Annotated in this window: 51 protein-coding genes and 2 pseudogenes (2 of these 53 only partly in view); 35 read left to right on the top strand and 18 right to left on the bottom strand. The window is 70.5% G+C overall.

The genetic code is table 11. The features are described 5' to 3' along the window. The 3 genes from thrS to F1D61_RS31750 all read right to left on the bottom strand — a co-directional run. Window positions 1-1,436, bottom strand: partial view of a threonine--tRNA ligase gene (gene thrS / locus F1D61_RS31760; RefSeq protein ID WP_203155874.1) — the 5' portion only. Its footprint begins 577 nt before the window's first position; the window shows 1,436 of its 2,013 coding nt (coding positions 1-1,436); its start codon is at window positions 1,434-1,436; its stop codon lies beyond the left edge, outside the window. Between the two features lie 155 nt (window positions 1,437-1,591). Then, a complete protein-coding gene (gene yidD, locus F1D61_RS31755; protein ID WP_203155873.1) occupies window positions 1,592-1,909 on the bottom strand; it encodes a membrane protein insertion efficiency factor YidD in 318 nt (105 codons plus the stop codon). Next, window positions 1,906-2,364: an iron-sulfur cluster assembly scaffold protein gene (locus tag F1D61_RS31750; RefSeq protein WP_203155872.1), complete on the bottom strand. Its 459-nt coding sequence runs from the start codon at window positions 2,362-2,364 to the stop codon at window positions 1,906-1,908. The genes yidD and F1D61_RS31750 overlap by 4 nt, the downstream gene beginning before the upstream one ends. Before the next feature lie 252 nt (window positions 2,365-2,616). Here F1D61_RS31750 and folE point away from each other — a divergent pair, with 252 nt between their 5' ends. Further along, window positions 2,617-3,276, top strand: coding sequence for a GTP cyclohydrolase I FolE (folE, locus tag F1D61_RS31745; protein WP_203155871.1), 660 nt, complete (start codon window positions 2,617-2,619; stop codon window positions 3,274-3,276). Next, window positions 3,273-3,695: a phosphoribosyl-AMP cyclohydrolase gene (hisI, locus tag F1D61_RS31740; RefSeq protein WP_203155870.1), complete on the top strand. Its 423-nt coding sequence runs from the start codon at window positions 3,273-3,275 to the stop codon at window positions 3,693-3,695. Before folE ends, hisI begins: the two co-directional genes overlap by 4 nt. 50 nt (window positions 3,696-3,745) lie before the next feature. On the opposite strand, the gene F1D61_RS31735 is transcribed toward hisI, so the two are convergent. The 4 genes from F1D61_RS31735 to F1D61_RS31720 form a co-directional block, all read right to left on the bottom strand. Beyond that, entirely contained in the window at window positions 3,746-4,909 is a 1,164-nt protein-coding gene (locus F1D61_RS31735; protein WP_203153609.1) for an IS4 family transposase, read from the bottom strand. Window positions 4,910-5,188: 279 nt separating this feature from the next. Next, a complete protein-coding gene (locus F1D61_RS31730; RefSeq protein ID WP_203155869.1) occupies window positions 5,189-5,605 on the bottom strand; it encodes a gamma-glutamylcyclotransferase family protein in 417 nt (138 codons plus the stop codon). A gap of 4 nt (window positions 5,606-5,609) precedes the next feature. Next, window positions 5,610-7,613, bottom strand: a complete 2,004-nt coding sequence (locus F1D61_RS31725) for an acetyl-CoA carboxylase biotin carboxylase subunit (protein WP_203155868.1) — start codon at window positions 7,611-7,613, stop codon at window positions 5,610-5,612. 189 nt (window positions 7,614-7,802) lie between these two features. Further along, window positions 7,803-8,246, bottom strand: coding sequence for a hypothetical protein (locus F1D61_RS31720; RefSeq protein ID WP_203155867.1), 444 nt, complete (start codon window positions 8,244-8,246; stop codon window positions 7,803-7,805). Between the two features lie 260 nt (window positions 8,247-8,506). Here F1D61_RS31720 and F1D61_RS31715 point away from each other — a divergent pair, with 260 nt between their 5' ends. Together F1D61_RS31715 and F1D61_RS31710 are read left to right on the top strand one after the other, a co-directional pair. Next, entirely contained in the window at window positions 8,507-8,764 is a 258-nt protein-coding gene (locus F1D61_RS31715; protein WP_203155866.1) for an antitoxin, read from the top strand. Further along, window positions 8,761-9,270 carry a hypothetical protein gene (locus F1D61_RS31710; RefSeq protein WP_203155865.1) on the top strand — a complete coding sequence of 170 codons (510 nt, stop codon included), beginning with the start codon at window positions 8,761-8,763 and terminating at the stop codon, window positions 9,268-9,270. The genes F1D61_RS31715 and F1D61_RS31710 overlap by 4 nt, the downstream gene beginning before the upstream one ends. 98 nt (window positions 9,271-9,368) lie before the next feature. Here the strand turns inward: F1D61_RS31710 and F1D61_RS31705 are convergent, their stop codons facing one another. The 3 genes from F1D61_RS31705 to F1D61_RS31695 form a co-directional block, all read right to left on the bottom strand. Then, window positions 9,369-9,818, bottom strand: a complete 450-nt coding sequence (locus tag F1D61_RS31705) for a hypothetical protein (protein ID WP_203155864.1) — start codon at window positions 9,816-9,818, stop codon at window positions 9,369-9,371. Window positions 9,819-10,113: 295 nt separating this feature from the next. Next, window positions 10,114-10,668 (bottom strand): DUF1993 domain-containing protein, encoded by a 555-nt coding sequence (locus F1D61_RS31700; protein ID WP_203155863.1) that lies wholly within the window; start codon window positions 10,666-10,668, stop codon window positions 10,114-10,116. Window positions 10,669-10,790: 122 nt separating this feature from the next. Next, window positions 10,791-11,417, bottom strand: a complete 627-nt coding sequence (locus F1D61_RS31695) for a L,D-transpeptidase (protein ID WP_203155862.1) — start codon at window positions 11,415-11,417, stop codon at window positions 10,791-10,793. A 222-nt stretch (window positions 11,418-11,639) separates the two neighbouring features. On the opposite strand from F1D61_RS31695, the gene F1D61_RS31690 reads away from it, so the two are divergent. Continuing rightward, complete coding sequence (locus tag F1D61_RS31690) at window positions 11,640-12,569, top strand: histone deacetylase family protein (RefSeq protein ID WP_203155861.1); 930 nt, start codon at window positions 11,640-11,642, stop codon at window positions 12,567-12,569. Between the two features lie 314 nt (window positions 12,570-12,883). Then, entirely contained in the window at window positions 12,884-13,471 is a 588-nt protein-coding gene (locus F1D61_RS31685) for a beta/gamma crystallin domain-containing protein (RefSeq protein WP_203155860.1), read from the top strand. A 15-nt stretch (window positions 13,472-13,486) separates the two neighbouring features. On the opposite strand, the gene ribB is transcribed toward F1D61_RS31685, so the two are convergent. Together ribB and aroC are read right to left on the bottom strand one after the other, a co-directional pair. Beyond that, on the bottom strand, window positions 13,487-14,788 hold the full coding sequence (gene ribB / locus F1D61_RS31680; protein ID WP_432443191.1) for a 3,4-dihydroxy-2-butanone-4-phosphate synthase: 1,302 nt from the start codon (window positions 14,786-14,788) through the stop codon (window positions 13,487-13,489). A gap of 54 nt (window positions 14,789-14,842) precedes the next feature. After that, window positions 14,843-15,952, bottom strand: a complete 1,110-nt coding sequence (gene aroC / locus F1D61_RS31675; protein WP_203155859.1) for a chorismate synthase — start codon at window positions 15,950-15,952, stop codon at window positions 14,843-14,845. Window positions 15,953-16,255: 303 nt separating this feature from the next. Here aroC and F1D61_RS31670 point away from each other — a divergent pair, with 303 nt between their 5' ends. Next, window positions 16,256-16,777 (top strand): retropepsin-like aspartic protease family protein, encoded by a 522-nt coding sequence (locus tag F1D61_RS31670; RefSeq protein WP_203155858.1) that lies wholly within the window; start codon window positions 16,256-16,258, stop codon window positions 16,775-16,777. A gap of 54 nt (window positions 16,778-16,831) precedes the next feature. Here the strand turns inward: F1D61_RS31670 and F1D61_RS31665 are convergent, their stop codons facing one another. From F1D61_RS31665 to F1D61_RS31655, 3 genes are all read right to left on the bottom strand, one after another. Continuing rightward, complete coding sequence (locus F1D61_RS31665; RefSeq protein ID WP_203155857.1) at window positions 16,832-17,521, bottom strand: TadE/TadG family type IV pilus assembly protein; 690 nt, start codon at window positions 17,519-17,521, stop codon at window positions 16,832-16,834. After that, complete coding sequence (locus F1D61_RS31660; RefSeq protein WP_203155856.1) at window positions 17,518-18,123, bottom strand: TadE/TadG family type IV pilus assembly protein; 606 nt, start codon at window positions 18,121-18,123, stop codon at window positions 17,518-17,520. The genes F1D61_RS31665 and F1D61_RS31660 overlap by 4 nt, the downstream gene beginning before the upstream one ends. A 161-nt stretch (window positions 18,124-18,284) precedes the next feature. Continuing rightward, window positions 18,285-18,803 (bottom strand): pilus assembly protein N-terminal domain-containing protein, encoded by a 519-nt coding sequence (locus tag F1D61_RS31655; RefSeq protein WP_432443190.1) that lies wholly within the window; start codon window positions 18,801-18,803, stop codon window positions 18,285-18,287. Between the two features lie 276 nt (window positions 18,804-19,079). On the opposite strand from F1D61_RS31655, the gene F1D61_RS31650 reads away from it, so the two are divergent. The 17 genes from F1D61_RS31650 (at window position 19,080) to F1D61_RS31570 (ending at window position 39,772) form a co-directional block, all read left to right on the top strand. Continuing rightward, on the top strand, window positions 19,080-19,244 hold the full coding sequence (locus F1D61_RS31650) for a Flp family type IVb pilin (protein ID WP_203155855.1): 165 nt from the start codon (window positions 19,080-19,082) through the stop codon (window positions 19,242-19,244). Window positions 19,245-19,481: 237 nt separating this feature from the next. Then, window positions 19,482-19,988: an A24 family peptidase gene (locus F1D61_RS31645; RefSeq protein ID WP_203155854.1), complete on the top strand. Its 507-nt coding sequence runs from the start codon at window positions 19,482-19,484 to the stop codon at window positions 19,986-19,988. A 234-nt stretch (window positions 19,989-20,222) separates the two neighbouring features. Further along, window positions 20,223-21,038, top strand: coding sequence for a Flp pilus assembly protein CpaB (cpaB, locus tag F1D61_RS31640; protein ID WP_203155853.1), 816 nt, complete (start codon window positions 20,223-20,225; stop codon window positions 21,036-21,038). Between the two features lie 125 nt (window positions 21,039-21,163). Then, window positions 21,164-22,621 (top strand): type II and III secretion system protein family protein, encoded by a 1,458-nt coding sequence (locus F1D61_RS31635; protein WP_203159375.1) that lies wholly within the window; start codon window positions 21,164-21,166, stop codon window positions 22,619-22,621. A 92-nt stretch (window positions 22,622-22,713) separates the two neighbouring features. Next, on the top strand, window positions 22,714-23,430 hold the full coding sequence (locus F1D61_RS31630) for a CpaD family pilus assembly protein (protein WP_203155852.1): 717 nt from the start codon (window positions 22,714-22,716) through the stop codon (window positions 23,428-23,430). Between the two features lie 95 nt (window positions 23,431-23,525). Next, on the top strand, window positions 23,526-24,770 hold the full coding sequence (locus F1D61_RS31625) for an AAA family ATPase (RefSeq protein WP_203155851.1): 1,245 nt from the start codon (window positions 23,526-23,528) through the stop codon (window positions 24,768-24,770). Between the two features lie 84 nt (window positions 24,771-24,854). Then, window positions 24,855-26,318, top strand: coding sequence for a CpaF family protein (locus F1D61_RS31620; RefSeq protein ID WP_203155850.1), 1,464 nt, complete (start codon window positions 24,855-24,857; stop codon window positions 26,316-26,318). 27 nt (window positions 26,319-26,345) lie between these two features. Further along, window positions 26,346-27,314: a type II secretion system F family protein gene (locus tag F1D61_RS31615; RefSeq protein ID WP_203155849.1), complete on the top strand. Its 969-nt coding sequence runs from the start codon at window positions 26,346-26,348 to the stop codon at window positions 27,312-27,314. 91 nt (window positions 27,315-27,405) lie between these two features. After that, the gene (locus F1D61_RS31610) at window positions 27,406-28,323 is read left to right on the top strand and encodes a type II secretion system F family protein (RefSeq protein WP_203159374.1); all 918 of its coding nucleotides are present in this window, start codon (window positions 27,406-27,408) and stop codon (window positions 28,321-28,323) included. 228 nt (window positions 28,324-28,551) lie between these two features. Next, window positions 28,552-29,379: an NADPH-dependent oxidoreductase gene (locus F1D61_RS31605; RefSeq protein WP_203155848.1), complete on the top strand. Its 828-nt coding sequence runs from the start codon at window positions 28,552-28,554 to the stop codon at window positions 29,377-29,379. A gap of 70 nt (window positions 29,380-29,449) precedes the next feature. Further along, on the top strand, window positions 29,450-30,640 hold the full coding sequence (gene metB, locus F1D61_RS31600) for a cystathionine gamma-synthase (protein ID WP_203155847.1): 1,191 nt from the start codon (window positions 29,450-29,452) through the stop codon (window positions 30,638-30,640). A gap of 62 nt (window positions 30,641-30,702) precedes the next feature. Further along, complete coding sequence (locus F1D61_RS31595) at window positions 30,703-32,043, top strand: LLM class flavin-dependent oxidoreductase (RefSeq protein ID WP_203155846.1); 1,341 nt, start codon at window positions 30,703-30,705, stop codon at window positions 32,041-32,043. Window positions 32,044-32,118: 75 nt separating this feature from the next. Then, on the top strand, window positions 32,119-33,318 hold the full coding sequence (locus F1D61_RS31590) for an L-dopachrome tautomerase-related protein (RefSeq protein WP_203155845.1): 1,200 nt from the start codon (window positions 32,119-32,121) through the stop codon (window positions 33,316-33,318). Window positions 33,319-33,472: 154 nt separating this feature from the next. Then, window positions 33,473-34,492, top strand: coding sequence for an endonuclease domain-containing protein (locus F1D61_RS31585; RefSeq protein ID WP_246775636.1), 1,020 nt, complete (start codon window positions 33,473-33,475; stop codon window positions 34,490-34,492). Continuing rightward, window positions 34,489-35,166, top strand: coding sequence for a hypothetical protein (locus F1D61_RS31580; RefSeq protein ID WP_203155844.1), 678 nt, complete (start codon window positions 34,489-34,491; stop codon window positions 35,164-35,166). The genes F1D61_RS31585 and F1D61_RS31580 overlap by 4 nt, the downstream gene beginning before the upstream one ends. Further along, window positions 35,163-38,504, top strand: coding sequence for a helicase HerA domain-containing protein (locus F1D61_RS31575; RefSeq protein ID WP_203155843.1), 3,342 nt, complete (start codon window positions 35,163-35,165; stop codon window positions 38,502-38,504). Before F1D61_RS31580 ends, F1D61_RS31575 begins: the two co-directional genes overlap by 4 nt. Window positions 38,505-38,731: 227 nt before the next feature. After that, entirely contained in the window at window positions 38,732-39,772 is a 1,041-nt protein-coding gene (locus F1D61_RS31570; protein WP_203155842.1) for a PAS domain-containing protein, read from the top strand. A gap of 595 nt (window positions 39,773-40,367) precedes the next feature. Here F1D61_RS31570 and F1D61_RS31565 read toward each other — a convergent pair. Further along, window positions 40,368-40,649 (bottom strand): hypothetical protein, encoded by a 282-nt coding sequence (locus F1D61_RS31565; RefSeq protein WP_203155841.1) that lies wholly within the window; start codon window positions 40,647-40,649, stop codon window positions 40,368-40,370. Between the two features lie 152 nt (window positions 40,650-40,801). Between F1D61_RS31565 and F1D61_RS31560 the strand changes: the two genes are divergently transcribed. The 11 genes and pseudogenes from F1D61_RS31560 (at window position 40,802) to F1D61_RS31510 (ending at window position 53,216) form a co-directional block, all read left to right on the top strand. Further along, a complete protein-coding gene (locus F1D61_RS31560; protein ID WP_203155840.1) occupies window positions 40,802-40,939 on the top strand; it encodes a hypothetical protein in 138 nt (45 codons plus the stop codon). Between the two features lie 172 nt (window positions 40,940-41,111). Beyond that, complete coding sequence (locus F1D61_RS31555; protein ID WP_203155839.1) at window positions 41,112-42,365, top strand: ABC transporter substrate-binding protein; 1,254 nt, start codon at window positions 41,112-41,114, stop codon at window positions 42,363-42,365. Window positions 42,366-42,394: 29 nt separating this feature from the next. Further along, window positions 42,395-44,281, top strand: coding sequence for an ABC transporter permease (locus tag F1D61_RS31550; RefSeq protein ID WP_203155838.1), 1,887 nt, complete (start codon window positions 42,395-42,397; stop codon window positions 44,279-44,281). Next, window positions 44,278-45,060 carry an ABC transporter ATP-binding protein gene (locus tag F1D61_RS31545; protein ID WP_203155837.1) on the top strand — a complete coding sequence of 261 codons (783 nt, stop codon included), beginning with the start codon at window positions 44,278-44,280 and terminating at the stop codon, window positions 45,058-45,060. Before F1D61_RS31550 ends, F1D61_RS31545 begins: the two co-directional genes overlap by 4 nt. After that, entirely contained in the window at window positions 45,057-45,767 is a 711-nt protein-coding gene (locus F1D61_RS31540; protein ID WP_203155836.1) for an ABC transporter ATP-binding protein, read from the top strand. Before F1D61_RS31545 ends, F1D61_RS31540 begins: the two co-directional genes overlap by 4 nt. 237 nt (window positions 45,768-46,004) lie before the next feature. Then, window positions 46,005-48,055, top strand: a pseudogene (locus F1D61_RS34900) (hydantoinase/oxoprolinase family protein). Continuing rightward, window positions 48,052-49,728, top strand: a pseudogene (locus tag F1D61_RS31530) (hydantoinase B/oxoprolinase family protein); the annotation flags it as partial. The pseudogenes F1D61_RS34900 and F1D61_RS31530, both read left to right, overlap by 4 nt. Before the next feature lie 7 nt (window positions 49,729-49,735). Then, complete coding sequence (locus F1D61_RS31525) at window positions 49,736-51,238, top strand: 6-hydroxynicotinate reductase (protein WP_203155835.1); 1,503 nt, start codon at window positions 49,736-49,738, stop codon at window positions 51,236-51,238. After that, window positions 51,235-51,711 (top strand): MarR family winged helix-turn-helix transcriptional regulator, encoded by a 477-nt coding sequence (locus F1D61_RS31520; protein ID WP_203155834.1) that lies wholly within the window; start codon window positions 51,235-51,237, stop codon window positions 51,709-51,711. The genes F1D61_RS31525 and F1D61_RS31520 overlap by 4 nt, the downstream gene beginning before the upstream one ends. A 3-nt stretch (window positions 51,712-51,714) precedes the next feature. Continuing rightward, the gene (locus tag F1D61_RS31515) at window positions 51,715-52,641 is read left to right on the top strand and encodes a UPF0280 family protein (RefSeq protein WP_203155833.1); all 927 of its coding nucleotides are present in this window, start codon (window positions 51,715-51,717) and stop codon (window positions 52,639-52,641) included. Next, window positions 52,638-53,216, top strand: a complete 579-nt coding sequence (locus F1D61_RS31510; protein ID WP_203155832.1) for an amino acid synthesis family protein — start codon at window positions 52,638-52,640, stop codon at window positions 53,214-53,216. The genes F1D61_RS31515 and F1D61_RS31510 overlap by 4 nt, the downstream gene beginning before the upstream one ends. Window positions 53,217-53,238: 22 nt before the next feature. Here F1D61_RS31510 and F1D61_RS31505 read toward each other — a convergent pair whose 3' ends face one another. Together F1D61_RS31505 and F1D61_RS31500 are read right to left on the bottom strand one after the other, a co-directional pair. Beyond that, window positions 53,239-54,618 carry a GGDEF domain-containing protein gene (locus F1D61_RS31505; protein WP_203155831.1) on the bottom strand — a complete coding sequence of 460 codons (1,380 nt, stop codon included), beginning with the start codon at window positions 54,616-54,618 and terminating at the stop codon, window positions 53,239-53,241. A 739-nt stretch (window positions 54,619-55,357) separates the two neighbouring features. Beyond that, a protein-coding gene (locus F1D61_RS31500) for a DUF2852 domain-containing protein (protein WP_203155830.1) crosses the window boundary here: on the bottom strand, window positions 55,358-55,779 show its 3' portion. 4 nt of this gene lie beyond the right edge of the window; only the last 422 of its 426 coding nucleotides appear in the window; the start codon falls outside the window, past its right edge; it ends in the stop codon at window positions 55,358-55,360.

Here is a 55,779-nt window from a genome sequence, read left to right as displayed (position 1 = left end):
GCGTCGCGCAGCACGTACTCGAATTTCGGGCCGTAGAAGGCGCCCTCGCCGGGGTTGATCGCGGTCTTGATCCGCCCGCCCGACTGCTCCTCGATCTGGGAGAGCACCCGGGTCATCACCTCCTCGGCATGGTCCCACAGAGCATCCGATCCGACGCGCTTCTCCGGCCGCGTCGAGAGCTTCACCACGATCTCGTCGAAGCCGAAATCGGCGTATGTCGAGAGGATCAGGTCGTTGATCTTCAGGCACTCGGCGGCGAGCTGGTCCTCGGTGCAGAAGACGTGGGCGTCGTCCTGCGTGAAGGCCCGCACCCGCATCAGCCCGTGCAAAGCCCCCGAGGGCTCGTAGCGCGAGACCGTGCCGAACTCGGCCATGCGCAGCGGCAGGTCGCGGTACGACTTCAGGCCGTGCTTGAAGATCTGGACGTGGCCGGGACAGTTCATCGGCTTGATCGCGAAGACGCGCTCGTCCTCGGTCTTCGTGACGAACATGTTCTCCCGGTACCAGTCCCAGTGGCCGGAGGTCTCCCACAGGGCCTTGTCGAGGATCTGCGGCGCGTTCACCTCGGCATAGTCGCCCTTCAGGCGCCGGCGCATGTAGGCGATCAGCGACTGGAACAGGGTCCAGCCCTTCGGGTGCCAGAACACCACGCCCGGCCCCTCTTCCTGGAAGTGGAAGAGGTCCATCTCGCGGCCTAAGCGGCGGTGGTCGCGGCGCTCGGCCTCGGCGAGGCGGTTCAGGTAGGCGTCGAGATCGGCTTGGTTGGCCCAGGCGGTGGCGTAGATCCGGCTCAGCATCGGCTTCGTCGAATCGCCGCGCCAATAGGCGCCGGCCACCTTCATCAGCTTGAAGGCGCTGCCGATCTTGGCCGTCGAGGTCATGTGCGGGCCGCGGCAGAGGTCGAACCACTCGCCCTGGCGGTAGATCCGCAGGTCCTCGCCCGGCGGGATCGCGTCGACCAGCTCGACCTTGAAATGCTCGCCCTTCTGCTCGAACAGCGTGCGCACGTCGTCGCGGGCCCAGATCTCCTTGGTGAAGGGGGCGTCGCGGGCGATGATCTCGCGCATCCGCGCCTCGATCGCCGGGAAGTCCTCCGGCGAGAACGGGGTCTCGCGGTGGAAGTCGTAGTAGAAGCCGTTCTCGATCACCGGGCCGATCGTGACCTGCGTCTCCGGCCACAGCGACTGCACCGCCTCCGCCAGCACGTGGGCGCAATCGTGCCGGATCAGCTCCAGCGCCCGCGGGTCGGTGCGGTCGAGGAACTCGATGCGGGCATCCGCCTCGATCGTGTCGTCGAGGTCGCGGACGGTGCCGTCGATGGCCATCGCCACGGTGCGCTTGGCCAGGGACTTGGCGATGCCCTCGACCACGGTGCGGCCGGTCACGGCGCCGTCGAAGGACCGCGTGGCGCCATCGGGAAATGTCAGGATCGGCATGGGTCTCGAAAAGCTCCTCGGGGCTCACTCCTGCGCACGGTGCAGGTAAGCCGGGTGGTGGACGTTACGTCCGGCGGGCTCGAGCCACGCACCGGACCTCGCGCCGTATAGCAGCGACGGCGGGACATGTCAGACACAGTCCTGCGCCTTCGCGCTTAGCCCTCGACGCTCTCGCAGAGCGGCGGCGGCGCGTTGACCCCGCGCCAGCGGGCATAGGCCCAGGGGCGGTGCCAGGCGGCCCCGGGAGGCGGGGCCTCGGGCACGAGGTCGATGCCGTGGGTGCCGAACGGGCCGCAGCGGCAGATCCGGGCAAATCCCATCCAGCCGCCGGCCCACAGGCCGTGGCGCTGGATCGCCTCGTCGGTATAGGCCGAGCAGGACGGCCAGTGCCGGCACTGGCGTCCGACGAGGCCCGACAGGGTCAGCTGGTAGCCGCGGATGGCGAGATGCGCCGCGCGGCGGGTCGGGCTCACGCCGGCACCGCCTCACCCTTCGTTTCACCCTTGGCGGCGATCTGGTCGAGGGCATCGACCACCGCGTCGAAGGTGAGCAGCGTCGAGGCGTGGCGCGCCTTGAAGTCCCGCACGGGCTCCAGCACGGCGAAGTCGGCGAACTTGCCCTCCGGCGCCGGTCCGTTCTCCTTCAGCATCCGCCGCACGGTCTCGCGGAGAGAGCGAAGTTCCTCGGCGCTCGCCCCGACGACGTGGCGGGCCATCAGCGAGGAGGCGGCCTGGCCGAGCGCACAGGCCTTCACGTCGTGGGCGAAGTCGGTGACCGTGCCGCCCTCGGCGACGAGATCCACCGTGATGGTCGAGCCGCACAGCTTCGAGTGCTTGGACGCGCTCGCCTGCGGGCTCGGCAGCCGGCCGAGATGGGGGATGTCCGCCGCGAGGGCGAGGATGCGGGCGTTGTAGATGTCGTCGAGCATGGCATTCGTACTTTGGACGAGAGGGGCCGCGGGACGGACGAATCGGACTTGACCGAACGGGTCTGACTTTGGCTTGACGGAAGGATGGGTTCGGACGCGGTGACCTGCTGCGCGCCCGGTGCATTGCGCGCGCCGGGCGGATTTCCGATATAGGCACGGTTGCCCGGCGGTGCGAGGCACGGCCGGATCGGGGCGCATCTTTCGGTCCCGGCATGGCTGCCCGACGGGGGCGGTCTCGATCTTGGAGGCGTGATGGACGCGGTGCTGAAGTCCTTGTCGGTCCGGTCCCCGGAGGCGGCCGACAAGCGCAGCGACGCCCCCCGGCCGGCGCGCGTCACCGAGCGCCCGACCCGCCAGGAGGCCGAGGCCGCCGTGCGCACCCTGCTGCGCTGGGCCGGCGACGATCCGGAGCGCGAGGGCCTGCTCGAGACGCCCAAGCGCGTGGTGAAGGCCTACGAGCAGATCTTCGGGGGCTACCGCCAGGACGCCGACGCCATCCTCGACCGGGTGTTCGAGGAGGTCGAGGGCTATTCCGACATCGTGCTGGTGCGCGACATCCCGTTCCACTCCCATTGCGAGCACCACATGGTGCCGTTCATGGGACACGCCCACATCGCCTATTACCCGCGCCGCGGCGTGGTCGGGCTATCGAAGCTCGCCCGCGTCGTCGATGCCTTCGCCCGCCGTCTCCAGACCCAGGAGACGATGACCGCCCAGATCGCCGACACGATCGATTCGGTGCTGCATCCCCGCGGCGTCGCCGTGATGATCGAGGCCGAGCACCTGTGCATGGCGATGCGCGGCGTGCAGAAATCCGGCGTCTCGACCATCACCACCCAGTTCACCGGCGTGTTCAAGCAGGACCCGACCGAGCAGGTCCGCTTCCTCACCCTGGTCCGCGATCGGCGATGACGGCGCTTGCGACCTTCGCTCCGCCCGGCGACAAGCGGGCGCTGGAAGAGGGCGAGACCTTCACCCCGCGATTCGGCGCTGACGGGCTGATCACGGCGATCGCGGTCGATGCCGATACGGGCGCGGTCTTGATGCTCGCCCACATGAACGCCGAATCGCTGGCGCGCACGCTCAGCACCGGCGAGGTCTGGTACTGGTCGCGCTCGCGGGCCGAGCTCTGGCACAAGGGTGCGACCAGCGGGCAGATCCAGACGCTCGTCGAGATGCGGGTCGATTGCGACCAGGACGCGCTCTTGCTGCGGGTGCGCGTCGGCGGCGATGGCGGGTGCTGCCATACCGGGCGGCGGGACTGTTTTTATCGGGGCGTGAGCTATGACGCGGATAGCGGGGCGGTGAAGCTGGTTCCCAGCGCGTCCTGAAGCACCGCCGCTCAACCCTCCCCCCTCTGCGGCAGGGCTGTCCGGGGAAGTTAGGAGGCATGGGCCGTCCTCCTTCTGCGCCTGGTTGCGGTCGGTCTTGGCGATAGCAGGGCCCGGACCTCGGCCCAGGTCTGCGGCTCGAACAAGCCCTGTCGCAGCAGGTCGACGAAGCGCAGGATCGGCACGCGCGGGCAGTGGCGGCGCAGCGCCAGGCGCAGCAGCGCGAAGGTGATCATCGCCGCCACCAACTGCAGGCGCACGGCTTCCTCGCTGTGGCCCAGGAAGCGGCGGATCGCCAGGTGCTGCTTGAGCCAGCGGAACAACAGCTCGATCTGCCAGCGCGTCTTGTAGAGGGCGGCGATCTGGGTGGCGGGACGGGTCAGGTCGTTGGTCACCAGCGTCAGGCGTGCTCCGCCCTCGTGGCGGCGCAACTGGATCCGGCGCAGGCCCATGCCCAGGCGCGAGTCGCCCTTGCTGGCCAGGGCGACCTCGTGATCGGCCAGCAGCGTGAAGCCGTCGCCCTCCCGCTCGGGCTCGGGCGGCAGGGGACGGCCGGTGCGCACGCGCAGGCGCATGTTGGTCTTGGGTCGGGTGACGAACGTCGCCTGGGCCTCGGCGATGGCGCTCCACCAGCCGTAGTGGCAATAGCCCTTGTCGAAGACGTATGTGGCGCCGCGCTCCAGCGGGATCCGGCGGCCGATCTCGGCATCGTTGCGGGTGGCGGGGGTGAGGTCGAGCAGGCGGGGCTGGTGGGTTTCGGGTGTGTAGGCCAGGTGCAGCTTCATCCCGCGGATGCGGCCGTTCGAGCGGGCCCAGCCGTGCAGGGCGCCGAGCGGGATCGGGGTGGCATCGATCAGGCGCAGCAAGGTGCGTCCGTCGCGGCGCAGGCGACGGTCGAGTTGGCCGACCAGGCGGGCGAAGGTCTCGGTGAACACCGCCAGGGGGCGGCGCTGGTTGGCATCCGAGAGGGTCGAGCGATGCAGCCGCCCGGTGCCGAGCTGGGGATGGGCCGCGGCGTGAGCGTTCCAGGCGACCTCCAGGGCGCGCAAGCTGGCGGCGGGGCTGAGCTGGGCGAAGATCAGGGCCAGCAGGTGATCCCAGGAGGAGAAGCACTTGTCGTAGGCGTCGGCGCCGTGGCGCGCGACGCTTTGGGCGATCTGCTGGCGATCGAGGCCTTCCAGCAGCTGGGCGAAGCGGGTATCGCTGGGGTGCATGTCCTGCCCGGATGTTCGTGTCTCGACAACCGGACAACTCCCGGATCACCTCCGGCGTGGCAGGGCATGCACCCAGACCCAAATTTTCCCCGGACAGCCCTGCCTCTGCGGGGGAGGGTGGCGAGCGGAGCGAGCCGGGAGAGGGGCAGCGCGACGCGGATTCGGTTGGCACCCTTCATCGAGGTCGCGGCCTCTCCGGAAGCGTGGTTCCCCTCTCCCACCCGGCTCCGCCGGGCGCCCTCCCCCGCAGAGGGGGGAGGGGTCAGGCCTCGCGGGTCTTCACCGCTTCAGCGCCGCCAACCCCTTCAGGTACATCTCCGGCAATCCATTCTCCCGGCCCGCCGCGATCACCCCTTCCAGGTAGCCCGGCCGCGGCACGCCGCCGTTGCCGCGCCCGAGATAGACCAGAGCCCGCCGCACCCCGCCCTCGGTCGAGACCGGCTGCTGCGCCTTGACGTAGAGCCCGCTCGCCACGCCCTCGTAGCGGTCGAGGGCCGGCACGTCGGAGAGTGCCAGGTCCCAGAGCACGCCCCAGACCGTCCCGGTCGGGAAACGCTCCACCGAGGCGTAGCCCTCGCGCATGATCACCAGGCGGTGGCGGTTGAGCCGGCCGAGGCCGAGCACCCGCGAGGCGGGGCAGCGCCGGGCCATGGCGGCCCGGTCCATGTTGGAGCCGTAGGCGAAATACAGAGGCACCGGCTCAGGCGAATTCGAGGATCACCGCATCCACCGCCAGGCTGTCGCCCTCCTTGGCCTGGATGGTCTGGACGGTGCCGTCGCGCTCGGCGCGCAGCACGTTCTCCATCTTCATCGCCTCAACGATCGCCAGCGGCTCGCCCGCCTTCACCTCCTGGCCGGGGGTGACCATGATGCTCTTCACCAGGCCCGGCATCGGGCAGAGCAGCTGCTTGCCCGAGCCCGCGACCTCCTTGACCGGCATCAGGGCGGCGAGATCCGCCTCGCGCTTGGTGTAGACCCGGGCCTCGGCGGCGGCGCCGGCATGCTGGAGGAACACGCCGTTGAGGAGCGGGCGGACCTGGATCGCCGCCAGTTCGCCGTCGATGAATCCGGTCCAGACCGGCTCGCCCGGGAGCCAGTCGCTGTCGACCTGCCACTCGGTCCCGTCGGCGAAGGCGACCGAGACGCCGTCATTGGTCGTCTCGACGATGGCCTCGAACCGCTCGTCGCCGAGCAGCACCACCCGCTCCTGCTCGAAGCGCAGCAGGTAGGGCTCGCGCATCTGGCCGGAGATGCCGCGCTTGCGCTCGTTCTGCAGGTGGTCGATCGCGGCGGCGGCCGCCGCCATCCGGCGCGCCACCTCGCCCGCGGGCTTCGGGGCCTCGAACCCGTTGGGGAATTCCTCGGCGATGAAGCCGGTGGAGAGCCGGCCCTCCTGCCAGCGCGGATGGTGCATCAGCGCCGAGAGGAACGGGATGTTGTGGCGGATGCCGTCGATCGCGAAGGCGTCGAGGGCCTGGGCCTGCGACGACACCGCCTCCTCGCGGGTCGGCGCCCAGGTGACGAGCTTGGCGATCATCGGATCGTAGTGGATCGCGATCTCGCTGCCCTCCTCGACGCCGGTATCGTTGCGCACGATCGCCTGACCGAACTCGCCCTCCTCCGGCGGCCGGTAGGTGGTGAGGCGGCCGATCGAGGGCAGGAAGTTGCGGGTCGGATCCTCGGCGTAGACGCGGCTCTCGACCGCCCAGCCGTTGAGCTTCACGTCGTCCTGGCCGATCGGCAGCGTCTCGCCGGCCGCGACCCGGATCATCAGCTCGACGAGGTCGAGGCCGGTGATCATCTCGGTCACCGGATGCTCGACCTGGAGCCGGGTGTTCATCTCGAGGAAGTAGAACGACTTGTCCTGGCCGGCGACGAACTCGACGGTGCCGGCGGAATCGTAGTTCACGGCTTTCGCCAGCGCCACGGCCTGCTCGCCCATCTTGCGCCGGGTCGCCTCGTCAAGGAGCGGCGACGGGGCCTCCTCGATGACCTTCTGGTTGCGGCGCTGGATCGAGCATTCGCGCTCGCCGAGATAGACGACGTTGCCGTGCTTGTCGCCGATGACCTGGATCTCGATGTGGCGCGGATCGGTGATGAACTTCTCCACGAAGACCCGGTCGTCGCCGAAGGACGAGGCGGCCTCCGAGCGGGCGCGGGCGAAGCCCTCCGCGACCTCGCCGGCCGAATGCGCGATGCGCATGCCCTTGCCGCCGCCGCCGGCCGAGGCCTTGATCATCACCGGATAGCCGATCTCGTCGGCGATGGTGACGGCGTGCTCCGGGCTCTCGATCACGCCGAGGAAGCCCGGCACGGTCGAGACGTTCGCCGCCGAGGCCGCCTTCTTCGACTCGATCTTGTCGCCCATCGCGGCGATGGCGCCCGGGTTCGGGCCGATGAACACGATGCCGGCGGCTTCCAGCGCCTTCGGGAAGGCCTCGCGCTCGGAGAGGAAGCCGTAGCCGGGATGGACGGCCTGGGCGCCGGTCTGCCGGCAGGCCTCCACGATCTTGTCGATGACGAGGTAGGACTGGGCCGCGGCGGCGGGACCGATATGCACCGCCTCGTCGGCCATGGCGACGTGGAGCGCGTCACGGTCGGCGTCGGAATAGACCGCCACCGTCTTGATCCCCATCCGACGCGCCGTCTTGATGATGCGGCAGGCGATCTCGCCGCGGTTGGCGATCAGGATCTTCTCGAACATCGGAGCGCGCACTCGAGCCTTCAGGGGGGAGCCGGACCCGGGTGGATCACACCCAAGCTCATTCCCGTTAAAGCATGGCGCGCGCGCCGCAAAGCCGGCTGTTCTCGGCCAAACGGGCGAAACGGGCTCCCACGCGGCACGACAGGGCGAAGCCCGTCCTCATGCAGCACGACAGGGCGAAGCCCGTTCTCATGCAGCGACCGCGTAGGAGATGATTGCCTCGTCCTCGGCGCCGGCTCGCGTCCGATTGGCCTTGAGGGCGAAGGTGATCAGCGCCGCGTGGCTGGTCTCGGCCTCGCGCACCACCTCGACGGCGATGCGGGCCCCCGTCGCGGTCGGGCCGCGGCCGCAAGCCAGCGAGGCGGCGAGCCAATGGGCCGTGTCGGCGTCGATGTGCCCGGTCGGCCGCTCGCCCCACACGGCGAAATCCACCACCGAGGCCACCAGCCACTCGCCGAAGGCCTCGTCGGCCTCGGGCATCGCCCGGTCGAGACCGAACAGCATGTCGGCCTCCTCGCGGCAGGTCAGCCCGTCGGGCAGCACGTCGCGGTTCAGCTCGCGCACGTCCTCGAGCCCGAGGGTGCCGGCGGCGACGACACGGTTGCAGAAGTGTTGCAACGAAGTGGTGATCATCTGTCCCTGCCTCCCCGGCTTTTGTTCTGCCGGTGCTTGTCCCTGTGTGATGAGGACTATGCGGGGCGGGAGTCCTTCGACAGGTTAACGGCGGGATCTGAATCCCTGTTCAGGTTAAAGCCCGGCAACGGGACGGCGTTGCCAAACCGTTGCGGGGGCGGCGCGATAAGGGCGGGGGGATCGCACGGCCAGGCATGGACGCCCTCGAGACCGCCGCGTGGCGGGTCTATTCTCGGCATAGCCCCTTGCGAGGTGCCGGGATGACGAGACCGACCCTGCTTCCGCAGCCTCGAGAGGCGAAACTGTTCCGCGACGATCGCAGCCAGGCCGTACGCATCCCGGCCGAGTTCGCCTTGCCCGGAGACCGGGTCCGCATCAGCCGCGATGGCGACCGCCTGATTCTGGAGCCGATCGGCAAGAGGGATCTTCTCGACGTTCTGGCGGCCTTGGAACCGATCGAGGAGAATTTTCCAGATTTCGACGAGACGCTGCCGCCGTTGGACGATGATCCGCTGTGACCGGCCCGCGCTTTCCCCTCGCCGCGAGTATCGTATCGAAGGCCGAACTCGGTCACGGCTGCGCGAAGCGCGGATCGACGCGACTCCTCCGCCCGGAGCATTCTCCAACGAAGTGGATACCGGTTCGTCGCAGAAAATACGGCAAAATCAAAGGCCTGGAGAGCTTCACGATTGCAGCGCGGTCTTGCAATGCTCTCGTCGCAGCCGTCCTGAAAGCGATCGGTGTCGTCCCGTTCGAGCCGCCCGCCGATGTCATCCATGGACGCAGTCGCGTCGAACTCGAGGTCGCGTGTCGGATCGAATCGAACGACTTGCTCATCGCGGCCCAAGCGCTCGCACGCGGGGTACCGGTGATTACCGCCAGAGAGGCGGAATCTCGGCGTATCCGTGGGCTTACGGTCGAGAATCGGCTTGGATGCCGATGGCTGGTCGAAACGACCTTCGGCTCCGCTCTCGAACTTCTATCCAGCCTTTCGCCTGGCATCCCTTTCGCCTGGCATCGATGATTCGAGGTGGCCGACGGCTTCATCGAGCTCTGGCCGGTCCGAGATCGACGCCGCTGCGTCGGCATCTTGGACCGTTGGTCTCACGCAGCGATCCGCGGTCACGCCGCCACGGCGTAGGCCAGGATCTCCTCGACCTCGTCCTCGGCGCCGGCTCGCGCCCGATTGGCCTTGAGGGCGAAGGCGATCAGCGCCGCGTGGCTGGTCTCGGCCTCGCGCACCACCTCGACGGCGATGCGGGCCCCCGTCGCGGTCGGGCCGCGGCCGCAAGCCAGCGAGGCGGCGAGCCAATGGGCCGTGTCGGCATCGATGTGCCCGGTCGGCCGCTCGCCCCACACGGCGAAATCCACCACCGAGGCCACCAGCCACTCGCCGAAGGCCTCGTCGGCCTCGGGCATCGCCCGGTCGAGACCGAACAGCATGTCGGCCTCCTCGCGGCAGGTCAGCCCGTCGGGCAGCACGTCGCGGTTCAGCTCGCGCACGTCCTCGAGCCCGAGGGTGCCGGCGGCGACGATACGGTTGCAGAAGTGTTGCAACGAAGTGGTGATCATCTGTCCCTGCCTCCCCGGCTTTTGTTCTGCCGGTGCTTGTCCCTGTGTGATGAGGACTATGCGGGGCGGGAGTCCTTCGACAGGTTAACGGCGGGATCTGAATCCCTGTTCAGGTTAAAGCCTGACAACGAGACGTCATTGCCGAAGGCTTACAGGATTCCGTCAAAGCCACGCGAATGCATGCCGCCGATGCGCCCTCTCCGGGAGGCCGCCCGCGCGGCGCGGGCAGCCATCGCCCGGATTGCAAGTCCTTGCGGAAAACCGTCTGGACGCTCCGGTCGAGCGGCGTCGCCGATCAGGCCCCTGGTCCCGTCCGGAGATAGCCGAACATGTGCGGAACGTAATCGGCCTTGCCGAGCGGGACGCCGTGGTGGCGCAGGATCGCGTAAGCGGTCATGAGGTGGAAGTAGAATTGCGGCAGCGCCCAGTCCCGCGCGTAGGACTCGCCCACCATATCGAAGGTCAGCCCGGGAAGCTCGATCGTGACCGGCGCGTCCACCCCTCCATCGAGCGCCTGCGGCGCGAGGGCCTCGAGCCGGGCGAGCGTGTCGGCGATGCAGTCTCTCGCCTCGTCGAGGGAGCCCGGCCGCTCGCCCGCCTCCCGTCCCGCGCGGGCCAGGTCGTCGAGCGCGTGCGGCAGGGGCTCGCCGCGGAGCCGGTAGGTCGCCTCCTGCGCCTGCAGGCAGGCGAAGCGGATCTGCGAGGCCAGCGGGAGCATGTCCGGCGCGAGACGCCAGGACATCGGCCCGCCGGCCTCCGCACCGTGATGCGCGTGCGCCTTGTCGAGCCAGCCGGAGAGCGCCCGCAGCATCTGGGCGTAAGCGGGGACGAGGTGTCGGGTCAGGGACATGAAGGTTCCTCGGGAAGCCCTCGTCTTCCCTAACGGAACGATGCTGGGAGCGCGACCCGTGGCGCCGGCCCGGAGCCGCATGTTCCGTCGATGAGCCGACCACCGCCGCGTCGGAGAGTGCCTTAGCGCACGATCACCTTCGCATCCGTCCCGACCCGGTTGTACAGATCGACCACGTCGATGTTGCGCATCCGGATGCAGCCCGAGGACGCCGCCTGGCCGATCCGCTCCGGCTCGTTGGTGCCGTGGATGCGGTAGAGCGTGTCCTTGCCGGTGGCATCCGCCAGGTAGAGGGCGCGGGCGCCGAGCGGGTTGGCGGGACCGCCCTGCATGGCGTGGACGTGGGGCCAGCGCTTGATCATCTCGGCCGGCGGGTGCCAGTCCGGCCAGGCAGCCTTGCGGAACATCCGCGCGGTGCCGGACCAGCCATAGGCCTCGTCGCCGACGGTGACGCCGTAGCGGATCGCCTTGCGGTCGGGCAGCACGTAGTAGAGCTGGCGCTCACGCGTCTCGACCACGATGGTGCCGGGAGCCTCGCCGGTCGGATCCTCGATCATGTAGCGGGCGAAGCGCCGGTCCACCTCCGGCTCGGGCACCATCGCCATCCACTCCTTGTCCCGGGCCGACAATTCGGGATCGGGCGTGGCGCGGTACATGCAGCCCGGCAGCGCCAGGATGGTCCCCAGAAGAGCGCCCCCCAGAAGGGCGGCCCGCACGGGAACGGTCGTGGGGGCGAGGCGGCGGCGCATCGGAGAAAACCTTGCAGGTCGGCGGGCGGGCCCGCGAATCAGTCGTCGTCAGAGCCTAAAGCGTGGCCGTAAGCCCGCGAAGCCGGGGACGGCGCTCCCGTGCGAGTTGCCGCGCCTGTGTTGCGCCCGGGCCATTGTTGCGTTGGGGGGCCGGCCCTGCCACGGTGGGCCGGGGACGGCCGGTCACGACACCGGCCGACGGGAACGCTGGACGCGGGCACGATGACGACGCTGTATCTCTGCCATCCGGCCTCCCTCGACCACAACACGCCGCCGGGCCACCCCGAGCGGGCCGACCGCATCCGGGTGATCGAGCGGGCGCTGGAGGACGAGCGCTTCGCCGCCCTGGTGCGCGAGCAGGCGCCGCTCGCCGACCTCGCGGTCGCGGGCCTCGCCCATCCGGAGAACTACGTCGCGGCGATCGCCGCGGCCGCGCCGGACGAGGGGCTGGTCGGCATCGATTCCGACACGGTGATGTCGCCGGGCTCGCTGGAGGCGGCGCGCCGGGCGCTCGGCGCTGCCGTCAGGGCGGTGGACGAGGTGATGGGCGGCCACGTCGCCAACGCGTTCGCCGCGATGCGCCCGCCCGGCCACCATGCCGAGCGCGAGCGCGCCATGGGCTTCTGCCTGTTCAACACCGCGGCGGTGGCGGCGCGCCACGCGCGCAAGGCTCACGGCGCCGCCCGGGTGGCGATCGTCGACTGGGACGTCCATCACGGCAACGGCTCGCAGGACATCTTCTGGGACGATGCCAGCGTGATGTACGCCTCGACCCACCAGATGCCGCTGTTTCCCGGCACCGGCGCAGCCTCCGAGCGCGGCGAGCACGACACCATCGTCAACGTGCCGCTCCATGCGGGGGACGACGGCGACACCTTCCGGGAGGCCTTCACCCACGGCGTGCTGCCGCGGCTCGACGCGTTCCGGCCCGACCTGATCGTGATCTCGGCCGGGTTCGACGCCCATTGGCGCGACCCGCTCGCCAACCTGAAGCTGACGGAAGCCGATTTCGCCTGGGCGACCCGGGAGGTGATGGGCCTCGCCGACCGCCGCTGCGGCGGCCGGGTGGTGTCGCTGCTGGAGGGCGGCTACGACCTGATCGGGCTGTCGAAGTCGGTGGCCGCCCATGTCGAGACGTTGATGGGGCGGTAATGGACGGGAGCGGGACGGAGCAAGTCCCGACCCGTGCTGCACGACGAAGATCGGAGTTCTTCCGCACCTCATCTCTTTGACGGATGCGCGGCTGTTCAGCACCGTGCTACCCAGGGTTCGGTCTCGCACGCACCAATCCGGCCGGAACGACAGGGCCGGGCATGCGCGATCCCCGGCATTCCATAGGGCAAGAGCCGGCGCCGATCGGGCGCCGGGCAGGCCGAACCGCGACCATCCGACGGGACGGCGCGCCGGTCGGTCGCGCCTGCACGGGTCCCGCCGGGCCGCCTGGTCTGTCACCCGGAGGGGAATCGATGATCCGCATCGTATCGGCCGCGCTGGTCTGGCTCGGTCTGTCGGCCGGGCCGGTCGTGGCCCAGATCGCCTGTGCGCTCTACGAGCACGACAATTACCGCGGGCACTCGCTCGTCATCGGCGCCGGCCAGCGATTCAGCAAGGTCGGATCGGGCTGGAACGACAAGGCCTCGTCGGTCAAGGTCGGGCCGGGCTGCGCGCTCACGCTCTACCAGCACATCGATTTCGGCGGCGACCAGAGGACGATCACCGGCGACACCGCGTCCCTCGGCAACCTGTGGAACGACCAGACCTCGTCGGCGAGCTGCCAATGCACCCGCGGGGTCGATCGCTTCTGCCGGTTCTACGAGAACGTGAACTTCGGCGGCGCGAATCGCGGCGTCGCCGAGAACACCAACATGAACTGGGTCGGCGACGCCTGGAACGACAAGATCTCGTCCGTGAAGGTGCCGCAGGGGTGCAGCCTGCGGCTATACCAGCACCGGGATTTCGGCGGTGATACGCGGTTCTTCCCGGCTGGCGACTACGCCACCGTCGGCGCGCTCTGGAACGACCAGGCCTCGTCGCTCCAGTGCTCGTGCCGGTGAGGGTGGGATCCGCCCCTACCCCTCCAGCGGCTCGTCGCCGACCAATTCGATGCCGAAGCCCGACAGGCCGACATAGGAGCGCGCCGCGCTCGAGATGTTGCGGATCGAGACCACGCCGAGATCGCGCAGGATCTGGGCGCCCAGGCCCACCTCGCGCCACTGGCGGACGCGGGCGGCCTCCGCTCCGTCCTCGCCGGTCCCGTCGGGCAGCTGCGACAGCGGCACGCCGGCGGTGCCGTCGCGCAGGTAGACGAGCACGCCCCGGCCTTCCTGCGCGAAGCGGCGCATCACCGCCTCGATGGTGCGGCCGCCCTCGATCACGTCCGCCACCACGTTCGAGCGGTGAAGCCGCACCAGCACGTCGCGGCCCTCGCCGATGCGACCGTGCACGAAGGCGAATTGCTGCATCGGCTCGAACGGCGTGGTGTAGGCGTAGCCGGTCATCTCGCCCCATTCGGTCTTGACCGGGAAGGTGCCGACCCGCTCGACCAGCTTCTCGCGCGCCTGGCGGTACGAGATCAGTTCGGCGACCGAGATCTGCTTGAGGCCGTGGGTCTGCGCGAAGGCCGTGATCTGCGGCCCCTTCATCACGGTGCCGTCGTCGTTGGCGAGTTCGCAGATCACGCCGACGGGGGGGAGCTTGGCCAGCCGGCACAGGTCGACGGCGGCCTCGGTATGGCCCGAGCGCATCAGCACGCCGCCATCCTTGGCGATCAGCGGGAAGACGTGGCCGGGACGCACGAAATCGGTGGCGCCCATGTTGCCGTTGGCGAGCGCCCGCACGGTGTTGCAGCGCTGCTCGGCCGAGATGCCGGTGGTGAGCCCGTGCTTGACGTCGACCGTGACCGTGAAGGCGGTGCCGAGCGGCGCGTCGTTCGAGGCCACCATCGGCTCGAGCCGCAGGCGCTTGGCCTCCGCGACGGTGATCGGCGCGCAGACGATGCCGCAGGTGTTGCGGATGATGAACGCCATCTTCTCGGGCGTGCAGAGCGAGGCGGCGACGACGAGGTCGCCCTCGTTCTCGCGGTCGTCGTCGTCGGTCACGACCACGATCTCGCCGCGGGCGAAGGCGTCGAGGGCCTCGATGATGGATGCGTGGGTCACGGGCATCTCCTGTCCCGGGGATGCGAGCCCCAGGAAATCGTTGGGGGTGACGGCGCCGCCGGTCACGCGCGCCACGGCAGCGGCCGTCTCCCGCGAGAGCCAGGGCGCGGGATTGTTGCACAGGCCGGTCACCGCCGCCGGCGAGAGCCCGCAGCGCCGCGCGAAGTCGAGGCGCGTCACGCCCTGCTGTCGGAGCCAGTCGCCGAGTTTCACGCTCCCGTCATAGCCTGCCGGACGTTTCAGTCAAACTGAAACGGCCTTCGCCTTTCAGGCGGGCTGAATCCCCTCTCCGACCTGACCGCGGTGGCGCAGCCAGTGGTCGGCCAGGACGCAGGCCATCATCGCCTCGCCGACCGGCACCGCCCGGATGCCGACGCAGGGGTCGTGGCGGCCCTTGGTCATCACGTCGACCGGGCGGTTGTCGCGGCTGACGCTCGCCCGCGGGGTCAGGATCGAGGAGGTCGGCTTGACGGCAAAGCGGCAGACGAGCGGCTGGCCGGTCGAGATGCCGCCGAGCACACCGCCGGCATGGTTGGCGAGAAAGATCGGGCGCCCGTCGTTGCCCGGCCGCATCTCGTCGGCATTCTCCTCGCCGCGCAGGGCCGCGGCCGCGAAGCCGTCGCCGATCTCGACGCCCTTGACGGCATTGATCGACATCATGGCCGCCGCGAGATCCGCGTCGAGCTTGCCGTAGACCGGGGCGCCGAGGCCGACGGGGACGCCCTCGGCCACCACCTCGATCACCGCGCCGACCGACGAGCCCGCCTTGCGGATGCCGTCGAGATACTCCGCCCACTGGCCCGCCGCGACCGGGTCCGGGCAGAAGAACGGGTTGTTGTTCACCTCGTCCCAGTCGAACCGGGCGCGGTCGATCGCGTGCGGGCCGATCTGCACCAGGGCGCCGCGGATCGTCACCCCGGGCAGCACCTTGCGGGCGACCGCGCCCGCCGCCACCCGGGCGGCGGTCTCGCGGGCCGAGGAGCGGCCGCCGCCGCGATAGTCGCGGATGCCGTACTTGGCGTCGTAGGCGTAGTCGGCGTGGCCCGGCCGGTAGCTGTCGCGGATCTCCGAATAGTCCTTGGAGCGCTGGTCGACGTTCTCGATCATCAGCGCGATCGGCGTGCCGGTGGTGAGCTGGCGGCCCTCGGTGCGGTCGTCGGAAAAGACGCCCGAGAGGATGCGGACCTGGTCCGGCTCCTGGCGCTGGGTGGTGAAGCGCGACTGGCCCGGCCGGCGCCGGTCGAGCTCGGCCTGGATCTCCGCCGCCTCGAGCGGGATCAGCGGCGGGCAGCCGTCGACGACGCAGCCGAGGGCCGGGCCGTGGCTCTCGCCGAAGGTGGTGACGCGGAAGAGGTGACCGAAGCTGTTATGCGACATGGCGGCTACGAGAGATGACGCGGCCGCTCTAGAGCATTTTGCGCCGGACGGGAAATGGTCTCGCACGTCGATCCCATCCGTCGGCGGACGCGACGCCGGGGCGGGCCCGAGACCGTGCAGGCCGGCGCCCCGGCCCGGCCGCATCCCCCCTCCTCGGTCCCCTCCCCCGAATCGCCCTTGAACATCCCGGCAAGCCTTGCGGGATGCGCGGGATTTCGGCGCAACCGCCGGAGGGATCCTTAACCGGTCCGGCGCGACCCTGCTCCCGATCCGTCCTTCCGCCCTACCCCTTGGAGATGATCCGTGACGCGCCCGATCCTCTGGGCCCTCGGCGTACTGGCCGGCGCCGTCGTCACCGGCGGGTCGGTGATCGAGCAGGTCGCCCGGATCGGGCGTGCCCCGGCCAGTGCCGCGGCCTCCTCGGCGACCGCGCCGGACCTCGCGCCCGGAACCGGCGGCAGCGTGACCCTGGCCCAGGACCTGCACGGCCATTTCCGGGCCCACCCGGAGGTCGAAGGGCAGGTGCTGCGCATGCTGGTCGATACCGGCGCCACGCTCTGCATCTTTACCCGCGAGGATGCTGGCCGGATCGGGCTCTCGGTCACCGATCGCGACTTCACCGACCGGGTCGCCACCGCCAACGGATCGGTGCCGGCGGCCCGCGTGCGGGTGCGGCAGATGCGGATCGGCGCGATCACGGTGCGCGACGTCGACGCCCTGGTGCTGCCGGGCGGGCGCCTCGAGGTCAGCCTGCTCGGCATGTCGTTCCTGCGCCGCCTGCGCGGGTTCGAGGTCGGGGCAGGCCGGATGATCCTCCGGGGGTAGAGATCCCTGCGGGAGCGGACATCCCGCGGGCAGGAGCGTGGTCCGGGCCGGGCGTCAGGTGCTCGGGCAGGCTCCGGCGTTGCTATTGCTCACGACGGTGGGCAGCACGACTTCCGGGTTCGACGTGACCGAGACGTTGTAGACCTTGCCGTTGCGCACCGGCCAGACCAGGGATTCGGTCATCGTGCCGAGATTGAACCGCCTGGCGAAGTCGGCAGCGAAGATCGGCTTGTAGGCCATGGTCAGTTCCACGACGATGTAGCGCGCGCCCGCCTTCCTGAAGGCCTCCGGCACCGTCGGCACGTCGGTCGGGCCGCTCGGGGCCGGCGCGCCGGCATTGCCGGCATCCACCCCGTAGGAGCACACCCTGGCCGTGCCGTTCGCGTCGTAGACGCCGACCGCCTTGGCGGCGATCCGCGCCGAGGCGCCGTCATAGGGGCCCAGCACCGCCCGCCCGGCCTTCACGATGGTGGCGAACTGGCTGGTCGAGACGTCGCCCCCCTCCCGCGCCAGCAGGTCCGCCACGGCGCGGGCCGACAGGGCCGCCTTGCGGACGTTGCCGACGTAGCCGGCCAGATCGGTGGTGCCGAAATAGAGCAGCAGGAGGAGCGGCAGCACCATCGCGAACTCGACCGCCGCGACGCCCTCCCGTGCGCGCGTGAACCGGGCGACGCCGCCCCCGAGACGACGCGCGAGGTCGTTCCGGATGGCGAAGGCCGGGCCCGGCTCCTGCGGCGCGCTCATTGGAAGGGCTCCGTGCGGAAGACCACGGTGCTCTGCAGCACCCGCTGGCCGTTCGTCAGGGTATCGGGATTGAAGATGCCGAAGAACACCGGGAACTCGACCGCGGCCTGCACGATCACGATCTGGTTCGAGCCCGGGTTCTGGTACTTCGTGCCGAAATCGGGCCGCCACTCGCGCCTGGCGCTGTCGATCGGGCTCGGCGGCGAGAGGTCGGCGCCGTCGCCCACCACCAGCACGTCGACCTTGAGGGTGCTGCACGAGAAGATCGGCACCGGGCTGGTGCAGATCGCATCCTTGAACTTCTGCAGGGCGACCGCCCCCGGATCCGCCGACAGGGCGGCCTGGAACTGACCGGTATAGAGCTGGCGCGAGGCGCTCGAGACCGCGTTGTCGAAGACCTGTCCGGCGAAGAAGGCGAGAGCGGTCTCGACGATCGCCGCGACGAGGCACAGGAACGGCATCGCGATCAGCCCGAATTCCACCGCGGTCGCCCCCTCGCGGGCGGACGGGAACCGGGCGATCTGCGTGCCGATCCGCCTGCGGAGGGCGGCGGCCCGTCCGGCCGGCCTTTCGACGGCATCGCGCGGGTGGGAGCGGGGCATGGCGCGGTTCGGCTCCGGATAGAGGCGGCGGGGACGGATCCGGGGCGCGCCCGCGGGACGACGCCTCGCGGACGGTCCTGATCGCCGGCTGCGGCAGGGCATTCCGTGAGGGAACCCTACGGGCCGAAGCGTTGCGGATCGGTTGCGCCGATCGCCGGGTGTCAGCGCCCCGGGGCGGCCCCCCCGGCGGCCCCTGCGCCCCCGGTCGCCATCGAGTTGCGCTGGCCGGTCTGCGCGCTCACCTCGGAGAAGTAGCGCTGCGCGTCGCCGAGCTGCACCGCCGGCTGGCAGGCCGGCGTGCAGGAATAGGATTCGCGATCCAGGCCGCGCTGCACCGTGACGACCGACGGGCTGCCGGCCCGGACGCTGATCGCGGATTCCGCCAGCATGGTGCCCGCCGCGTCCAGGGCGATGAGGTTGGTGCTGCCGAAGCTCTTGCCGGTCAGGACCACGACGCCGTTCCGCTGGAGCGACACGTCGGCGATGATCGGGTTGCCGACGATCACCGTGGCGGTCCGCTCCGGCAGGCGGATCACCTTGGCGTTGTCGACCGAGACCGTCACGGTCGATCCGTCATTCGCGCCGGCGGCGGCGGGGACCATGAGCAGGGCGGCCAGAAGACCGGCGGCGACGGGCAGGCCCGCTGCACGCGGAAGGCTCGAATGGCGGGGCGGGCTCATCGGCAATCGGTCTTTCGGGCGCGTCTCATGACGGTCGACAGTCAAGCGCCGGACGGTTGACAAACCGCTAAGCCCGTCCCGACGACCCGACGTCACGTCGCCCGCCAAACCGGTACGCCGATCGTTAACCAAGGCCGCGATTTCAATTCAGCTACGCTGCAGCCACGATCGTTTTAACCCAACCTCAACGTGGCCCTCCTAGCGTGTCGTCAGTCCCGATCGGCGCCAGTCGATTGTCGACGGACTAACCGAGACCACTGAGGCGGGAACCGAGTTATGATCACCAAGCTGAAGCGTTTCGTCAGCGACGAGTCCGGCGCCACCGCGATCGAGTACGGCCTGATCGCCACCCTGATCGCCCTGGCCGTCATCACCGCCGCCACCACGGTCGGCACCAACCTGGGCCTCCAGTTCAACAAGATCGCCAACAGCCTCAAGTAAGCGCGGCGCTCGATCGCGCGGCGGTCGAGTTCTCGCTCCTGGAAGTCGAATGGGCGGCGTCTCGTTCGACGGGTGGGCATCGGCCCCATCGGGCGATGCACCCTGAATGGTCTTCGTTGGACGTCTTGGGCCGGCCCGCATTCGGCGGGTCGGCGCGTCCCACGCGGTGCGGGCATCGAGACCGCCCCTTCACGGGCGCTCCGACCCCGCATGCCCGCCTTCCTGCCGCGAGCCCGCATGGCCAGCCTCTGCCTCCTCGTCGCGTTCCCGTTCCTGATGGCCTATGCGGCCGTGAGCGACATCCTGACGATGACGATTCCCAACCGGCTGAACGCGGCCCTCGTCGCCGCCTTCGCGGTGCTCGCCGTCGCGGCCGGGCTCGGCTGGGCGCAGGCCGCCGAGCATGCCGGAGCGGGCCTCCTGGTGCTGGCGGTCGGGTTCGCGCTGTTCTCGGCCGGCGTGATCGGCGGCGGCGATGCCAAGCTGGCGGCGGCGACCGCCCTGTGGCTCGGCTACAGCTCGCTCCTCGACTACGTGGTGATCGCCTCCGTGTTCGGCGGCGTCATGGCGCTCGCCATCCTGGCGATGCGCCGGCATCCCCTGCCCGGCTTCGCGGTGGCGTGGCCCTTCGCCCTGCACCTGCACGACCGTTCGGTCGGCATGCCCTACGGCGTCGCCCTCGCGGCCTCCGCCCTGGTCACCTGCCCCTCCGCCCCGCTCTGGCGCCTCGCCCTGGCGGGCTGAACGGCGCCTACGGTCACGCGGCGACATCGGCATCCGGTTCGGGACGGGAACGACGGCGCATCCGAGGTATGCACGCCCCGCGCCCGCATTCGCCATCCGGGCTCACGCCACGGCATCGCTCGCGACCAACCGTTAACCCTAAGCGCGATTAACCTTAATTTGAGGAATGTCGGATGAAGTGCGGCTAAGGGCCGGCGCCGCGCCGCCCCTCGTCCGTTCACTCGTTGGCGCCTCATGAAGTCATCGCGCTTGCTCCTGATCAGCGTCGCTGTCGTGACCGGCATGGGTGCCTTCGTCATGATGAGCGGCCGGGAGCCCCCGCCGGCGCCGCCGGTCGTGGCCGTCGCCCCGCCGCCCCCGGCGATCGAGATGGCGGAGGTGCTGGTCGCCGCCGCCGAACTGCCGATGGGACAGACGATCAAGCCGGCGGATCTGCGCTGGCAATCCTGGCCGAAATCCGCCGTGAGCGACGGCTCCCTCCAGCGCGGTTCCGCGCCGACGGCCCTCGAGGACACGGTGGGGTCGATCGTGCGCAATCCGTTCCTCTCCGGCGAGCCGATCCGGCGCGAGAAGCTGATCAAGGCCAACGGCAGCGGCTTCCTGTCGGCGATCCTGCCCTCCGGCAAGCGCGCCGTCGCGATCTCGATCGATGCCCGCGGCTCGAACACCGCCGGCGGCTTCATCCTGCCGAACGACCGGGTCGACGTGCTGCGCACCGCCCGCGACGAGGACGCGTCCCGCTCCGGCACCGGCGACGTCCAGACCGCCGCGACGATCCTGACCAACATCCGGGTCCTGGCGGTCGGCCAGACGGTGCAGGAGCGCAACGGCGAGCGGGTCGTCACCGGCGACACCGCGACGCTCGAACTGACCCCGGCCCAGGCCGAGGCCGTCACCCTGGCCCAGAAGGTCGGCCAGCTCTCGCTGACCCTGCGCAGCCTCGCCGATGCCGGGCAGGCCGCCCCGGACGCGCCGGAGCCGCAGACGGCCGAGAATGGCGGTCTCACCGTCGTGCGCTACGGCGTCAGCAAGCAGATGCCCCGCCGATGAGCGGGTCCGCCTTCGACCGCCGCGCCTCTTCCTGCCCCGCGAGTCCCCGTTCCATGACGAAGCCCGAGCGTCCCGCGGCAGCCCATCGCCCCGCCATCCGAAGCCTCGTCGCGCGTGCCGCCTGCATGAGCGCCCTGGCATTCCTCGCAGCCGGCCCCGCCGCGGCGCTCGACGGCATCGGCCTGCGCGGGACCGGCCAGCGCAGCGGCCTCGCGCCGGCGCCGGTGGTGAATGTCGGGCCCAACGAGGCCGACGTGTCGCGCCGCGTCGACCTCACCATGGGTCGCTCGCTGGTCATCGACCTGCCGCGGGACGCCAAGGAGGTGTTCGTCGCCAACCCCAAGGTGGCGAACGCCGTCGTGCGCTCGACCCGCAAGGTGTTCGTCATCGGCATCGAGAACGGCGCCACCTCGATCTTCGTGATGGACGGCGAGGGCCGCCAGATCGCCGCCCTCGACGTCACGGTCGGGCGCGACCTCAACGTGCTGCGCCAGACTCTGGCCGGCAGCATCCCGGGCGGCCGGTTCGACGTGCGTCCGGCGGGCGATTCGGTGCTGCTCACCGGCATGGTCGGCTCGGCCCAGGAAGCCCAGCAGGCGATCGACATCGCCAACGCCTTCGTGGGCGTCGGCGGAGCCGCGGGGGGCACCCGCGGCGCGGTGATCAACAACCTGACGATCCGCGGCAAGGACCAGGTGATGCTGCGCGTCACCGTGGTCGAGGTCTCGCGCCAGGTGCTCAAGCAGTTCGGCATCAACCTGAATGCCAACTGGAGCAACATGAACTTCGTCAACACGCTGCCGTTCCCGCTCAGCGGCGGCGCGTTCCCGCCCAACAACCTCCTGCAGGGCACGGTGAAGACGGGCGGGTTCTCGCTGCAGGCGACCCTGAAGGCCTTCGAGCAGGCCGGCGTGTCGCGGGTGCTGGCCGAGCCGACCCTCACGGCGATCTCCGGCGAGGCCGCGAACTTCACCGCCGGCGGCGAGATCCCGGTCCCGACCAGCCAGAACTGCACGGCGGTGATCGCCTCGAACTCCTCGAACTGCTCGGTCGGCATCGAGTACAAGCCCTACGGCGTCGCCCTCAACTTCACGCCCGTGGTCCAGTCGGAGAACCGGATCTCGATCCGGGTCGGCACCAACGTCACCGAGCTCGATCCCCAGAACGCGATTCCCGTCTCGAACGGCAACAACACCATCTCGGTGCCCGGCGTCACGGTCCGCAAGTCCGAGACGACCGTCGAGCTCGCCTCCGGCGGCACGATGATGATCGCCGGCCTGATCCAGCAGCGCAACCGCCAGGCGATCGGCGGCCTGCCCGGGATGCTCAACCTGCCGATCCTCGGCGCCCTGTTCCGCTCCCGCGACTACCAGCGCCAGGAGACGGAGCTGATGATCATGGTCACGCCCTACATCGCCAAGCCGATGGACCCGGGCGAGGTGCGCAAGCCCGACGACGGCTTCACCGAGGCGAGCGACGGCCAGTCGGTCCTGCTCGGGCGCTTCAACCGGCTCTACGGCGTGGTCGGCGCCGCCCCCCTCGGGGCGGGCTATCGCGGCCGCGTCGGCTTCATCACCGACTGACGTCAAGCCGCGCGAGGCCCGCGCGGGACCCCGCGCACCCTGCCCCGAAATCCCCGCTCCGAGACCCCGGCCCGCCGAGGCAGATCCCCGCCATGACCCGCATCGCCCTCCGCCTGATCCTGCTCGCCGCCTCGGCCAGCCTCGCCGCCTGCGCCTCCAAGGGCGGGCTGACCACGGGCTCGACCGGCCCGTCGACTGTCGCCGAGCGGCATCCCTACGTCCTGTCGGATTCGCCCCGCACCCTCGACGTGTTCGTCACCGGGACCGGGCATGTCGATCCGCGCCAGGCCGACGACGTCGACGCCTTCCTGACCGAGTACCGCCGCTACGGCCGCGGCGTCCTGGTCCTGGAGGTGCCCCGCGGCTCGCAGGTCCCGGGCGTCGCGGTCGAGCGCACCCTGGGGAGCGTGCGCGCCCGGGCCGTGACCCGGGGCGTCGGCCCGCGGGAGATCGTCGTCGCGCCCTACCCGGTCGCCAACGTCGCGGTGAGCGCGCCGGTGCGGCTCAGCTTCCAGCGCATGCAGGCCAAGGTGGCGGGCGGCTGCGGGCTCTGGCCGCAGGATCTCGGCTTCAGCGATCCGGGCTTCAACGCCCGCAACGAGACCTACTGGAACTTCGGCTGCGCCACCCGCTCCAACATCGCGAGCCAGATCGCCGATCCCGTCGACCTGGTGCGGGGCCGCCAGGAGGGCCGGATCGACACGGTGAGCCGGACCCAGAACCTGACCGACCTGCGCACCGGAAAGGATCCATCAACCACTTGGAAGCAGGATGGTCGCGCGAGCGTCAAGAGCCAGGTGGGACAGTGAGATGACGACGGGCCGGACCAGGGCCGCTCCTGCGACGAGGCGCCCCCGCGCCGACCGGGCCGAGGGACCATCTTCCTGCGGGCGGGGAGCGCACCATGTCTGAGCCCGGCGAGTCCACCGGCCGGGTCATCCCGCCGGTCCCCCGCATCACCGTGCAGGCCTTCTGCGAGAGCACCGAGGTCGCGGCGGTGATCGAGGCGGCGGCCGGCGACCGGCGGATGCAGAAGGCGCATGCCCGCGTCCAGATGGGCGGCGCCCCCGCTGCCGTCGAGGCCTTCCGCAGCGCCCCCACGCCCAACGTCATCATGGTGGAGATCGGCGCCGGGCGGTCCCATCCCCTCTCGGCCCTCGACAGCCTCGCCGAGGTCTGCGACGCCGGCACCAAGGTGGTAGTGGTCGGCCACGTCAACGACGTGGTGCTCTACCGCGAGTTCGTCCGCCGCGGCGTGAGCGAGTACCTGATCGCGCCGATCGATCCCGTGGCGGTGATCGCGGCGATCTCGGAGCTGTTCAGCGATCCCACCGCCGAGCCCCTCGGCCGGACCGTCGCGGTGGTCGGCGCCAAGGGCGGCGTCGGCGCCTCGACGCTCGCCCACAACATCGCCTGGTCGGTGGCCCGCGACTTCGGCACCGCGACGGTGATTGCCGACCTCGACGTCGCCTTCGGCACCGCCGGCCTCAACTTCAACCAGGACCCGCCGCAGGGCGTGGCCGAGGCGGTGTTCGCCCCCGAGCGGGTCGACGCGAACTTCGTCGACCGGCTCCTGTCGAAATGCACCGACAACCTGAGCTTGCTCGCGGCGCCCGCGACCCTCGACCGCCCGACCGACTTCTCCGAGGGCACCTTCGACGGCGTGATCGACGTGCTGCGGGCGAGCGTGCCCTGCATCGTCCTCGACGTGCCGCATGCCTGGTCGGCCTGGTGCCGGCGCATGCTGATCGGCGCCGACGAGATCGTGGTGGTGGCCGCCCCCGACCTCGCCTCCTTACGCAACGCCCGCAACCTGTTCGAGGTGCTGCGGACCGCACGGCCCCACGACCGCGCCCCGCGCCTGCTCCTCAACGGGGTCGGCATGCCCAAGCGGCCGGAGATCGCGGTCGCGGAATTCGCCAAGGCCCTCGACGCCCCGGTCGCCGCCGCGGTGCCGTTCGAGCCGGCCCTGTTCGGCACCGCGGCCAATAACGGCCAGATGCTGGCGGAGGTGCAGCCCGGCTCCAAGGTCACCGAGATCCTGAGCGAACTCGCCGGCGGCCTGATCGGGCGCGCCGAGACCCGCCGCGGCCGGGGCAACCCGCTGCAGCCGCTGCTCGCCCGTCTCGCCCGCCGCAAGGCGTCGTGAGCCGGACGGGACCGTCCACCCCGCGATCCGGAGCGCCCGTCCGGATCCCCCGCAAGCCCGCGTCGTAGGAAGGCCGCTGATCCCATGTTCGGCAGGAGACCCGGAGCGACGGCGCAAAAGGCGCCGGCCCCGCGCCCCGCCGGCCCCGCCCCGGTTCTCCCGGCGGCGACCGCGCCGGTGTTGCAGGACGGAAAACGGGCCGAAGCCGCCCCGACCCCGCCCCGCGAGGTGCAGGCCCCGCCGGAAAACGCCCGCTCCGACGAGTATTACCGCACGAAGAGCATGATCTTCGGCGCGTTGATCGAGGCGATCGACCTCACCCAGCTCGCCCGGCTCGAACCGGACGCGGCGCGGGAGGAGATCCGCGACATCGTCATCGAGATCATCGGCCTCAAGAACGTCGTGATGTCGATCGCCGAGCAGGAGGAACTGCTCGACGACATCTGCAACGACGTGCTCGGCTACGGGCCGCTCGAACCGCTGCTCGCCCGCGACGACATCGCCGACGTGATGGTGAACGGCGCCAACCGGACCTACATCGAGGTCGGCGGCAAGATCCAGCTGACGAACGTGCGCTTCCGCGACAACCAGCAGCTGATGAACATCTGCCAGCGGATCGTCAGCCAGGTCGGCCGCCGGGTCGACGAATCCTCGCCGATCTGCGACGCGCGCCTGCCGGACGGCTCGCGCGTCAACGTGATCGCGCCGCCGCTCGCCATCGACGGCCCGGCGCTCACCATCCGCAAGTTCAAGAAGGACAAGCTGACCCTCGACCAGCTCACCCGCTTCGGCTCGATCTCGCCCGAGGGCGCCAAGATCCTGCAGATCATCGGGCGGGTCCGCTGCAACGTCGTGGTGTCGGGCGGTACCGGCTCGGGCAAGACCACGCTCCTCAACTGCCTCACCCGCTACATCGACGACGACGAGCGCATCATCACCTGCGAGGACGCGGCCGAGCTGCAATTGCAGCAGCCCCACGTCGTGCGCCTGGAGACGCGCCCGCCCAACCTCGAGGGCCAAGGCCAGGTCACGATGCGCGACCTGATCAAGAACTGCCTGCGCATGCGGCCCGAGCGGATCATCGTCGGCGAGGTGCGCGGGCCCGAGGCCTTCGACCTGCTCCAGGCGATGAATACCGGCCATGACGGCTCGATGGGGACGCTGCACGCCAACTCGCCGCGCGAGTGCCTGGGGCGCATCGAATCGATGATCGCGATGGGCGGCTTCAGCCTGCCGGCCAAGACCCTGCGCGAGATGATCGCCGGTTCGATCGACGTCATCGTGCAGGCCGCGCGCCTGCGCGACGGCTCGCGGCGCATCACCCACATCACCGAGGTGATGGGGATGGAGGGCGACGTCATCATCACCCAGGACCTGTTCATCTACGACATCGTCGGCGAGGACGCGACCGGCAAGCTGATCGGCCGCCACCGCTCGACCGGGATCGGCCGGCCGCGCTTCTGGGACCGGGCCCGCTATTACGGCGAGGATCGGGCGCTCGCCGCTGCCCTCGACGCGGCGGAAATCCGGGCGGAGGAGCCGGCATGACGCCGCGCGCGACCGCGGGGGGCACCCGTGATCGAGCTCGACGCCGCGATCGCGGCCGGCCTGCTCGCGGTGAGCGCGGTGGCGCTCGCCTCGGCGGTGGTGGTCCCGCTCCTGCCGAGCGAGGCCCGGGCCAGCAAGCGCCAGCAGGCCCTGGTGGGCCAGCGCCAGGCCGCCGAGCGCGTGCAGGCGGTGAGCCGCCGCGACCAGGTCGCCAAGAGCCTCAAGGAGATCGAGGACAAGGAGAAGAAGGTTCGCGTCAGCCTCGACCTGCGGCTGACCCAGGCGGGCCTGTCCATCGGCAAGAAGCAGTTCTACGTCTTCAGCGCGCTCGGCGGCCTCCTGGTCGGGGTCTTCGGCCTGCTGTTCAGCGGCGACATGCTGATGGCGCTCGGCCTGGCCTTCGCGGCGGGCCTCGGCCTGCCGCGCTGGATCCTGTCCTACCTGCGCAAGCGCCGGATGGCGCGCTTCATCCTCGAACTGCCCAACGCCATGGACGTGATCGTGCGCGGCATCCGCTCGGGTCTTCCGGTCGGCGACTGCCTGCGGATGATCGCCCGCGAGGCGAACGAGCCGGTCAAGAGCGAGTTCCGGGCGATGGTCGAGGCCCAGGCCGTCGGCGTCTCGCTGGGGGAGGCGGTGGGGCGCCTCTACGAGCGGATGCCGGTGCCGGAGGCGAACTTCTTCGCCATCGTGATCGGCATCCAGCAGAAATCCGGCGGCAACCTCTCGGAGGCCCTGGGCAACCTCTCGCGGGTGCTGCGCGAGCGGCGCAAGATGGCCGAGAAGGTGAAGGCGATGAGCATGGAGGCGAAGGCCTCGGCGGCGATCATCGCCTCCCTGCCCTTCGTCGTCGCCGGGCTGGCCTACCTCACCAGCCCCGACTACATCTCGCTGCTCTGGACCACCTCGACCGGTCACATCGCGCTTGCCTGTTCGGCCGTGTGGATGGTGGTCGGGGTCTTCGTGATGAAGCAGATGATCAGCTTCGACATCTGACCCTCGAATATTTCCGACCTTTGTCTGATTTCCGCGGAGGCGGTGCGTGTCGCTCCTGTCCCAGCTCATCGACCCGTACGTCATCGGCGCGATGCTCGCCGCCATCGCCGCCGCCGCCACGGTCTTCACCCTGGCCCAGCCCTTCGTCGAGCCTGACCGGCTCGGCGCCCGCCTGAAGGGCGTCGGCAAGGAGCGCGACCGCATCCGCCTGCGCGAGCGGGAGCGCCTGAACCAGAAGGCATCCCTGCGCCAGGAGCCCAAGGCCTACATGAAGCGGGTGGTCGAACGGCTGCATCTCGGCGACTGGCTCGGCACCGAGCACGCCAAGAACAGCCTGATGATGGCGGGGCATCGCGGCCCGCAGGCCGAGATCGGGTTCCTGTTCTTCCGCCTGGTGGTCCCGATCGCCTTCTTCGTCCTGGCGGTGTTCTACCTGTTCGTGCTGGAGGTGGTGAAGCAGCCGGTGCTGATCCGCTTCGGCATGGTGGTGGTGGCGCTCTATCTCGGCATCAAGGCGCCCGAGCTGTTCCTGCGCAACCAGATCTCCAAGCGCCAGGCGATCATCAAGCGCAACTGGCCGGATGCCCTCGACCTCCTGCTGATCTGCGTCGAATCCGGCATGGCGATCGAGGCGGCGTTCCGGCGCGTCGGCGTCGAGATCGCCAACCAGTGCATGACGCTGGCCGAGGAGATGGCGCTGACCACCGCCGAACTGTCCTATCTGAGCGACCGGCGCATCGCCTACGAGAACCTCGCCAACCGCACCGGCCTCGAATCGGTGAAAAACATCACCACGGCGCTGATCCAGGCGGAACGCTACGGTACCCCGGTCGGCCAGGCCCTGCGGGTGCTGTCCCAGGAGAGCCGCGACCAACGGATGAACGAGGCCGAGAAGAAGGCCGCCGCCCTGCCGCCGAAGCTCACCGTGCCGATGATCCTGTTCTTCCTGCCGGTGCTGTTCGTGGTGATCCTCACCCCCGCCATGGTCCAGGTGTTCAGCGTCAAGTAGGGGCCGGACGGCATCGGCGCGGCGGCGGGCGCCCTCGCCGACCGCCGGATTCCGTGTACGACTCCGCCGCGCCACGAGGCGTAATACCGACGGTCGTTGGAAACGACCTTTGGTTCCGTTCGCGAATTTTCGTCAAGCCTCTGGCTTGGCACAGAAAATTCGAGATGGCTCAATGGCCCGATGCGTCAGCATCTTGGGCCATTGGTATAAGCGGGGACGAAAAGCCGGATGACCAAGACCGAGGAACGCGACCGGGCCTTGCAGGCCCGCTACGGCGCGGGTGCCGCCGCTCCCGACATCGCCTGGAACGACGTCGTCGCGGGGCTGCTCGCCCACCGCACCGTGCGGGCGTTCCGGCCCGATCCGCTCCCCGACGGGACCCTGGCGACGCTCGTCGCCGCGGCGCAATCGGCGCCGAGTTCGTCGAACCTCCAGACCTGGAGCGTCGTCGCGGTGGAGGACGAAGCCGCCAAGAGGCGCCTGGCGCAGGTGGCGGGCGGGCAGCGCCACGTCGCCGAGGCGCCCCTGGTGCTGGTCTGGCTCGCCGATCTGGCGCGCCTCGGCGCCCTCGGCCGCGACCAGGACAAGCCGACGGACGGGCTCGACTATCTCGAGATGCTGATGGTCGGCGTGGTCGACGCGGCTCTGGCGGCCCAGAACGCCACCGTGGCGCTCGAATCCCTCGGCCTCGGCTCGGTCTATATCGGGGCCCTGCGCAACGACCCGGAGGCGGTGGCCGAACTGCTCGGCCTGCCCCCGAACGTGGTCGCGGTGTTCGGGTTGTGCGTCGGCTGGCCCGATCCGGAGCGACCGGCCGCCGTGAAGCCGCGCCTGCCGCAAGAGGTCGTGCTGCATCGCGGCCGCTACGACCCCACCCTCGCGACAGGGGCGATCGCGGCCTACGACGCGGCGATGGCGGTGTTCCAGGCAGGCCAGCGCATGCCGGAGGTCGGCTGGAGCGGGGCCGCCCTGGAGCGGGTGCGCGGCCCCGGCTCGCTCAGCGGCCGCGACCGGTTGCGCGGGATCCTGGAGCGGCGCGGCTTCGGGCTGAAATAAACTTGCGTCCGCCACTCCGAACGCTTTTTCGTTGATCGCCGCACTCGTTCTTTATAAAGAACGAACCGTGATGGCGCGAGACCGGGAGTGCGACGTGGCGGACGAGAACAGGCGGGCGGAGACGATCGCCGCCGCGAACGGGATCGGGACGGACACGGCCTTCGGCGCGGTGACCCCGCCGCTCTACCTCTCGACCACCTATACCTTCGCGGAGTTCGAGAAGGCGCGGGCCTACGATTACGCCCGCCTCGGCAACCCGACCCGCGACCAGCTCGCCGACACCCTGGCGAAGCTGGAGGGCGGGGCCCGCGCGGTGGTGGTGTCGAGCGGCATGGCGGCCCTCGACCTCGCCCTGTCCCCGTTGCGTCCCGGCGACCTCCTGGTGGCGCCGCACGATTGTTACGGCGGCACCCACCGGCTGCTCTCGATGCGCGCCGCCAGGGGTCACTACCGCGTCGCCTTCGTCGACCAGACCGACGAGGCCGCGCTGAACGCCGCCCTGGCCGAGGGCGCGCGGATCGTGCTGACCGAGACGCCCAGCAACCCGCTGATGCGCATCACCGATATCCGCCGCGTCGCCGCCCTGGCGAAGGCGGCGGGTGCGCTCTTTATCGTCGACAACACCTTCCTGTCCCCGGCCCTGCAGCGGCCGCTGGCGCTCGGCGCCGACCTCGTCGTCCACTCGACGACGAAGTTCCTCAACGGCCATTCCGACGTGATCGGCGGCGCGGTGATCGCCGCCGACGCGAGCCTCGGCGACGAGCTCGCCGCCTGGGCCAACACCGTCGGGGTCACCGGCTCGCCCTTCGATGCCTACCTGACCTTGCGCGGCGTGCGCACGCTGTTTCCCCGCATCGAGCGCCAGAGCCGCAACGCCGCCGCGGTCGCCGCCTTCCTCGACGCGCATCCGGCGGTGGCCCGGGTCTATTATCCGGGGCTTCCCGGCCATCCCGGCCACGCGCTCGCCCGAAGCCAGCAGAGCGGCTTCGGGGCGATGCTGAGCGCCGAGCTCGCCGGCGGGCGCGAGGCGGTGCGCCGGCTCGTCGGAGCCTTGCGGGTCTTCAGCCTCGCCGAGTCGCTCGGCGGGGTCGAGAGCCTGATCGCCCATCCGGTGACCATGACCCATGCCGCCATGGATCCGGAGGCGCGGGAGCGGGCCGGCGTCGGCCACGGGCTGGTGCGGCTCTCGGTCGGGCTGGAGGCGGAGGAGGATCTCCTGGGCGATCTCGCCCAGGCGCTCGACGCGGTCGCCCGCTCCTGACGGGCCGCGGGGCTTCGGTGCGCTAGATCTGACATGACCCGCCCCGACACCCCGAGCGAGCGATGACAGACGGTACGATGCGCCTCGGCGCCTTCTTCTACGCCACCGGCCACCACGTCGCCGGCTGGCGTCACCCGTCGAGCGAGGCCGATGGCGGGATCGTCCTCGACCGCTATGTCGGATGGGCCAAGCGCGCCGAGGCCGCCAAGTTCGACCTGATCTTCCTCGAGGACGGCACCGGCATCCGCGATGCCGACCTGCGCTCCAGCGAGCGCACCGCCCGCTCGACCCATTTCGAGCCCGTCACCCTGCTGTCGGCGTTGGCGGCGGTCACGAGCCGCATCGGCCTCGTCGCCACCACCTCGACGAGCTTCAACGAGCCCTACAACGTCGCCCGCCGCTTCGCCTCCCTCGACCACTTGAGCGGCGGCCGCGCCGGCTGGAACCTCGTCACCTCCGCTACCGACCTCGAAGCTGCGAATTTCGGCAACGACAAGATTTCCCGCCACGCCGATCGCTACGAGCGGGCGGAAGAATTCGTCGACGTGGTGCTGGGCCTGTGGAACACTTGGGACGACGATGCGGTCGTGATCGACAAGGCCTCGGGCCAGTTCTCGAAGCCCGACGGGTTCCGGCCCCTCGACCACAGGGGCAAGCATTTCGAGGTCCGGGGTCCGCTCAACATCGCGCGCACGCCGCAGGGGCAGCCGGTGCTGGTCCAGGCCGGCTCGTCGGGTCCGGGCAAGGATCTGGCGGCGCGCACCGCCGAGATCGTGTTTACGGCGAACCAGACCCTCGACGAGGCAGTGGAGTTCGCCCGCGACCTGAAGGGACGGATGCCCCGCTTCGGCCGCTCGCCCGACGACCTCAAGGTCATGCCCGGGCTGTTTCCGGTGGTCGGCCGCTCCGAGGCGGAAGCGCGGGACAAGTTCGAGGCCTTGCAGGCGCTGATCGACCCGGTGGTGGGGCTGGCGCTCCTCGGCCGCATGGTCGGGCACGACCTCTCGGGCTTCGATCCGGACGGCCCGGTGCCGGACCTGCCCGCCACCGAGGGGCTGAAGTCGCGCCAGCAACTGATGCTCGACCTCGCCCGGCGCGAGGGATTGAGCCTGCGCCAGCTCTACCTGCGCATCGCGGGCGCCCGGGGCCACTCCCAGATCATCGGCACCCCGACGCAGATCGTCGACGAGATGGAGGCGCGCTTCCGGGCAGGCGGCGCGGACGGCTTCAACATCATGCCGCCGACCCTGCCGGGCGGGCTCGACGACTTCATCGAACTCGTTTTGCCCGAGCTGCGCCGCCGCGGCCTGTTCCGGACCGAGTACGAAGGCACCACCCTGCGCTCCCATCTCGGTTCGCGCCCGCCCGCCGGCTACGGTCCGGGACAGGCGGCTCGCGGATAAAATACTCCCAGGGACCTTTACAGGGTTCCGCTGCGTTTGCCGTCCGGGCGGTCGCCCGGACGGAGAGTATTTCTGATGACGAGTCATGCCGGCGCCCGCTTCGGGCTCGCCCTGTTCCTCCTCGCCGGTGTCGCGCCGGCCACCGCCCGCGCCGAAGGCGCTCCTCAAGGGGCCCCTGCCCGCCTCGACAAGGTCGCGAGCTTCGCTCACCAGGTCACCGGCGTCACGGTGGCGCGCGACGGCCGGATCTTCGTCAACTTCCCGCGCTGGAGCGAGGACGCGCCGGTCTCGGTGGCGGAAGTGAAGGACGGCAAGCCGGTGCCTTATCCGGATGCCGGCTGGAATTCCTGGCGCAACGCGAAGAAGGACGAGATCGACCCCAAGTCCCACTTCGTCTGCGTGCAGAGCGTGGTGGCGGATGCCCAGGACCGGCTCTGGGTGGTGGATGCCGCCGCACCGGCAATGGGAGCGGTGGTCAAGGATGGGCCGAAGCTCGTCGGCATCGACCTGAAGACCAACCAGGTGGTCAAGACGATCCCGTTCGATACCGCGACGGTGCTGCAGGCCTCCTACATCAATGACGTGCGGATCTCGCCCGATGGCAAAACCGCCTATCTCACCGATTCCGGCGCCGAGGGTGCCCTGATCGTCGTCGACATCGACAGCGGTGCGGCGAGGCGCGTCCTGTCGGGCCACGCCTCGACCATGCCGGACAAGAGCGTGACCGTGACCTATGACGGCCGACCCCTGCGGCGGCCGGACGGGCGCGGCGTCGAGTTCTCGGCCGACGGCATCGCCCTCTCGCCGGACGGCAAGACGCTGTACTGGCAGGCGATCAAGGGCAAGACGCTCTACAGCCTGCCGACCGAGGCGCTCACCGGCTGGGCGACCGCCACCGTCGTGCCCGAGATGTTCACCGACCGGACGCTGGGGTCCAAGATCGTCACGGTCGGCGAGAACGGACCGGCCGACGGCCTGCTGATCTCCCGCAAGGACGGACGGATGTACGTGACCTCGCCGCAGGACGACGCGGTCAAGGTGCGCGACCTCGCCAATGGCGGCGCCGGTCTGACCACCCTGGTCCAGGACAGGCAGCTGCGCTGGCCCGACACCTTCAGCGAAGGCCCGGACGGCACGATCTACGTCACCACCTCGCACATCCAGGACTCGGCCGACTACAAGCCCGGCGCCCCGATCAGTCTGCCGACGGAATTGTGGGCGATCCGGACGGGACCGGCGGCGACGGGGTCGACGGGCGCCGCGCCGGCCCGATAGGGGCTTCCCGCCGCGTGGGGTGACGGAAAACATCCTTCCTCCGCCCGCGCCGCTACAACCCCCTGGAAAAGAGCGGCAACCTGTGCTGGATATCCCAGCGTAGCAGCCGTGGAACGCGCAGCGTCGTCGGCCAATCCGGAGACGCTGTCTGGTCGTGTGCAGGTCCGGAGAGAGCACAGCCACGACCCGGCCGCGCCTGACGCCGGCCGCGCTCGCGCGCCGCGCCGCCGGCCTCGCGCGCGGCGAGCGCCTCACGGTCATCGGCCTCACGCGCGACGGCGTCGGCGAGGCGCTGGCGGCCGGCGAGGTCGATCGCGCCGCGCTCCTCGTCGCCACGGAAGATCCACGCAGCAGCGCCGCGGTGATCGACCGCCTGCTCGACGATCTCGCCGAGCTGGCGCTCGCCCGTTGGCCGGATTGGCGCGACGACGCGGCGCCGGACGTCTCGGCTTCCGATGTCTCGGCACCTTGGCGCAAGGCGGCGGCGACGGCGGCGGCCTCCGGGCGGCCGCCCAGGTTCCGCAGGATGGCGCGGGCGCTCGAATGCGGGCAGCTGCTGCGGGCGGTCGATCCCGGCAGCGTGATCCTGGTGGCGGAGGTCGATCCGGTCTCGCCGGCGCGGGCGCGGGCGGTGATCGAGGCGCTGGAATGGTGCGCAGGCCACGGCGCGGCCTGCCTGTTCGCCCTGCCGGCCGAGCCGCCCGACACCCCGCCCTACGACCGCATCCTCTACGGCGCCGTCGCGATCGGCCGCGCAAAGGCGCCAGTGGCGGAGCGGTTCATCGCGCCGCGCTCGCGCGCCCACCCGGCCAGCGAATCCGAGCGGCGGGTCGAGGCGGCGCTGGCGGGCGACCCGGAACTCGCCGGCCTGTTTGCCGGCAACGAGCTCGTCGCGGTGGCGGGCCACGGCCGGCAGCCGCGGGTCGACCTGGTCTGCCGCCGGCACCGCATCGTCGTCGAGATCGACGGGCCGGAGCACCAGGCGAGCCCGAAATTCGGCCAGGACCGCCACCGCGACTACGAATTGCTGGTCGCCGGCTACCTCGTGCTGCGCCTCACCAACGACGAGGTCGCGGCCGACCTGCAGCGCGCGGTCGAGAAGATCCGCGCCGTGGTCCGGCTGCGCCGCCTCCCCTCGACACACCTTTCTTTCGCCGGAGACACGACCCGATGAGCGAGACGCCGACGCCGGCTCAGGCGCTGATCCTCTGGCGCCTGCTCGGCCGGCAGGGCACCGCGCTCAACAGCGAGATCAAGCCGGAGAAGGCCCCGCGCGACGCGCTGCAGAAGGCCGGGCTCCTGGCGGTGGAGAAGGAGGGGCGCTCCTCGCGGCTGACCGTGACCGACAAGGGCTGGCACTGGGCCGGCCAGCACCTGCGTGATCCCCTGCCCCCGGCCATGCGGGTGCTCCAGGACTGGCTCACGCGCCTGCACCACCACCTCGACGTGACGGGCGCCACGCTCGCCGAGTTCGTCGGCCCCGCCCCGGAGCGGGTTCCGCCGGAGCCGAAGGCTCGAAAGGCCAAGACCCCTCCGAAAACCAGGACGGCTCCGAAAGCCGAGGCAGTCCCGCCCGATCCGGACCGGCTCCGCGCCCGGATCGAGCAGGCCTATCTCGCCTGCACCGGCGGCCGGAAGGCCGCGCCCGTGCGCCTCAGCGCCCTGCGCGGCGCGCTCGCCGACCTCGACCGCGCCACGGTCGATGGCGGGCTGGCGGCGATCCTGAGCGGCGACCCGAGCATCCGGCTCACCCGGATCAGCGACCCCAAGGCCCTCGACGACGCCGAGCGCGAAGCCGCCTTCGATCCCGCCGGCGAGCCCTTCCACGAGATCTGGATCCACGCATGAGCGACGCCCTCGACGCCCTGCGCCGCGTCAACTTCGACTGGGTGCGCACCCTCGACAGCGTCTGGCTCGATGCCGAGCCGACCGGGGCACCGAACGAGGCACTGATTCCGGGGCTCGTCGCGGCGCTCAACGCGCAGGAGCAGGGCAGCCGCCCGCGCGGCCGGGTGCTCGTCGGCGAGCCGGGCATCGGCAAGACCCACCTCGTCGGCCAGATCCGGCGCGAGGTCTGGGAATCCGGCGGCTGGTTCGTGCTCCTCGACGTGCTGGGGCTGACCGATTTCTGGCGCAGCGCGGCGCTGAGCTATCTCACCGCCCTGATGCAGCCGATGCCGGACGGACGACGCCAGTCCGATGCGGTGCTGGCCGGGGTCGCGCGCCGCTTCAAGGTCGAGGGGCAGGTCGAGCAGGCCTTCAACACGCCCAACATCGACACCCGGAAAATCGTCGACCTGCTGGTCCGGGCGCTGATGCACGTCGATACGGTGCGGGCGCTCAAGCACCAGGACGTCTTCCGGGCCCTGTGCCTGCTGCGCTCGCAGGACCTCGCCGCCGTCGGCCTCGCCCATGCCTGGCTGCAGGGCTACGACGCCGATCCGGCCGCCCGGGCCGGCCTCGGCTTCACCATGCCGCCGCCCCCGCCGGTGGAACTCGTCCGCGGCATGGCGTGGATCATGGGATTGAGCGGCCCGACCCTCGTCGCCCTCGACCAGATCGACGGCGTGGTCGATGCGAGCCGCCTGACCCTCGACGACGATTTCGAGGCCGGCCCCGGCCTCGCCGAGATGCTGGCCGCGGGCTTGATGGAGCTGCATGACGGCGGCGGCCGCGGCATGACGCTGGTCACCTGCCTGACGGATTCGTGGCGGCGGCTGCAGGAGCGCGGAATGAAATCCGCCTTCGACCGGTTCGAGCCGCCGATGCTGCTGACCGGGATGAACACGCCGGCGGCGACCGCCGCGCTGATTCGTGGCCGCCTCGCGCCCGCCTATGCCGAGGCCGGCTTCACGCCGCCTTCCCCGACCTGGCCGTTCAGCGAGACGGCCATCGCCGCCGCGTCCCGCGTCGCGATGCGGCCGCGCACGCTGCTGATGCGATGCGACGCCTTTCGCCGCGACTGCCTGGCTCAGGGCATCGTCGCGCCCTGCGACGACCTCAACGAGCCGACCGTCAAGACGCCGCCACCCACCCAGGAGCCGATCTTCGACCTCGACGAGGCTTGGCGCAACGCCGACCTCACCGGCCTCCTCGACGACGAGGATGCCGGGCTCGGCGAATTGCTGCGCGCCGCCTTCGATCTCTACGCCCTCGAGGACGACCCGCACGACGCGGTCGACGTGGTGAGCAAGGGCGAGCCCGAGCAACGGCTGCCGCCCCTGCACGGACGGCTCACCTTCCTCCACCGCGACGAGAACGACCGCGAGCGCCACGTCTGCTACCGCGCCCTGCTCCAGCCGCATCCGATCGCCTTCCAGGCCCGCCTGCGCGCCGCGCTCACCGCCTCGGGCATCTCGTCCAAAATTCCGGGCCGGGACTTGCTGCTGGTGCGCCGCGGCCCGGTGCCGGCGGGCACCAAGACCGGCACCCTGGTCAGCCGTTTCGTCGCCGCGGGCGGCATGCTGATCGACCCGTCGGACGACGACCTGCGCACCTTCGTGGCCCTGCGCTCCTTGCGCGACGGGGCGTTGCGGGACGGGTGCTTCGACCGGTTCGAGGGCTGGATGCGCGAGACCCTGCCGGTGCGCGGGACCGCGTTCTTCCGCAGGATCGGCCTGTCGGGCGACGGCGCGGAGGCGCAAGGAGGGCGGGGGCGGCGTGGCCGTGACGTCCCGCCGCCGCTGCCGCCGCGCCAGCCGGGACGATCGGCCGATTCGTCGGATCCAGGTCCCGAGCCGGAGACGAGGCCGGCCGGCACCGAGCCCGGCACGTCTGCGCGGCTCCCCCCGGAGACCGCGCTGCGCCCCGCCGTACCGACCCATGCCTTCGAGACGGTGGCGCGGGTCGCAGACGCCCCGTCACCTGAGAAACCCGCCCCCAAGGAGCCCGCCCCCAAGGAGCCGATGCCCCGGCGGGTAGCTCCCCCGCTCCCGCCGGAATCGGTCCCCGACGCCATCCCGGTCGGCCACCGCATCACCCCCGACGCGCCCGCCGTCGCCCTGCCCTTGCGGCTCCTGCCGCGCCACACCGCGATCATCGCCGGCTCCGGCTCGGGCAAGACCGTGCTGCTGCGGCGCCTGGTCGAGGAGGCGGCGCTCGCCGGCATCCCGGCGATCGTGGTCGATCCCAACAACGACCTGTCGCGCCTCGGCGATGCCTGGCCGGAGCGACCGGACAAATTCACGCCGGAGGACGACCGCAAGGCCGGTCTCTACGCCGAGCGGGTCGAGGTGGTGGTGTGGACGCCGGGCATCCATGCCGGCAACCCGCTCTTCCTCCCGGCGATGCCGGACCTCGCCGCGAGCGACGACCGCGACGAGCGGGCCCAGGCGATCGAGATGGCGGCCGAGACCCTGGGTCCGCTCGCCGGCGCGACGAAGAACCTCCAGCGCGGCGTCCTCGCCGATGCCCTTCGGGCCTTCGCGGGCCGGGGCGGCGGGACGCTCGGCGCCTTCACCGAGCTGCTCGCCGATCTGCCGGACGGCACCAGCCAGATCGGCAAGGCGACGAATCTCGCCGCCGACATGGCGGACCAGCTGCGCGCCGCGGTGGCCACCAACCCGCTCCTGCGGATCGAGGGCGCGGTGCTCGATCCCTCACGGCTGTTCTTCGGCCCGGACCGCGACAAGACCCGGATCTCGGTCGTCAACCTGTCGGGCCTCGCCTCGGAGGCGGCGCGGGAGGATTTCGTCAACCGGCTCCAGATGGCTTTGTTCGGCTGGATCAAGAAGAACCCGTCGCCCCGGGGCCTGCTCTACGTGGTCGACGAGGCGCAGACCTTCCTGCCCTCGGGACGCACGCCGCCGAGCCTCGGCAGCGGCATCAAGCTGGTGGCGCAGGGGCGCAAATACGGCCTCGGGATGATCGTGGCGACGCAGGTGCCGCGGGGCATCCACAACCAGGTCGTGTCGAACTGCACGACGCAGTTCTTCGGCCGCCAGAGCGCCCCGGCGACCATCGCGGCGGCCCAGGAGATCATGGCGGCGAGCGGCGGGGCGGCACCCGATATCGGCCGGCTCGGGGCGGGCGAGTTCTACTTTGCCACCGAGGGCTCGGGGCGGCCGGCGAAGCTCCGCACGCCGTTCTGCCTCAGCCACCACCCGGCGAACCCGCCGACGCCCGAGCAGGTGATCGCCCGGGCCAGGGCGAGCGCCGGCGGGATGGAGGCCGCGCGGGACGGATGAGTCGTTCGAAAGGCATCCCGTCGCGTCCTTGAGCGGGGCCGGATTCCGCAGCGTGTTCGCGATGGCGCAGCAACCGTCGAGCGGGCGATCGAACGCTGCTCGAACCGGCGCACGCGATTTCATCCAGGCGGGTCCGGCTTAACCGTGATGCCATTTCGTCCGCCTTGAGCCGGCAGGACGAAGCCTCTAGCCAGGGCGGGAAACTGCTTCTCTCGAACGCCGTGCGCATGGATGCCGCCGACCTGACGTCATGTTCCGATGTCTTCCTGCGTACGATCGAAGACTACGGCCTCGTTGGAGGGTGGTCGTGGACGTTCGCGTCGGATGAGCAGCGCTGGTCACCGGGTTTCTTCCGGCTCCTCGGCCTGGACCCCTCCGTCGTCACCGCCAGCTACGACCTCTTCGTCCGACTTCTGCATCCCGACGACCGGGCGAGACTGGCGAGCCCGTCGGCGGTCGTGCAGGGCCTCGCCTCGCCGAGCGCGACCGTCCGGCTGATCCGGCCGAGCGGGGAGCTGCGCGTCCTGTCGCTCCTCTGCGAATCGCGGTTCTCGCCCGAGGGCCGGCCCCTGTCCGTGAGCGGTGTCGCCCTCGACGTGACCGACCGCGAGCGGCTGCGCCAGGCGCAGGCCGCCGAGCAGCGCCGCCGCCAAGCACTCTATCTGACCTCCTACACGGCGACGTATTCCCTCGACCTCGACCTCGTGCATCACTTCCCCGCCGAGGTGGCGCAGGCGCACGGGCTGTCCCTGGAGGAGATCCAGGTCGATCCGTTCCTGATGCTCGTGCCGGAGGATCGCGGACCTTTTCGCGATCGGGGCTGGGAGATGTACGACCGCCACATGCGCTTCCAGGGCATGCCGCGCGAGCGTCTGGCCAATGGGGAGGTGGTCAGATTCCGCCTCGTCGGCGTTCCGGTGTGGAGCGCGGCCGGCGAGTATCGCGGCTGGACCGGCATGAAGTATCCGGTGCACGAATCCGGCGCGCCCGCGGGCCGCGCCGACACCCCCGAGGATGCCACCATGCGGCGGGCCCTCGAACAGGCGGTGCGGGGCCATCACCTGCGGGCGGCCCGCGGGCTGCTCGACTGGTCGATGGCGACGCTCGCGCAAGCCGGCGGCCTGTCGCTCTCGACCGTGCGGCGCCTCGAGGACAACATCGAGGCTCAAGGCGCCCGCTCGCGCCACAAGGCCGTGACCGCGCTGCGCCAGGCGGGGATCCGCTTCATCGCGATGGATGACGGCGCGATCGCGGTGGCCAGACTCTGACGGCGACGGCGCGACCGGCGCGCCCTCGACCAGACGGGTCGGGCGGATCACCTGAGAGCCTGTTTGAGCAGCGTAATTTGACAAAAACTGAGAAAAATCAGGAGATATCCTACCCTTCCACCTCATCCTGAGGTGTTGGCGATCAGAGATCGCACGCGATCGCAGATCGACTGACCTCGCAGGAGGGCTCCAGAAGCCTCGGCGATCCCCGGAGCCCTCCTTCGAGGCTCAGCGATCTTCGATCGCCCGCACCTCAGGATGAGGTTAGCGGGTAGGATGATCCCGTCTGCCTCAAATATTGGGTAGAAATCCTGCTCAAACAGGCTCTGAGGTCGGCGCGGGGCCTGCTCGACTGGTCGCGCGGGACGCTCGCCCAAGCTGGCGGCCTGTCGCTCTCGACGATGCGGCGCCGCGGGGGAGGATGAGGATGACCAAGGCCCCCGTTCGCGTCACAACGCCGTCGGTGCCCTGCGCCGGGCCGGGATCCGCTTCATCACGATGGATCGCGGCACGCTGGCCGTACCCAGAACGTGGGAAAGCGGCGCGGGCGGGGTCTCCCCGCCCGCGCCGTGGCAAAGCTTCCGCGAGCCTGGTCTCAGCGGGCGCGGTTGGCCGGGCTCGTCGCCGCGGCATTGCCGCCGCTGTGGCTCGGCAGGTCGTCGGTGCGGGCGGCCGCGCCCGGCGCCACCGGCGCCATCGGCGTCACGGTGCCGGTGGTGGCGGGCAGGTCGCGGGCCGGCATGCCCTTCTCGGCGTTGCTCTTCACGCTGGCCGGATTGTTCAGGTTGTTCTCGGCCGAGCCGGGAACGCCGGTCTGGGCCAGGGCGGCGCCGGTGAGGGCGAACGTGGCGGCGAGGGCGAGGATCGTCGTACGCATGGGGTGTCGTGTCTCCGAGGTATCGTGGGGCCTCAACGCGCGACCCACCGGCCAAGGTCCCGATTTTCCACAGGCGGTCCGGCTTGCCCTCGCAAAGGCATGTTCCTATTTTGTTCTTACCGAGACGGCGGGCAAGGACGGAGCACCAGGCGATGCAGCAGGCACCCGAGCGCGATGACGACCCGGCCGAGACCGCACGCATCGAGCAGGCGGCCTGGGTCGCCGCGATGATCGAGGCGGAGCACGAGCGCGCCCTCGACGCCTGGCTCGCCCGCGAGGCAGGATTCTGAGGAGCCTGCCTCCGACTGGCGGGACGCTTTGCGCATTTCGGCGACAAATGGCGCACTGAATTTCCGCAGACTTTGGCCTTGCGTCTCGTCTCCGGCACAGTATCGTTTGCCTACGAACGAGTTTGCATTCCGGTCGCCGAAGTCGCGCCGGGATCGGCCGGAGGTTCGCGCCATGTCGACCCGCGACGAGACGTTTCGTCCCCTGTCCCGCCGCACCGTCCTGGGTGGGCTCGCAGCCGCCCCGCTCGGGCTCGCGGCGTCCCGGGCCGTCGCGCAGGGACAGCCAGGATCGGGGCCGATCCGGATCGGCGAGCTGAATTCCTACGGCCGCATGGCCGCCTTCGCGGTGCCCTACCGCAATGCCATGCAGCTCGCGCAGGATGCCGTCAACAAGGCCGGCGGCATCAAGTCGCTCGGCGGCCGCCCGATCGAGATCGTGTTCCGCGACGACGGCTCGACCCCGGGCGACGCGACCCGGGTCGCCGAGGAGTTGCTGACCCGCGAGAACGTCGCCTTCCTGTGCGGCACGTTCCTGTCCAATGTCGGCCTCGCGGTGGCGGATTTCGCCAACCAGCGCAAGGCGCTGTTCCTCGCCACCGAGCCCCTGACCGACGCGCTCACCATGGGCAGCGGCAACCGCTACACCTTCCGGGTGCGGCCCAACACCTACATGCAGACCCGCATGCTGGTGGAGGCGGTGAAGGACAGCGGCGTCAAGCGCTGGGCGATCGTGGCGCCGAACTACGAATACGGCCAGTCGGCCGCCGCCAACTTCAAGAAGCTGATGGCCGCCGCGGTGCCGGGCTTCGAGGTGGTGGGCGAGCAGTTCCCGGCGCTCGGCAAGGTCGATGCCGGCGCCACCGTCGGCGCCCTGTCGCAGATGAAGGCCGACGGGCTGTTCAACGTGCTGTTCGGCGCCGACCTCACCGCCTTCGTGCGCGAGGGCAACACCCGCGGGCTGTTCGAGAAGCGCAAGGTCGCGAGCCTGCTCACCGGCGAGCCGGAATACATGATCCCGCTCGGCGACGAGACGCCGGAGGGCTGGGTCACCACCGGCTATCCCTGGGAGACGATCGACACCAACGGCCACAAGGAATTCGTGGCCGCCTACCGGGCCCGGTTCAACGACACGCCGCGGCTGGGCTCGCTGCTCGGCTACGTCGTCGTCGGCATGATCCGCGACATGCTGGAGAAGGCCGGCTCGACCGAGACCGAGGCGATGATCGGAGCGCTGGAAGGCCTGACCTCCCAGACCATAGCCGGCCCGGTGACGATGCGGGCGCTCGACCACCAGTCGACGCTCGGCGCCTGGATCGGCGAGACGGCCCTGAACGGCCGCCAGGGCACGATGAAGAAGGTCCGCTACGCCGACGGGGCGAACTACATGTTCCCCGAGGCCGAGGTGAAGGCGGCCCGCAAGGCCTGATCTCCCGAGACGCGCCGGAGCGCAAGGCCATGGACCCGTCCTTCCTCGTCATCCAGGCACTCTCGGGCTTTGCCAGCGCGTCGTCGCTGTTCATCATCGCCTCCGGGCTGACGATCGTGTTCGGCGTCACCCGGATCGTGAACTTCGCCCACGGCTCGTTCTACATGCTGGGGGCCTATCTCGCGGTCACGCTCGTGCCGCGGCTCCTCGACCTGTCCTATTCTCCCGCCGCGTTCTTCCTCGGGGTGCTGCTCTCGGCCCTCCTCGTCGGGCTGATCGGCGTCGCGGTCGAGGTACTGCTGCTCCGCCGCATCTACCGGGTGCCGGAGCTGTTCCAGCTGCTCGCCACCTTCGGCGTCGTGCTGATCGTCGAGGACCTGGTCCTCAAGATCTGGGGCCCGGTCGACATCGCCGGCCCCCGCGCGCCCTCGCTCCGCCACGGCGTCGAGATCTTGGGGCAACGCTTCCCGGCCTACGAACTGGTGCTGATCGCCGTCGGCCCGCTGGTGCTGGGCCTGCTCTGGCTCCTCATGCACCGCACCCGCTTCGGGGTGCTGATCCGGGCCGCGACCCAGGACCGCGAGATGGTCGGCGCGCTCGGCGTCAACCAGGCCCGCCTCTTCACCCTGACGCTGTTTCTCGGCGCCAGCCTCGCGGGATTGGGCGGCGCGCTCCAGATCCCGCGCATCCCCGCCAACGCCCATATGGACCTCTCGGTCATCACCGACGCCTTCGTGGTCACGGTGATCGGCGGGATGGGCTCGGTGCCGGGCGCCTTCGTGGCGGCGCTGATCATCGGCCAGCTCCAGGCCTTCGGCATCCTGATCTTCCCGAAGGTGACGCTGGTGCTGGTCTTCGCCCTGATGGCGGTGGTGCTGGTGGTCAAGCCCTGGGGCCTGTTCGGTCGGCCCGAGGCGGCGTCAGGCCGGGTGATGCCGCCGGAGGGCATCCCGGGTTTGCGCCGCTTCCGCCCGGCCGAAACCGCGCTCGCGGGGCTCGCGGTCCTCGCCCTGCTGTCGGTGCCGCTCGTCGGCGACGCCTACAAGGTCAAGGTCGCGACCGAGATCCTGATCTTCGCGCTCGCCGCCTTCTCGCTGCAATTCCTGGTCGGGGTCGGCGGCCTCGTCTCGTTCGGGCACGCGGCCTATTTCGGCCTCGGCGCCTACGCCGCCGGGCTGCTCGTCACCGGTCCGTTCAAGGCGCCGATGGAGCTGGCCCTCGTCGCGGCGCCGCTTGCCGCCGGCATCGGCGCGGCCCTGTTCGGCTTCTTCATCGTGCGGCTGTCGGGCATCTACCTCGCCATGCTGACGCTCGCCTTCGGGCAGATCGTCTACGCGGTCTGCTTCCAGTGGATCGAGGTGACGGGGGGCGACAACGGCGTGGTCGGCGTCTGGCCGTCGTCCTGGGCGGCGGGCCGCACCACCTACTTCTACCTCGTCGCCGCCCTGTCGCTCACCGCGATCGTCCTGTTGCGGCGGGTGATCTACGCGCCCTTCGGCTACACCTTGCGGGCGGCGCGCGATTCCGCCACCCGCGCCGAGGCAATCGGGCTCGATGTCCGCACCCATCGCTGGCTCGCCTTCACGCTGGCGGGTGCTGCGGCCGGGCTCGCCGGGGGGCTCTACGCCTTCATGAAGGGCTCGATCGACCCGACGCTGACCGGCATCCCGCTCTCGATCGACTTCCTGGTGATGGTGCTGGTCGGCGGCATCCAGACCGTGATGGGACCGCTCGTCGGCGCCGCCTTCTTCCACGCGCTGAAGGACGCGGTGATGCCGCTGACCGAGTTCTGGCGCCTGCTGTTGGGCGTCGCCATCATCGCGACCGTGCTGGCCTTCCCGCGCGGGCTCGCCGGCGCCGCCGAGGCCCTGCGCGGCCGCAAGGTCGCGCCCAAACCGGTGGAGGCCTCGGCATGACGCTCCTCGTCGTCGAGGGCCTGACCAAGCGCTTCGGAGGCGTGGCCGCCGCCAAGGACGTGTCGTTCACGCTCGAAGCCGGCGAGATGCTGGCGATCATCGGTCCGAACGGCGCCGGCAAGTCGACCACCTTCAACATGGTGGGCGGGCAGCTGAAGCCCGATTCCGGCACCATCACCCTCGACGGCCGCTCGATCGCCGGGCTGCCGGCCCGGGCGATCTGGAAGGCGGGGGTCGGGCGCACCTTCCAGGTCGCCCAGACCTTCGTGTCGATGACGGTGGCCGAGAACGTCCAGATGGCTTTGCTCTCGCATCACGGCCGCTCGCGCGGCCTGTTCCGAGACGCGAGCGCGCTCTACCGCGACGAGGCGTTGTCCCTGCTCGCCGGGGTCGGGATGCGGGCCGATGCCGAGCGGCCGGTCTCGGAACTCGCCTATGGCGACGTGAAACGGGTGGAGCTGGCGGTGGCACTGGCCTCGCACCCGAAGCTTCTCCTGATGGACGAGCCGACCGCCGGCATGGCGCCGCGGGAGCGGTCGAGCCTCATGGCGCTCACCGCCGAGGTGGCGCGGACGCGCGGCATCGGGGTCCTGTACACCGAGCACGACATGGAGGCGGTCTTCGCCCATGCCGACCGGGTGCTGGTGCTGGTGCGCGGCGAGATCATCGCCGCCGGCACGCCCGAGGAGATCCGGGCCAACCCGCGGGTCAAGCAGGTCTATCTCGGCGAGGCCGGCACCGAGGCGGCGATGCGCGCGCGCCGGAAGGCGGTGGCATGAAGGCTCTTCTCGACGTCTCTGGCCTCACGGCGTCCTACGGCCGGGCCCAGGTGCTGTTCGGCGTGACCTTGCGCCTGCGCCCCGGCGAGGTCGTGGCCCTGATGGGCCGCAACGGCGCCGGCAAGTCGACGACGCTCAAGGCGATCATGGGCGTGCTGCCGCCGACCGGCGGCACGGTGTGGTTCGAGGGCCAGGCGGTCACCGGCTGGGAGCCGTTCCGCGTCGCCCGCCGCGGCCTCGGCTACGTGCCGGAGGAGCGGCGCATCTTCACCGACCTCACGGTGATGGAGAACCTGGAGGTCGGCCGCAAGGTGCCGGCCGATGGCCGCACCGCCTGGACGCCCGAGAAGCTGTTCTCGATCTTCCCGAACCTCGCCGAGATGCGCGGGCGCCGCGCCGCCGCGATGTCGGGCGGCGAGCAGCAGATGCTCACCATCGCCCGCACCCTGATGGGCAATCCCCACGCGGTCCTGCTCGACGAGCCGTCGGAGGGTCTGGCCCCGGTCATCGTCGAGCAGATGGCGGATGCCGTGCTCCGGATGAAGCGCGAGGGCATCGCGGTTCTGCTCTCGGAACAGAACCTGAGCTTCGCCGGCGCGGTGTCGGACCGGGCCTACGTGATCGAGAAGGGCGCGATCCATTTCGAGGGGACGATGGCGGCGCTCGAGGCGGACGAGGCGGTGCGGGAGGCGTACCTGACGGTGTGAGGAGCGAGAAGCCCGAGTATGGCGCGGGTTTTCCCCTCCCCCTTGTGGGGAGGGGCCAGGGGTGGGGGTGGTGCCGAATGGACCTCAGCGGTGCCTTCTGCACCACCCCCACCTCCAGCTCCTCCCCACAGGGGGGAGGAGAGGCGTTCTGATTTCAAAGCGTAGAGCGTCGAAACGGCGCCAGCCCCCCATCGGCCCCCAACGAACCCGTTCGTAGACGAATGATCGAGGTGTGACGTGAGACGCGTGGCAGGCATCGATGTCGGCGGCACCTTCACCGACCTTCTCCTGACGGAGGTGGATCCCTCCGGCGTGCGCGTGCGCCTCGCCAAGGTGCCGACGACGATCCGCAACCAGGCCGAGGGCGTGCTGGCGGCGATTTCCGCCGCCGAGGTGGCGCCGAGCGCCCTCGACCTCGTCATCCACGGCACCACCGCCACCACCAACGCGGTGCTGGAGCGCAAGACCGCCAAGGTCGGGCTCATCACGACGGAAGGCTTTCGCGACGTGCTCGAACTCGGGCGCCGCACCCGGCCGAAACCCTACGGCCTGTTCGGCACCTTCGAGCCGCTGATCCCCGCGAGTGGCGCCGCGAGGTGCCGGAGCGCGTCATGGCCGACGGCGCCGTGCGCACGCCGCTGGATGAAGGAGCGGTGGCCGACGCCGTGCGCGCCCTGCTGGCGGAGGGCTGCGAGGCCCTGGTGATCCATTTCCTGCACGCCTACGCCAACCCGGACCACGAGCTGCGCGCCGGCGCCATCGCCCGGGCGATCTGGCCGAATTCCTACATCACGCTGGGCCACGCCCTGCTGTCGGAATTCCGCGAATACGAGCGCGGCACCACCGCCTCGGTGAACGCCGCGGTGCAGCCGATCCTCGACCGCTACATCCGCCGCCTCCAGGACGACCTGCGGTCGAAGGGCTTCGCCCGCGACCTCTTGGTGATGAACGGGAACGGCGGCACCGTGCCGGCGGGCCTCGTGGTCGAGGCTGCGGCCAAGACCGTGATGTCGGGCCCGGCCTCGGGCGTGATGGCGGCCGCCGCCACCCTCGCCCAGTCGGGGCTCACGAACGCCATCACGTACGACATGGGCGGCACCTCGACCGACGTGGCGCTGATCGCCGGCGGCGTGCCGGAGGTCTCGGCGGAACTCACCATCGATTACGGGTTGCCGATCCACCTGCCGATGGTCGACGTCCACACGGTCGGGGCCGGCGGCGGCTCGATCGCCTCCGTCAACCGGGCCGGGATGCTGCAGGTCGGTCCCGAGAGCGCCGGCTCCGAGCCGGGCCCGATCGGCTACGGCCGCGGCGGCACGCGGCCGACCATCACCGACGCCAACCTGGTCCTCGGCCGCCTCGATCCGGCCCGGCTCACCGCGGTCCGGGCCGGCGTCTCGCTCGACGCGATCCGCGAGGCCTTCGCCCGCGACCTCGCCGGGCCGCTGGGCATGAGCGTCGAGGCGGCGGCGGAGGCGGTAATCCGGCTCGGCAACGTCCATATGAGCGGAGCGATCCGCATGGTGTCGTTGTCGCGCGGCTACGACCCGCGCGACTTCGTGCTCTTCGCCTTCGGCGGCGCCGGGCCGCTCCACGCCGTGGCGCTCGCCCGCGAGCTCGGCATCCCGGAGGTGCTGGTGCCGGCCCGGCCCGGCCTCACCAACGCGCTCGGCTGCCTCGTCGCCGATCTGCGCCAGGACCGGGTGCGCACGCTCAACCGGCCGCTGGACGGGCTCGACATGGCGGATCTGCGCAGCGTGCTCGAGGAGCAGGCGGCGGATGCCCTGGCGATGGTGGCCGAGGAGCAGGCCGAGATCGAGGAGACCACGGTCACCTACGGGGCCGACATGCAGTTCCGCGGCCAGACCCACCTGATCCGCGTCGCCCTGCCCTCTCCGGACATCGACCGCGCGACGCTCCAGGAGCTGTTCGAGGCGGCGTATTTCCGCCGCTTCCAGGTCCGGCTGCCGGAGATCCGGGCGGTGGTCGTCAACCTCGTGACCTCGGTGATCGGGCGGCGAAAACCCTTCCCGCTCGCCGCCCTCCTCGACGCCGCGACCCGCACCGATCTGGACGGCGCCCGCCTCGGCACGCGGCCGGTCTATGCCGGCGGCGCCTGGCACGAGGCGGCGATCTACAGCCGCGAGGCCCTGCCGCTCGGCGCTGAGATCGCCGGGCCGGCCGTCATCCAGCAGATCGACGCCACGACCGTGATCGAGCCCGGCGCCGTGGCCCGGGTCGATGCCATCGGCAACCTGAGGATTCGCGCAGGAGTACCCTCGGCATGAGCACGCTCGACGCCCTCACTCTGGCGGTGATCCAGGCCGGCTTGCAGCAGGTCTGCAACGAGATGGACATCGCCTTCTCGCGTTCGGCCTTCTCGCCGGTCATCGCCGAGGCCGACGACCGCTCGGACGGGATCTACGACCGCGACACCGGCGCGTTGATCTCGCAAGGCGAATACGGCCTGCCGGTCTTCGTCGGCACGATGCAGTATTCGACCGGCGAATTGATCCGGCTGATCCGCGAGGGAAGGGTCGGGGCGCCGGAGCCCGGCGACATCTACATCGTCAACGACCCCTATCTCGGCGGCACGCACCTGATGGACGTGCGGTTCGTCAAGCCGGTCTTCGTCGAGGATAAGCTCTTCTGCTGGCTCCAGAATACCGGCCACTGGCCGGACATCGGCGGCATGGTGCCGGGCGGCTTCTCGGCCCACGCGACGGAGGTCGAGCAGGAGGGATTGCGCCTGCCTCCGGTCAAGCTGTTCAAGCGCGGCACGATGGACCAGGAAATTTTTTCCATCATCGCGTCCAACATCCGCGTCGCCGACCAGCGCATCGGCGACATCAAGGCACAGGCCGCGGCCCTGATGGTCGGCGAGAGCCGGCTGACGGATCTCCTGGCAAAGTACGGCCCCGAGACCCTGGACGCCGCGATCAGGGAGATCCGCGCCCGCTCGGCCGAGCGGATGCGGGCCGAGATCCGCCAGATCCCGGACGGCACCTATGCCTCGGAAGCCTTCGTCGATTCCGACGGCGTGGTGAACGAGCCCCTGCGCATCGCGCTGACGATGACCAAGGCCGGCGATCACCTCACCTTCGATTTTTCCGGCTCGTCCCCGCCCTGCCGCGGCCCGATGAACTCGGTGGTGGCGACGACCTATTCCTCGGTCTACCTCGCGGTGAAGCACGTCTTCCCCGACGTGCCGATCAATGCCGGCACCTTCGAGCCGCTGACCATCCACCGGCCGGAGGGCACCTTCCTCGATGCGCGCTATCCTAAGCCCGTCTCCGGCTGCGCGGCGGAGGTGAGCCAGCGCATTGCGGAAGCCGTGTTCCTGGCGCTCGTCCAGGCGATCCCCGACAAGGTGACGGCGGCGCCCGCCGGCACCTCGGGCAACTTCGCGCTCGGCGGCTTCGATCCGGCGAAGAACGCGCCTTACGTGATGTACCAGATCACCGGCGGCGGCTATGGCGGCAACGTTGCCCATGACGGGCTGTCCAACGGCTGCTCGACCATCGGCATCTCGAAGACCGCCCCGGTCGAGGTGATGGAGCAGTATTATCCGGTGCTGTTCCGCCGCTTCGCCTTGCGCGAGGGATCGGGCGGAGCGGGCGCCCATCGCGGCGGCTTCGGCGTGCATTACGAGGTGGAGCTGTTGCGCGGCGAGGCCCGGGCCTCCTTCGTGATGGATCACGGCCGCTTCGGGCCGCCGGGGGTGCTCGGCGGGGGTGACGGCGCGCCGAACGTCGTGCGCATTCACCGCGACGGGGAGACGATCATCCCGCCCCACCTGTCGAAGGACCAGAACATCGCCATCAAAGCCGGCGACCGGGTCGAGGTGATGACCCCGGGCGGCGGCGGCTACGGTGTCCCTGCGACCCGCGACCCCGCCCTCGTCGCCCGCGACCGGCGCCGGGGCTATTACCGGGCGGACGAATCCGACACGGTGTGGGGAGCCGATCATGAGCGCCGACAGCCTCTCGACGGAAGCCCGCTCCAAGAAATTCGGCGCACAGGAGGCCGACGGCATCGTGCGGTGCGATGCCTGCCCTGTCCTGTGCCGCATCCGGCCCGGCCGCTCCGGCGCCTGCTCGCGCTACGCCAACGCGGACGGCCACCTGGTCCGCACCGATCCGGTCGTGCTGCTGCACGATGCGGCGGAAGCCGGCCAGAAGCTGGTGCCGTTCGGCGCGGCGGAATGGGATGGGCGGGTGCTCGATCCCTCGCGCACCTTCGTCACCGGCATCGGCGCCGGCACCACCTATCCCGACTACAAGCCCGCGCCCTTCATCGTGGCGAGCGAGCACGAAGGGGTCGAGACCGTCACGGTCGTGACCGAGGGCATCTTCAGCTATTGCGGCGTGAAGGTGAAGATCGACACCGACCGCCATCTCGGCCCCGAACGCGCCGCCATCCGGGTGAACGGCGAGGAGGTCGGCCACGTCACCACCGCCGAATACGGCTCGCAGATGCTGTCGGTCGGCGGCGTGCGCCACCTCACCGGCGGCTCGAAGAAGGAGGGCACCGTCACCTGCGACACGCTGCTCCGCCTCTGCTCCGGCGATCCGGTCACGATGACGATCGACGGCGGCCACGAGGTCGTGGTCCAGGCCGGCCGGGCGCCGATCGTCGACGGGGTGCCGGAGCAGCGCATGCGCGTCGGCTGCGGCTCGGCGACGGTCGGCATCTTCGCGCGGCAATGGCTGGGACATGCCGACGAGGTGATCGTCGTCGACGACCACATCACCGGCGTGCTCACCGAGCACCAGGCCGGCAAGGTGCTGGGGATGCGCCCGGCCGGCATCCGGGTGAAGGGACGGCGCTCGACGCCCGGGCGCTACTTCCAGGTCGCCAATCCCGGCATCGGCTGGGGCGGCACCGACATCGCCGACCCCCTCGGCATCATCCAGGCGATCGACCCGGCCACCGCCTGGCCGGGCCTGCGCCTCCTGATGACCTCGACCACCGGCGAGCACGCCCTCTGGCTGGTCCTCGACGAGAATCTGAAGCCCGTCCCCGCCGAGATGCCGGCCCCGGTGCGCCAGGTCGTCGATCGCATCGGCGAGAATTGCGAGCCCTCGCTCTGCACGGTGCTGTTCATGGCAGGGGCCGGCGGCTCCCTGCGGGCCGGGGTGACCGAGAACCCGGTGCTGCTCACCCGCTCGGTCGCGTCGGGAGACACCCGAGTGACGATGGGCGGCGCGCCGGTCACGGTCTGGCCCGGCGGCGGCATCACGGTGATGGCCGACGTGACCCGGCTGCCGAAGAACGCCTTCGGCTCGGTGCCGACCCCGGCGATCGTCGCACCGATCGAGTTCACCCTGCCGCGCGACCTCTATGCCCGCCTCGGAGGGCATGACGGCGACGTGGTGGCGATGACGGATATCCTGCGCGAGGTCGGACCGGCCGCCCGGATCGACGGCTGGAATCCCGATCACCCCTGGCCGGCCGGGAAGGTCGCATGAGCGCCCCCCAGGCGAGCGCCGCCCCCTTGCCCGATCCGGAGATCGACGCCGAGGCGATCCGCGGTTACCGGGTCGAGGAGCAGATCGGCTACCTGATCCGCCGGGCGCACCAGCGCGCCTCGGCGATCTTCGAGACGGTGATGCGGGACTTTTCCGTCACGCCGGTGCAATACGCCGTGATGTGCAAGCTGCACGATCTCGGGCCGACCTCGCAGAACCAGGTCGGGCGCCTCGTCGGCGTCGATCCGGCGACGATGTTCGGCGTCGCCCGCCGCCTCACCACCCGCGGCCTGGTGCGGCCGACCTCCGACACCTCCGATGCCCGGCTGGTGCTGCTGACGCTGACCGCGGAGGGGATCGGGGTGATCGAGGCGATGAAGAGCCGCGGCACCGAGGTGACCGCCCGCACCCTCGCGCCGCTCTCGCCCGCGGAAGCGGCCGAGCTGACCCACCTGCTCGCCCGGCTCGGCTGAGCGATGGACGGCCCGGCGCACCAGGTCCTGGCGGATGGACGCCTTCACCTCCAGCACGGGCCGATCGACCTGGTGCTGCGCGCCTACGGGGCCGGATCCGCCGTGGCCGAGGCGCATCGTGCGGCCGTCGCCCGCTTCGCGACGGTGCTGGGCGAGCTCGTCGGCGAGTTGCCGGAACTGCGCAAGGCCATGAGCGAACGACCCCGGGTCGAGGGTCGAATCGCCCGCCGGATGATCGCCGCGTGCCGGCCGCACAAGGCGTTCGTCACGCCCATGGCCGCGGTGGCGGGCGCGGTCGCCGACGAGATCCTGGAGGCGATGTGCGAGGCCGCCCCCCTCGACAAGGCCTTCGTCAACGACGGCGGCGACATCGCGATCCACCTCACCGAGGGCGAGACCCTGGCGGTGGGCGTGGCGGCGGATTTCTCCCGCGGCCCGGTGCCGGCGATGAACGGCCGGGTGATCCTGAGCCATCGGGACGGCATCGGCGGCATCGCCACCTCGGGGCGGCAGGGCCGCTCCTTCTCCCTCGGGCTCGCCGATTCGGTCACGGTGCTCGCCCGCGACGCCGCCGGGGCCGATGCCGCGGCGACGCTCATCGCCAATGCGGTCGACTTGGTCAATGCGGTCGACTTGGCCAACGCGGTCGACTTGGCCGACGCGGTCGACTTGGCCGACGCGGTCGACTTGGCCCGTCATCCCGGCATCCGGCGCGTCCCCGCCACCGATCTCGACCCGGATTCGGATCTCGGCTCCCGCCTCGTCACCGTCGCGGTGCCGGAGCTCTCGGCGCAGGAGATCGACGCCGCCCTCGCGGCCGGCCTCCAGCGGGCGGCATCCATGCGCGCCGCCGGCCTGATCCGCTCCGCCGCCCTGATGCTCCAGGGCCGCTCCGTCATTCTCGAAGACCGAAGGAAGATCCGCCCATGATCGAGGTCCGCAAGATCGTCGTCACCGTCGAGGAGGTCCGCCACGACGGCGGCCCCGTGCTGAGCCTGCCCATCCTCAAGGGCGCGGTCGCCTGCCTGGTGAAGAACCCCTTCGCCGGGCGCTACGAGGCCGAGATCACCCCGATGATGGAGGCGTTGAAGCCGCTCGGCGTCGAATGCGCCCGCAAGCTCCTCGACGCGCTCGGCGGCGATCCCGGCCGGATCGAGGCCTACGGCAAGGGCTCGCTGGTGGGGGCATCCGGCGAATTGGAGCACGGCGCCCTGTGGCACGTGCCCGGCGGCTACGCCATGCGCGAACTCTTGGGCCAGGCGCTCGCCATCGTGCCGTCGATGACCAAGGTCGGGCCGATGGGCGCCTCGCTCGACGTGCCGATCCACCACAAGGATGCGGCCTATGTCCGCTCGCATTTCGACGGCGTCACCGTGGCGGTGGCGGACGGTCCCCGTGCCGACGAGATCCTGTTCGCGCTGGCCATGACCACCGGCGGGCGCCCCCATGCCCGCGTCGGCGGCCTGACCAAGGACGCGATCGGGAAGTGGGACGGGCAGCGCTGAACGGACGAGCCGCGGGGGCGCGTCACGCCGCTCCCCGCTCCACCGCCTCCGGCCGCGGCCCCGGGCTCGCCTCGACGCGGTTGCGGCCGTTGCGCTTGCAGCGGTAGAGCGCGGCGTCGGCGCGGGCGACGAGGCTGTCGGTGCTCTCGCCCGGGGCCAGCGTCGCGACGCCGAAGGAGCAGGTGCGGGCGCCGACCTCCGGCAGGGAGGTCCCCTCGACGCGCAGGCGCAGGCGCTCGGCGATGGCCGTGGCCGTTGCGAGGTCGGCGTCGGGGCAGAGCAGCATGAATTCCTCGCCGCCCCAGCGGCCGAGGATGTCGGTGGGCCGCACCGCGTCGCGCAGGAGCGCCGCGAAGGCGACCAGCACCTGGTCGCCGACCTTGTGGCCGTGGCGGTCGTTGACCGACTTGAAGTTGTCGACGTCGCCGAGGATCAGCGACAGCGGCGCGCCGCCCCGGGCGGCCTGCTCCGCCGCCTCGGCCAGGGCCTCGTCGAGCTTGCGCCGGTTGAACAGTCCGGTGAGGAGATCGGTATGGGCCAGGGCCTCGAGGTCGCGGGTGCGCTCGGCGATCCGGTCCTGCAGCGTCGCGTTCATCTCGCGCAGGTCGCGCATCAGGGCGGCGTTCTCCTCGAAGGAGCGCCGCAGGCGGTCGCGCATGGTGTTGAGGGCGCTCGCGAGCGCGTGCAGCTCGTTGCGCCCGCCCGCCTCGATGGTGAGCGGCGGCGCCGCCAGGGTATCGGCGTCGATCCGCGCGAGGTAGGAGCGGATCTGGTGGAGCGGCCGGCCCACCATGGTGCGGATCACCAGATAGAAAATGATCCACAACATCAGCGACTTGATCGCCGAGTTGATCAGGATCACGTACAGCGTGTTCTTGACCTGGTCGATGGCGATGCTGTCGTCGGAATGGACGGTCCATGACCCGATCGGATAGTGGCGGCCGTTCTCGTCGGTATGCACGACCGGAAAGGTGCGGCTGAACGGCGTGCCGAAGCGGCGTGTCGCCGTCTCGTCGTCGCGGCCGATATGCCAGGTCTTGCCGGATTCGTCGGTGAAGGTGCCGGTGGCCTGGACGCGCCGGCCGGCCTCGTCGCGGACCTCGACCCCGACCACGGCCGGAATCTCCTTCATGCCCGCCAGGATGCCGCGCAGCACCTCGGCGTTGTAGCGCCACATCGCGTCCTCGATGCCGGGGCTGAAGGTGCGCTGGAGCGCCGCGACGTCGTCCTGCAGGCGCTGGCTGGCCGCCCGGTAGGCGACGACCATCTGGACGGCCGTCAGACCCACGGCCACCAGGATGTAGCAGCCGAACATCACCCGCATCAGACGGCCGGCGAGGGCCCGGTCCCGGGCCGGTGGACCGGCTGCGAGGGTCCTGCGGATCGAGCGAAGGATCGCCATGCCCTAGGCGCGGCTCCGGGCGCAGCGGATCCGCGGGACGGATGCGGACAGGACGGTCGTGCGTTGCCGCTGACGACAGCTCCCCGTTCCCATGTCTCTCCCCGTCCTGCTCGACCCACGCAAGTCTGTTAGACTCGGGGCCGACATTCAAGATCCGGTTAAGCGCCGAATGTACCGCACCATGGCCATAAATTCCTAAATCATCCCCTTACGCAGGAACGACTCCGCTGCGGCAGCGCGGGCGGGACGATCCGGGACCGACCGTCATGATTCGCCGTAGCCGATCGGCCATGCGCAAACAATGACGATCCAGTCCCGCAACCGTGTCGCCGGCTCGAAATTCGACTGATCTGGCTCGATGGACGATGCAGAGTGGGCGGAAAGTCACGCCCCTATCCCGGTCGGATCATCGCATCCGGCGATGACGACCTGCCCCGGGCGCCTTCGCGCCTCGCGAATCAGTGTGCATCAAGCTATAGCCGGACGGTCGGACGCTGGATCGTGCCGACAATCGTGAAGGGCGAGACCTCGTCGCCGACGAGCATCGGCCTCGCCTGTCGGCCCCCCCACCGGCCCCCCGCTTGCAAAGGCGAGCCGCGGCGTGCGGTCCTTGATCGACCGCACGTACCAGGGCCTCGTCGACGCTTGCGAACCGTGAAAACTTGCGAACCGTGAAGACAGTCGAGGGCACCGCCATCCGTCATACGGATGGCGGTGCCCTCGTTCATTCAATCGAGACTCAGAAGTTCGAGCCGGCGCGGCGGCGGGCCATGAAGGCGTCGAACTGCTCGCGGTCGCGGGCGCGCTTCAGCTCGTCCACGAATTCGGTGAAGGCCCGGCTCTCCTCCTCGAGGCGGCGGCGCTCTTCTTCCAGGCGCTCGATCTCCTTGCGGCGATACTCCTCGAAGGCCCAGTTGCCGCTGTCGTGGCGGGCCGCGCCGAAGCCGGAGAAGCCCGAGAACCCGTTGCGGAAGGACCGCTCGGCGAAGGACTTCATCTCGTTGAGAGCCGGATAACCCATGAGCTTCCACACCACGTAGGCCGCGGCCAACGGCCACGCATAGATGAAACCGATGACGATCGCGCCGATCTCGATGGAGCGGCGCGGGAACGGGCCGTTGCGGCAGGCGCGGCCGCTCGACCAGGGGGCAGAGGAATACG

Origin of the sequence: Methylobacterium aquaticum (genome assembly GCF_016804325.1) — a bacterium.
Classification (GTDB): Bacteria; Pseudomonadota; Alphaproteobacteria; order Rhizobiales; family Beijerinckiaceae; genus Methylobacterium; species Methylobacterium aquaticum_C.
This window is presented reverse-complemented; position numbering and strand designations above follow the sequence as displayed.

Excerpts from the sequence above, each read along its gene's own strand:
- F1D61_RS31750 (WP_203155872.1), bottom strand. The coding sequence starts at position 2,364 with ATGCTCGACGACATCTACAACGCCCGCATCCTCGCCCTCGCGGCGGAC.
- folE (WP_203155871.1), top strand. The coding sequence starts at position 2,617 with ATGGACGCGGTGCTGAAGTCCTTGTCGGTCCGGTCCCCGGAGGCGGCC.
- hisI (WP_203155870.1), top strand. The coding sequence starts at position 3,273 with ATGACGGCGCTTGCGACCTTCGCTCCGCCCGGCGACAAGCGGGCGCTG.
- F1D61_RS31735 (WP_203153609.1), bottom strand. The coding sequence starts at position 4,909 with ATGCACCCCAGCGATACCCGCTTCGCCCAGCTGCTGGAAGGCCTCGAT.
- F1D61_RS31725 (WP_203155868.1), bottom strand. The coding sequence starts at position 7,613 with ATGTTCGAGAAGATCCTGATCGCCAACCGCGGCGAGATCGCCTGCCGC.
- F1D61_RS31720 (WP_203155867.1), bottom strand. The coding sequence starts at position 8,246 with ATGATCACCACTTCGTTGCAACACTTCTGCAACCGTGTCGTCGCCGCC.
- F1D61_RS31715 (WP_203155866.1), top strand. The coding sequence starts at position 8,507 with ATGACGAGACCGACCCTGCTTCCGCAGCCTCGAGAGGCGAAACTGTTC.
- F1D61_RS31705 (WP_203155864.1), bottom strand. The coding sequence starts at position 9,818 with ATGATCACCACTTCGTTGCAACACTTCTGCAACCGTATCGTCGCCGCC.
- F1D61_RS31700 (WP_203155863.1), bottom strand. The coding sequence starts at position 10,668 with ATGTCCCTGACCCGACACCTCGTCCCCGCTTACGCCCAGATGCTGCGG.
- F1D61_RS31695 (WP_203155862.1), bottom strand. The coding sequence starts at position 11,417 with ATGCGCCGCCGCCTCGCCCCCACGACCGTTCCCGTGCGGGCCGCCCTT.
- F1D61_RS31690 (WP_203155861.1), top strand. The coding sequence starts at position 11,640 with ATGACGACGCTGTATCTCTGCCATCCGGCCTCCCTCGACCACAACACG.
- F1D61_RS31685 (WP_203155860.1), top strand. The coding sequence starts at position 12,884 with ATGATCCGCATCGTATCGGCCGCGCTGGTCTGGCTCGGTCTGTCGGCC.
- aroC (WP_203155859.1), bottom strand. The coding sequence starts at position 15,952 with ATGTCGCATAACAGCTTCGGTCACCTCTTCCGCGTCACCACCTTCGGC.
- F1D61_RS31665 (WP_203155857.1), bottom strand. The coding sequence starts at position 17,521 with ATGAGCGCGCCGCAGGAGCCGGGCCCGGCCTTCGCCATCCGGAACGAC.
- F1D61_RS31660 (WP_203155856.1), bottom strand. The coding sequence starts at position 18,123 with ATGCCCCGCTCCCACCCGCGCGATGCCGTCGAAAGGCCGGCCGGACGG.
- F1D61_RS31655 (WP_432443190.1), bottom strand. The coding sequence starts at position 18,803 with ATGAGCCCGCCCCGCCATTCGAGCCTTCCGCGTGCAGCGGGCCTGCCC.
- F1D61_RS31650 (WP_203155855.1), top strand. The coding sequence starts at position 19,080 with ATGATCACCAAGCTGAAGCGTTTCGTCAGCGACGAGTCCGGCGCCACC.
- F1D61_RS31645 (WP_203155854.1), top strand. The coding sequence starts at position 19,482 with ATGGCCAGCCTCTGCCTCCTCGTCGCGTTCCCGTTCCTGATGGCCTAT.
- cpaB (WP_203155853.1), top strand. The coding sequence starts at position 20,223 with ATGAAGTCATCGCGCTTGCTCCTGATCAGCGTCGCTGTCGTGACCGGC.
- F1D61_RS31635 (WP_203159375.1), top strand. The coding sequence starts at position 21,164 with ATGAGCGCCCTGGCATTCCTCGCAGCCGGCCCCGCCGCGGCGCTCGAC.
- F1D61_RS31630 (WP_203155852.1), top strand. The coding sequence starts at position 22,714 with ATGACCCGCATCGCCCTCCGCCTGATCCTGCTCGCCGCCTCGGCCAGC.
- F1D61_RS31625 (WP_203155851.1), top strand. The coding sequence starts at position 23,526 with ATGTCTGAGCCCGGCGAGTCCACCGGCCGGGTCATCCCGCCGGTCCCC.
- F1D61_RS31620 (WP_203155850.1), top strand. The coding sequence starts at position 24,855 with ATGTTCGGCAGGAGACCCGGAGCGACGGCGCAAAAGGCGCCGGCCCCG.
- F1D61_RS31610 (WP_203159374.1), top strand. The coding sequence starts at position 27,406 with ATGCTCGCCGCCATCGCCGCCGCCGCCACGGTCTTCACCCTGGCCCAG.
- F1D61_RS31605 (WP_203155848.1), top strand. The coding sequence starts at position 28,552 with ATGACCAAGACCGAGGAACGCGACCGGGCCTTGCAGGCCCGCTACGGC.
- metB (WP_203155847.1), top strand. The coding sequence starts at position 29,450 with ATGGCGCGAGACCGGGAGTGCGACGTGGCGGACGAGAACAGGCGGGCG.
- F1D61_RS31595 (WP_203155846.1), top strand. The coding sequence starts at position 30,703 with ATGACAGACGGTACGATGCGCCTCGGCGCCTTCTTCTACGCCACCGGC.
- F1D61_RS31590 (WP_203155845.1), top strand. The coding sequence starts at position 32,119 with ATGACGAGTCATGCCGGCGCCCGCTTCGGGCTCGCCCTGTTCCTCCTC.
- F1D61_RS31580 (WP_203155844.1), top strand. The coding sequence starts at position 34,489 with ATGAGCGAGACGCCGACGCCGGCTCAGGCGCTGATCCTCTGGCGCCTG.
- F1D61_RS31575 (WP_203155843.1), top strand. The coding sequence starts at position 35,163 with ATGAGCGACGCCCTCGACGCCCTGCGCCGCGTCAACTTCGACTGGGTG.
- F1D61_RS31570 (WP_203155842.1), top strand. The coding sequence starts at position 38,732 with ATGGATGCCGCCGACCTGACGTCATGTTCCGATGTCTTCCTGCGTACG.
- F1D61_RS31565 (WP_203155841.1), bottom strand. The coding sequence starts at position 40,649 with ATGCGTACGACGATCCTCGCCCTCGCCGCCACGTTCGCCCTCACCGGC.
- F1D61_RS31560 (WP_203155840.1), top strand. The coding sequence starts at position 40,802 with ATGCAGCAGGCACCCGAGCGCGATGACGACCCGGCCGAGACCGCACGC.
- F1D61_RS31555 (WP_203155839.1), top strand. The coding sequence starts at position 41,112 with ATGTCGACCCGCGACGAGACGTTTCGTCCCCTGTCCCGCCGCACCGTC.
- F1D61_RS31550 (WP_203155838.1), top strand. The coding sequence starts at position 42,395 with ATGGACCCGTCCTTCCTCGTCATCCAGGCACTCTCGGGCTTTGCCAGC.
- F1D61_RS31545 (WP_203155837.1), top strand. The coding sequence starts at position 44,278 with ATGACGCTCCTCGTCGTCGAGGGCCTGACCAAGCGCTTCGGAGGCGTG.
- F1D61_RS31540 (WP_203155836.1), top strand. The coding sequence starts at position 45,057 with ATGAAGGCTCTTCTCGACGTCTCTGGCCTCACGGCGTCCTACGGCCGG.
- F1D61_RS31525 (WP_203155835.1), top strand. The coding sequence starts at position 49,736 with ATGAGCGCCGACAGCCTCTCGACGGAAGCCCGCTCCAAGAAATTCGGC.
- F1D61_RS31520 (WP_203155834.1), top strand. The coding sequence starts at position 51,235 with ATGAGCGCCCCCCAGGCGAGCGCCGCCCCCTTGCCCGATCCGGAGATC.
- F1D61_RS31515 (WP_203155833.1), top strand. The coding sequence starts at position 51,715 with ATGGACGGCCCGGCGCACCAGGTCCTGGCGGATGGACGCCTTCACCTC.
- F1D61_RS31510 (WP_203155832.1), top strand. The coding sequence starts at position 52,638 with ATGATCGAGGTCCGCAAGATCGTCGTCACCGTCGAGGAGGTCCGCCAC.
- F1D61_RS31505 (WP_203155831.1), bottom strand. The coding sequence starts at position 54,618 with ATGGCGATCCTTCGCTCGATCCGCAGGACCCTCGCAGCCGGTCCACCG.